Genomic DNA, 54,311 nt, shown 5'->3' with positions numbered 1-54,311 from the left:
TGCGGCAGACGAATCACGTCCGCGCCGAAGACGCCGGCCGCCTGGACCGCATGCTTCCGTATTTGTGAGGAGACTGAGCAATGGCACGAGTTAAACGTGGTGTAACGGCGCGTCGCCGCCACAAGAAAATCCTGAAGCAGGCGAAGGGTTACTACAACGCCCGCCGCAAGGTCTTCCGCGTCGCCAAGCAGGCGGTCACGAAGGCCCTGCAGTACGCCTACATCGGCCGCAAGCAGAAGAAGCGCAATTTCCGCACCCTGTGGATCGCGCGCATCAACGCCGCCTCGCGCGCCAACGGCATCAGCTACAGCCGTTTCATCAACGGTCTGCTGAAGGCCGGTATCACCCTCGACCGCAAGGTGCTGGCCGACATCGCCGTGCACGACGCGAAGGGCTTTACCGCGCTGGCCGAAAAGGCGAAGAGCGCGCTCGCGGCATAAGGCACGAGGAATTCCCGCGACCCGCACGTCATCCGTGCGGGTCGACGGCGAAATCACCGAACCATGCATGGGGAAGGGCGCAAGTCCTTCCCCATGTTCGTTTCCGGCTCCATGAACGAGTCCGACATGAGCGATATCGAACAACTTTCGGCGCAGGCGCTGGCCGACATCGCCGCCGCCGATACCCCCGATGCGCTGGAAGCGCTGCGCGTCGCGCTGCTGGGCAAGAGCGGCAGCGTCACCGCACAGCTCAAATCGCTCGGCGCGCTGCCGGCGGACCAGCGCAAGGCCGCGGGCGAAGCGATCAACCGCGCGCGCGACGCCATCGGCGACGCGATGAACGCGCGCAAGACCGCGCTCGACGACGCGGTGCTCGACGCGCGTCTCGCCGGCGAAACCATCGACGTCACGCTGCCGGGTCGCGACGCCGCGCGCGGCGGTCTGCATCCGGTCACGCGCACGCTGGAGCGCATCACCGAGATCTTCGGCCGGCTCGGCTACGAACTCGCCGACGGTCCGGAGATCGAGGACGACTGGCACAACTTCGAAGCGCTGAATTTCCCGCCGCATCATCCGGCGCGGGCGATGCACGACACCTTCTATTTTCCGCCCGACAGCCTCGGCGAAGCGCGCCTGCTGCGCACGCATACCTCCGGTTGTCAGGTGCGCTACATGCTCGACCAGAAACCGCCGCTGCGCATGATCGCGGCCGGCAAGGTTTATCGCAGCGACAGCGACCAGACCCACACGCCGATGTTCCATCAGGTCGAAGGGCTGCTGGTCGACGATCGCGCCAGTTTCGCCGATCTGAAGGGCACGCTCGCCGAGTTCGTGCGCGCGTTCTTCGAGCGCGATTTCGAGATGCGTTTCCGTCCCAGCTATTTCCCTTTCACCGAACCTTCGGCGGAAGTCGACATCGCCTGGCAGCAGCCGGATGGCTCGACGAAATGGCTGGAAGTGCTGGGCTGCGGCATGGTCCATCCGAACGTGCTGCGCAACGTCGGCATCGATCCGGAGCGCTACACCGGCTTCGCCTTCGGTCTCGGCGTCGAACGGTTCGCGATGCTGCGTTACGGCGTGAACGACCTGCGCGATTTCTTCGACAACGACGTGCGCTTCCTGAGGCAGTTCGCGTAATCCGCGACGCGGCGACAATCGCCGTCATCCCGAGCGCAGCAAGGGGCCTGCTTCTCAATCCGGACATTCGAACGGCAGGTGCCTCACTGCGTTCGGAACGACACAACCAAGGTGTCCAAGCATGAAATTCTCCGAAAACTGGTTGCGGCAACACGTGAAGACCGATGCCTCGCGCGAGCAGCTCGCGGCGACGCTGACGGCCATCGGTCTGGAAGTCGAGGAACTGACCGTGCTCGGCGCCTCGCTCGACGGCGTGGTCGTTGCCCGGATCGTCGAATGCGCGAAGCATCCGGAAGCCGACCGCCTGCAGATCTGCCAGGTCGACGCCGGGCAGGGTGGCGTGTTGCAGATCGTCTGCGGCGCGCCGAACGCGCGCCCGGGTCTGATCGCGCCGCTCGCCACCATCGGCACGCAGGTCGGCGAATTGACGATCAAGGCCGCGAAGCTGCGCGGCGTCGAATCGAACGGCATGCTCTGCTCTGCGAAGGAACTCGGCATCGATGCCGACGCCTCCGGCCTGCTGGAACTGCCGGCCGATGCGCCCGTCGGTACGCCGCTGGCGGATTATCTCGGTCTGCCGGATGCCGCGATCGAACTGAAGCTCACGCCGAACCGCGCCGACTGCTTCGGCGTGCGCGGCATCGCCTTCGACGTGGCCGCCGCGCTCGGCAGCCGCGTCGAGCCGCTGGATGCGACGCCGGTGCCGGCGCAAAGCGATGCGACGCTGGCGGTCGAACTCGACGCGGGCGAGAAGGTGCCGCGTTTCGTCGGCCGCGTGATCGACGGCGTGGACGCCAACGCATCGACGCCGCTGTGGATGGCCGAGCGCCTGCGCCGCAGCGGCGTGCGCCCGATCAGTTTCCTGGTCGATGTGACCCAGTACGTGATGCTGGAGCTCGGCCAGCCGATGCACGCGTTCGACAAGGACACGCTGCAGTCGCCGGTCGTCGTGCGTCCGGCGCGCGCCGGCGAGGAAACGAAGCTGCTGGACGGCCGCACCGTCGCGCTCGACGACGATTTCCTCGTCGTGTCCGACAGCACCGGCGGTCGCGCAGCGCGCGCGGTCGCGCTGGGCGGGATCATGGGCGGTCACGACACCCGCGTGACCGACGCCACCCGCAACGTGTTCCTCGAAGCCGCGCACTGGATTCCCTCCGCGATCATCGGCCGCAGCCGCAAGCTCGGCATGCACACCGATGCCGGCCATCGTTTCGAGCGCGGCGTCGATCCGGAACTGCCGCGGATCGCGGTCGAGTACGCGACGAAACTCATCCTCGATGTCGCCGGCGGCGTACCGGGCCCGGTGATCGAGGCCGTGCGCGACGCCGATCTGCCGCAGCCGCGGATCGTGGGCCTGCGCCGCGCGCGCCTCGCGCGCGTGCTCGGCGTCGACGTGCCCGATGCCGAGGTCGAACGCATCCTCGGCGCGCTCGGCCTGGGCGTGGAAACGACCGCGGACGGCTGGCGGGTGACCGCGCCGACGCGCCGTTTCGATCTCGAGATCGAGGAAGACCTGATCGAAGAGATCGCGCGCATCCATGGCTACAACGCCATTCCGACCACGCTGCCCGGCGGTGCCACCCGGATCGCCGCGCCGAGCGAGACCGTACTCGACGAAACGACGGTGCGCCGTCAGCTGGTCGCGCGCGATTACCTCGAAGCGATCAATTACGCCTTCGTCGACGGCACGCTGCTGGCGACCTGGCAGGCCGCCGACGGTGGGGTGGCGCTGGCCAATCCGCTCAGCGCCGAACTCGGCGTGATGCGCACGATGCTGTTGCCCGGACTGGTCGCCGCACTGGGCCGCAACGCCGCGCGCCAGCAATCGCGGGTGCGGCTGTTCGAAATCGGCAAGACCTTCGCCGTCCGCGATGGCGGCGGGGCGCCGCTGGAAACCCGTCGGGTCGCACTGGTGGCCTGCGGCGACGCGGCGGCCGAGCAGTGGGGCGCGCAGGCCCGGCCGGTCGATTTCCACGATCTCAAGGGCGATCTCGACAGTCTGGCGGCCGCGTCCGGCGCGATGCTCGAATACCGGCCTTCGCAGCCGGCCTGGGCCCATCCGGGCCGATCGGCCGACGTGTATCGCGATGGCGTGAGAATCGGCTGGATCGGCGAGCTTCACCCCCGGCTCCAGAAGGCGCTGGAACTCGATCATCGGGTGCTGGCCTGCGAGCTGGATCTCGCCCCGCTGCAGCACCGCGCACTCCCCCGGGGCGCGGGCCTCAGCCGCTATCCGTCCGTCCGCCGGGATCTCGCGTTCGTCGTCCCGGAATCGGTCTCCTGGGCCGCCCTGGAGACCAGCGTCAGGCGCGCCGCAGGCCCGTCGCTGCGCGATCTCCGGCTGTTCGACCGCTACGTCGGCAAGGGGGTCGAAACCGGATGCAAGAGCCTCGCTATGGGCTTGATTCTGCAAGAAGAATCACGCACTCTGACCGACCGCGAAGTCGATGCGGCGGTGGCTCAGGTCATCGCTGCGCTGCGGGGGGAACACGGCGCGGAAATCCGCTCGTGAACCCGGGCCCGGTCGGCTTCGGCCGGCAGGGCCATGACCGGGCGGCACGATGAATCAGGCACGTTTTGGGGGAAACGGATGGCATTGACCAAGGCTGAAATGGCCGAGCGACTGTTCGACGAGGTCGGACTGAACAAGCGCGAGGCGAAGGAGTTCGTGGACGCGTTCTTCGACGTGCTCCGCGAGGCGCTCGAACAGGGACGCCAGGTCAAGCTGTCGGGTTTCGGCAATTTCGACCTGCGCCGCAAGAACCAGCGCCCGGGTCGCAATCCCAAGACCGGCGAGGAAATCCCGATTTCGGCCCGCACCGTGGTCACCTTCCGCCCCGGCCAGAAGCTGAAGGAGCGCGTCGAGGCGTACGCCGGAGGCAGCGATGCTTGATCCCGGCAGCAACCGAGAACTCCCGCCCATCCCGGCCAAGCGTTATTTCACCATCGGCGAAGTCAGCGAACTGTGCGACGTGAAGCCACACGTGCTGCGTTACTGGGAGACGGAATTCCCCAGCCTCAAGCCGGTGAAACGCCGCGGCAATCGTCGTTACTATCAGCGCCATGATGTGCTGATGGTCCGTCAGATCCGCAGCCTGCTGTACGAACAGGGCTACACCATCGGCGGCGCGCGCCTGCGCCTCGACGGCGAGGGCGCCAAGCAGGAATCGGCGATGAGCTCGCAGATCATCCGCCAGGTGCGGATGGAACTCGAAGAAGTCCTGCAACTCCTCAAGCGTTGACGCCGTCACGACGCGGACCGCAACGCTGGCCGTAGCCGCCCGCGAGCGGGTACAATGTTCGACCTACCCGGGGTATAGCGCAGCCTGGTAGCGCACCAGTCTGGGGGACTGGTGGTCGTCGGTTCGAATCCGGCTACCCCGACCAATACATCGCGGCAAACCCTCTCTGCCGTATTCCGAAAACCCCGCAAATTGCGGGGTTTTCGCGTTTTGGCTGTGGACTTCAGTCTTGGGCCCTGGTGCCCGGTTTGGCGAAAATTTCGCCAATTTTTCTCTCTCTTTCTCCGGCCCTGTGGACTTCCCGATTGTCAAGTCCACAGGACGATTTTCGGAATTCCTTTCCGGTCAACGAGTTACGTGTGGTCTCGGGAGAGCGGTTTTTTGCGATCAATGCCTCCCAGCACAATTCCAAAAATGCATTTGCAATAGTTGAGGACAACGCTGACTGGCAGCGACGTTCAATGCGTTGGTCCTCAGCAACATCGCAAGACACGCTCAGGAAGCGCAAAGCACTGCGCGAGACAACAGCACTCCTTGGCCGCTGGCCTGACCGCATGGCGCCCTGCATATGTATTTCACGAGCAGTGCGACACCGAATATACAGCGGCCTATATGCTTCTCGGATTAATGAGACAACAGGCTAACGTTCGCTTTACATTCCGCCACCCTGATCCGCTAGTATTGGTGTATGCCCACCCTTCCGGCGCTATTGCGTATCTTCCTGATTCTGGTCCTCGTGTTGAACGGGATCGGGAATGCCTATGCGTCGGCCATGATGGTGACGGGTGCAAAGCAATCAAGTGTAGAAGCCCGGTCGGCGGATGCGAGTGGGGATCGTGCGCTCACATCGTCCTGCCCTGATCATCATGACGCGATGGCGATGGAACCCGGGATGATCGAGCGCGAAAAGCCTGCAAGCCCGCCGTCATCGGGTGACCGGCACGGCAGCCCCGACTGTTGTGATCCATCGCATTGCAAGTGTCCCTGTATGCATGCCTGCGCCGCCCTGCCTGTCCTGGCGGTCAGAATGCGCGTTCCCTTGGGCAATGATGTCGGCGTGCGTCGCCTCTCCCTTGGGCACCCTGCCCCGGTGCTTCCTCATCTGATCCGACCTCCGATCGGCTAAGCGTCTTCTCGGCGCTTACGGCGCCGGCTGGCGTGCGCGCTCGTCCGCGATCTGCGGTCTTGGGCGTTGCACCTCGTCAAGTCCGCGCCCTGCGGACCTATTTGGACGTTCGGAGATTCTCATGTCATTCGATTCAGACGCTGGCTCTGCCGGCGGCCCGCGGCATGTGTCGCGGCGCCGCTTCGTGCAGGGACTGGCCGCCGGCGGCGCGCTCGCCGGCCTGGGCCTTTGGGCCAAACCTTCCTGGGCGTTGAAATCGCCCGGCCAAACCGAAGTGCTGGCCGGCACGGATTTCCGGCTCAGCATCGGCGAAACGCCTGTCAACTTCACTGGACGGACGCGGCCGGCGATCACCGTCAACGGCAGCCTGCCTGCACCGATTCTACGCTGGCGGGAAGGCACGACTGTCAATCTGCGGGTGGGCAACGCCTTGCCCACCGGATCGATCTATGGCGACATCACTTCGATCCATTGGCACGGGATTCTGCTCCCGTCCAACATGGATGGCGCCCCGGGTTTCAGCTTCGACGGCATCCGGCGCGACGAGGCCTATCAATACCGGTTCGATGTTCGTCAGAACGGTACCTACTGGTATCACAGCCACTCTGCGATGCAGGAGCAGGCTGGGCTCTACGGAGCGATCATCATCGACGCCGCCGAGCCGGAGCCGTTCGCCTACGACCGCGACTACGTCGTGCTGCTGTCGGACTGGACCGACCTTTCGCCGAAAGCGTTGATGAACCGTCTGAAGAAGATGTCGATGCACGACAACTACTACATGCGCACCGTCGGCGACTTCGTCCGTGATGTGCGTGAGGACGGCCTGAAGGCGACATTGGCCGACCGCCGGATGTGGGGCCAGATGCGGATGACGCCGACAGATCTGTCGGACGTGAACGCCAACACCTATACGTATCTGATGAACGGCACCACGTCGCTCGGCAACTGGACCGCACTGTTCCGCAGCGGCGAAAAGGTGCGTCTGCGCTTCATCAACGGCTCGGCGATGACCTATTTCGACGTGCGCATTCCGGGCTTGAAGATGACGGTGGTCGCCGCCGATGGCCAGTTCGTGCATCCGGTAACGGTGGATGAATTCCGCATCGCCGTCGCCGAAACCTTCGACGTCATCGTCGAGCCCAGCGGCCAGAACGCGTTCACCATTTTCGCCCAGGACATGGGGCGAACCGGCTATATCAGCGGCACGCTTGCGGTGCGCGAAGGTCTGCGCGCTCCGGTACCTGCTGTCGATCCTCGCCCCATCCTCACGCTCGACGACATGGGACACGGGGGGATGGGCGGACACGGCGGACACGACATGGCGAAGATGCAGCCGAGCGACGCAGCTCCCATGGCCGGGATGGACCATAGCCAGCATGGCGCAGCCTCGATGCCGGGCATGGACCATGGCGCGCAGGGAATGGCTGGCATGCCCGGGATGGACCACGGCGGGGGCATGCAATCGCACCCCGCATCCGAGCAGGGAAATCCGCTTGTAGACATGCAGACCATGTCGCCGACGTCCAAGCTCGACGATCCGGGCATTGGTCTTCGCGACAACGGTCGCAAGGTGCTGACTTACGCAGCAATGCGAACGCTGTTCGAGGATCCCGACGGTCGCGAACCCGGGCGCACGGTGGAGCTGCATCTGACCGGCCACATGGAGAAGTTCGCCTGGTCCTTCAACGGCATTTCGTTCGCGAGCGCGGAGCCGCTGCGCCTGAACTATGGCGAGCGGATGCGGATCGTGCTGGTCAACGACACGATGATGACCCACCCGATCCACCTCCACGGCATGTGGAGCGACATCGAGGACGACGCCGGCGAGTTCCACCTGCGCAAGCACGTCGTCGACATGCCGCCGGGCAGCAAACGCAGCTTCCGCGTCCGCGCCGATGCGCTCGGCCGCTGGCCGTTCCACTGTCACCTGCTTTACCACATGGAGTCCGGAATGATGCGCGAAGTGCGGGTGGAGGAATGACGCCATGAACAACGCCCATCGAAACCATAGAAACGCTGTGCTGGTCGTCGCCATTGGACTGGTGCTGACGGCGACATCCGCCGCAGCCCAGGAGATGGATCACAGTCAGCATCAGATGCCGCCCATGCGCACAGAGCCGGCAAAACCCAAGCCAAAGCCGAAACCCGCGTCGGATCGCAACGACCAGACGAACGCCGGAACATCGGTATCAAGCGATGACCATGCGAACATGCAACACGATCCAGCCGCTTCCCCGGACGCTGAGCAGGACGCCGACGGTATGCCGGGCATGGACCACGGCGCGATGCAAGGCATGGACCACAGTGCCATGGGCGATTCCGACCCATCGCCGACCGAACCACGGCAGCCGATCCCCCCCTTAACCGATGCCGAACGCGCCGCTGCCTTTCCAGATCTCGCCGGACACGACCACGGGCAAACCATCCATTCGTTCTTCCTGCTCGACAAACTCGAAGCATTCGACGCGGACCCCGGGACTGGTTTGACGTGGGAGGGGTTGGGTTGGATCGGTAGCGACACGAACCGCCTCTGGCTGCGAAGCGAAGGGGAGCGCACCGACGGCAATACCGAATCCGCCGACCTCGAAGTGCTTTACGGTCGCAGCATCTCGCCCTGGTGGGACATCGTTGCTGGTGTGCGCCACGATTTCAAACCGGGCGCCTCGCAGAGCTTCGCCGCTTTCGGCGTGCAGGGTCTGGCGCCGCAGAAGTTCGAGGTCGAGGCCACGGGTTATGTCGGAGAACGCGGGCAGACAGCCGCGCGCTTCGAGGTCGAATACGAATTGCCGTTTTCCGGCCGTCTGATTCTGCAACCGATGGTCGAAGCCAATCTGTACGGCAAGACCGACCGGATGCACGGAATCGGCTCCGGGCTGAGCACTGCGGAAGTCGGGCTCCGCCTCCGCTACGAGTTCACGCGCAAATTCGCACCCTACGTCGGGGTGGTGTACGAGCGCGCCTTCGGCAATACCGCCGATCTGCGCCGGGACGATTTCGAGCGTGTCGACGACACGCGCATCGTCATCGGTCTTCGCACCTGGTTCTGAGGATCATGAGCATGAAAACGAACAAAAGGAAATTTCTTGTCGTCAGCGTCCTGATCGGACTGGCTTTCCTCGGCGGTGCGGCCGCGATGTATGCGGGCGTCTACAACGTGGCCGCAGACGACCCGCACACCCGTCCGGTTTACGCGATGCTCGAAACCGCTCGGGATCGCTCCATTGCTGCACGCGCCGCCAAGCTGCAGGTTCCGGACGGCTTGGACGATCCTGCCCGCATCCGCCAGGGTGCCGGGAACTACAACGCGATGTGTACCGGTTGCCATCTTGCGCCGGGCATGGCGCCGACCGAGCTGAGCAAGGGGCTGTATCCGGCGCCTCCGGACCTCACACGTGAACGGGTGTCCGCTGCCGAGGCCTTCTGGGTCATCAAGCACGGCATCAAGGCCAGCGGCATGCCTGCCTGGGGCAAGAGCATGGGCGACGACTACATCTGGAACATGGCCGCGTTTCTGCAAGAGCTGCCAAAGCTCGACGAAGCGCAATACGCCGCCTTGGTCGCGAGCAGCGGCGGACATTCGCACGGCGGCGGCGAAACGGAGCCGCATGGGCATGACGACGGCGAGATGGACGATCACGGCGGTGCCATGCCGTCCGGATCGGCAACGCATCCGCATCCCCCCGGTACGCCCCCGCACGACGACAGTCCCGCGAGCGGCAGCCACGCCGGGATGGACATGGGAAGCGGTCAAGCCGCCGAAAGCAAGCCGCACGCGCACGGTCCGAACACGCCGGCCGACCACCACGCCCCGAGGCCGTCGGGCAAAACGACATCGCCCAAGACTGCAGCGAAGCCCGCTACGGGCACCGTCGAGCACCGGCATGCCGACGGCACGGTCGAATCGCATCCCGCGCCTGTACCCAACCCGCCTTCCAACGATGGCCACGACGATCACCACCACTAACCGAGGAACCCGACCATGAACACCAAAACGATGACCCGCTCCCTGCTGCTCGCCGCTTTCATTGCTCCGTTCTCGCTACTCGCTTTCGCGCAGACCAAACCCGACGCGCACGCACAGCACGCCAAACCTGGCGCGGCCGCATCTGCCATGGATGTCCCGCAGGACGCGCTGCCTGCCGTGGAGATCGTCGATCAGTTCGGCAAGGCGCTCGCGTCCGGCGATCTGAAGACCGTCGGCGACCTGCTCGATCCGGCGGTGCTGATTCTGGAGAGCGGCGGCGCCGAACGCTCGCGCGATGAATACCTGGGCCATCATGCGATCGCCGATGCGGCCTTCCTCAAAGGCGCGCATCAGCAGATCAAACGTCGCATCGCGCGCATCAGCGGAGAAACGACGTGGGTGGGCACCGAAAGCGAACTGCACGCGACCAAGGACGGCAAGGCGACGACGACGCTGAGCACGGAAACGATGGTGCTCAACCGCACCCCGCAGGGATGGCGGATCGTCCACATTCACTGGTCTTCACGAACGAAGCGCTGAGGAAACCCCGATGCGCACGCACCGCAACTCTTTCGTCTTGAGTACGTTGGCGGCCAGCCTCGCGCTCAATGCCTGCACACGGCCACCGGAAACGGTGGCCGTGCCATCCGCCGCTCCGCACGCGCACGAATCCGCGGCCGCTCCCGCAGCGACCGCGATGCCTCGCATCCTCGTCCATAAAAGCGCGTCTTGCGGATGCTGCGGATCCTGGGTCGAACATCTGCGCCGATCCGGTTTTGCCGTCGAAGTCCGGAACGAGGACGACATCGGCCCGGTCAAGGCGCGCGTTGGTGTCCCCTACGGTAAGGGCTCGTGCCATACCGCTGAGGTCGGCGGTTATTTCATCGAAGGGCACGTGCCGGCGGAGGACATCAAGCGGCTGCTGGCGGAGCGGCCTGCGGCAAAAGGATTGACGCTTCCGGGCATGCCGGCGGGTTCCCCAGGCATGGAAATGCCGGACGGTCGGATCGACCCCTACACCGTGGAGCTGGTGAACCCTGACGGGAGCACGGCCCCTTTTTCCCGGCACGGCAAAACGGGTTCCTGAAGAAGAAGCATCGGGACTTGACTCTGGACCATGGTCAAGGGTCGAGACTGGAGTCGGGTCACGAGGAGCAAGCGATCATGATGAAAATCGGCGATCTGGCGAAACGCGCGGGCGTGGGCATCGACACGGTGCGTTACTACGAGCGCGAAGGGCTGCTGCCGCAGGCGCAGCGGCGGTCGTCCGGCTACCGGATGTACGACGAGGACGACATCCAGCGTCTGCGCTTCATTCGCCGCGCCAAGGCGTTGGGGTTCACGTTGCCGGAAGTTCGCGAGCTGCTCGCATTATCGAGCCGCAAGGACGACGACATGGCCGCGATGAAGGCGGCGGCTCGGCAAAAACTGGTCGATGTCGACGCCAAGATTGCCGAATTGACCCGCATCCGCGACGGGCTCGGCGCTTTGATCGACGCCTGCCCCGGTCAAGGCGCCTTGGCCCGCTGCCCGATCCTGAATGCCATCGCAGAGGAACCCGCATGAAACCGCACGATCACACCGACCATCCCGAACATCCATCCGCCACAGCGCACGCATGCTGCGCGAAGCCCTCTCCCGCCGCGACGGGCTTGGTCATCGACCCGGTGTGCGGCATGCAGGTCGACCCTGCTGCAACGCCGCATCATGCCGAACTGGAAGGCATGGCATATCACTTCTGCTCGACCGGTTGCCGCGAGAAGTTTCTGGCCGCTCCGGAAAAGTATCGTTCGCAGACATCGGTTGCGGTCGCGGAGAAATATCATGCCATCGAAGGTGCGATCTACACCTGTCCGATGCATCCGGAGATTCGCCAGCCCAAACCCGGCATCTGCCCGATCTGCGGGATGGCGCTGGAACCCGAGATGCCGAGCCTGGACGAGGACGAGAACCCGGAACTGCGGGATTTCTCGCGCCGGTTCTGGTGGACGTTGCCGTTGACCCTGATCGTGCTGGCGCTGGCCATGCTCGGTCATCGCATCGAGGCGCTGGCGACCGGGATGCGCACTTGGCTGGAGCTTGCTCTCAGCGCGCCGGTGGTGCTGTGGGCAGGGTGGCCTTTTTTCGAGCGCTGCGTGCAGTCGATCCGAAACCGCAGCCCCAACATGTGGACCTTGATCGGCGTCGGCGTGGCTGCGGCGTTCGGCTACAGCGTCGTGGCCACCATCGCTCCTGGTCTCTTTCCTGATTCGTTCCGCGAGCACGGCCGCATCGGCGTGTATTTCGAGGCTGCGGCGGTCATCGTGTCGTTGACCCTCCTGGGCCAGTTGCTCGAACTGCGGGCGCGGTCGAAAACCTCGGCTGCGATCAAGGCCCTGCTGGGGCTGGCACCGAAAACCGCGCGCCGGGTCCGCGAGGACGGTAACGAAGAGGACATACCACTGGAACTCGTCCACGTCGGCGATCGCCTGCGGGTGCGGCCGGGCGAAAAAGTGCCGGTCGACGGCACGGTACTGGAGGGGCGCACGAGCATCGACGAGTCGATGCTGACCGGAGAACCGATTCCGGTGGAAAAAGTCCCGGGTGAGCGCGTCATCGGTGCGACCATCAACGGGACCGGCAGCCTGATCGTACGCGCCGAGAAGGTCGGATCGGACACGGTGCTGGCGCAGATCGTGCAACTCGTCGCGCAGGCGCAACGCTCGCGTGCGCCGATGCAGCGGATGGCGGATCAGGTGGCTTATTGGTTCGTTCTCGCCGTGTTCGGCATCGCCCTCGCGACGTTCTTCGGCTGGGGCCTGTTCGGTCCGGAGCCGTCGTGGACATACGCCGTACTCAACGCGGTCTCGGTGCTGATCATCGCCTGCCCCTGCGCGCTTGGATTGGCGACGCCCATGTCGATCATGGTGGCCACCGGCCGCGCCGCCCAGGCGGGTGTGCTGTTCCGCGATGCGCAGGCGATCGAACAACTGCGCACCATCGACACGCTCATCGTCGACAAGACCGGCACGCTGACCGAGGGCAAACCCGCTTTCCGCGACACCATTTCGGCCGAGGGCTTCGATTCCGACGAACTGCTGCGTCTCGCCGGGAGTCTGGAACAGGGCAGCGAACATCCCTTGGCGGAGGCGATCCTCGCCGAGGCCAGGCGTCGGGAACTGCCGCTCTCGACCGCTGCGGACTTCGATTCGATCACGGGCCAAGGCGTGCGCGGTCGCATCGACGGGCGGGATGTCGCGCTGGGCAATCAAGCGCTGATGGCGTCGATCGGTGCGGACATCGCAGCCGTGCGAAGCAGCGCCGAACATCTGCGCGCACAGGGCGCCAGCGTGATGTATCTCGCGGTCGACGGGCGATTGGCGGGCGCGATCGCCGTGGCCGATCCGATCAAGCCGACGACCCTGGCGGCCCTGAATGCCCTGCGTGCCGACGGCCTGCGGCTCGTGATGGCATCCGGCGATGCGCAGGCGACAGCCGAGACTGTCGGGCGCGAACTCGGCATCGAAGATGTCCGTGGCGGAGTGCGCCCCCAGGACAAGGCCGAGCTGGTCCAGCAGTTGCGCGCGCAAGGCCGTCGGGTCGCGATGGCGGGCGACGGCATCAACGACGCCCCGGCGCTCGCGGCGGCCGATGTCGGCATCGCGATGGGCACGGGCACCGATGTGGCAATGTCCAGCGCCCAGGTCACCCTGGTCAAGGGCGACCTGCGTCGGATCGTACAGGCGCGGGCGATTTCCAACTCGACCGTGGCCAACATGAAGCAGAACCTCGCCTTCGCCTTCGTCTACAACGCCATTGGCGTTCCGATCGCGGCAGGTGTGCTCTATCCGATCTTCGGCCTGCTGCTCAGTCCCATGATCGCCGCGCTCGCCATGAGCCTGAGTTCGGTCTCCGTGGTCGCCAATGCACTGCGATTGGCGCGAACGGCGGTACCCGAACTTCATCCCTCCGACGCCCGCCATGTCGAGCCGGTGCGCGGCGCGTCCTCACATTGACGGCTCATCACTCCCCAGGAACCCCCCATGAAACATCTCGCAACCGCTTCCCTGCTCGCGCTTTGCCTGCTCGCAGGCACTGCCCCGGCCGCCGGCCAGAGCAATCCGCCTTCGGCCGCGAAACCCATGACCGGTCACGCGCAGCAGGGCCACATGGACCACGGCAAGATGGACGGCAAGACCGGCGAGTTCGCAGTGCTGGACGCCAACAAGGACGGCAAGCTGTCCAAGGCGGAACTGGCCAAGCACAAGCTCGGACCGCATTTCGGCATGCTCGACGTCAACAAGAATGGAACCTTGAGCCCGGACGAGTTCGCAGAAGGCAAGGCGATGTGAGCCTCGATGCGAAAGGGCCGCGAGAACCCCTTCGCTCATTTCGGTGTGGTTCACTTAACTGCTTCGCGTAGTCTCGAAGTAGCTGGATGGGCGATCACACCAAAGTAACGCCATGTGCTTTTCCTCCGCCGCGTGATCGCGCTAGCCCGCGCTGCCGCAACAGGGACTGTGCTGCTGGACGGGCGGGCACGGCACCGTGCCATACGAGCAGAACACGCAGCAATCCCCTGGTTTTGGGCGCAGGAGCGTGCTGCAGGCCAGGCATTCGTAGAAGAACTGGCATGCCGTGGTCGGCATGGTCTCGATCGCTTTGTGCCCGCAGGACGGGCACGTAAGCGTGCTTTGCAACTGCACCTCAGTCACTGTTTTTGCTCGTTATCGCGGTTGCGGGAAAACCCGCGTCGGTGATGGCCTTCGCGATGACACCCGGATTGGTGCGTTCGGAATCAAAGCCAACGGTCACGGTGGCGTCGCGGACATTGACACGTTTGGCAGTGACGCCGGATACCTTGTCCAGCGCCTTTTCGATCGTGATGCTGCATGCCGGACAGGTCATGTTCTCGACGCGAAGGACGACCTGTTTGGGCATCGCCGCGCAAGTGATGCCCATCCATGCCGTGAGGATCAAGCCGAGGAAGATCTTGCGCATGGAAATCTCCTACAGGAACCAGCCGATGTAGTACGGAAAGAGCAGCAGCAGGGTGATCAAAAGTGTGGCAAACCACAGCCAGCGGCGACGCCTCAGTCGAGCCGTGTCGGCACAGATGCCGTCGTCGCGACAGCGTGATGCCGGCCCATAGGATGCCCAGAACGCCCAGGCCAAGCAGACCAGTGCAACCACGCTCAACCAGGGGCGCCAAGCCTCCAGAGCGGTGAGGCTGGTGATCCAGGCGCCGCTTACACCCAACAGGACCAGCGCCAAAGGCACGACGCAGCAGACCGAAGCGCCGATGGCCGCTGCGGCGGCACCGAGGAGGGCGGCAAGCGAAGTGCGGGAGACTGGCTGACTCATGGACTGATGTTACTCTCCGTACCTACGTACGGAGTCAAGCCATGACTACCAACGCAATGACGATCGGTCGGCTGGCCGCTGCCGCCGGTGTGCATGTCGAGACCGTTCGCTATTACCAGAGGCGGGAGCTTCTGCGCGAGCCTTCGCGTGCGCTGGGCAGCGTACGGCGTTACGGGATCGAGGACGTTGGCCGATTGCAGTTCATCCGCCGGGCCCAGGCGATGGGATTCAGTCTTGACGAAATCGCGGGCCTATTGAGGGTCAAAGGCCAACGCGCGTGTGAAGAGACGCGACGACTGACCGAACGGAAGCTGGCCGAAGTGCGGCAGCGGCTTCAGGACCTCAGACGACTGGAAGTCGATCTGGAGACGATGGTGGAACAGTGTCACCGCGTCGCAGCCGGTGCAGATTGTCCAACGCTGGTTTTGCTCGCCCACGCAGCTGGGCCCTCTGCAGAATCGGAGTCCTAGCAACCTGACGAAAGTCGTTGGGCGTGATGTCCGTTCATCATCGCCTACGTCCTGCGCGCTTGGCGGCGGGCCGATCGAACAGATCGACCATCGTCCTGAGCCGGTCCTTGTCGGCCCGGTCCATGCGGATGTACTTACGGAAGAACTGCAGGTCTTCGGGGGAAGCCTGCAACGGGGGAGGCTCGCCCATCAGATCCTGGGTGGTGACCCCCAGCGCCTTGGCCAGATCGACCAGAACCTTGACCGACAGGTGGGGGACTTCGCGGTTCTCCAGTTCCCAGACATAGCTCTTGCTGATGCCCGCCGCGTTGGCCAATCCCTCCATCGTCAGGCTTGAATTCTTGCGCAGTCGCCGCAATCGGAGGCTGAAAGAGGTCGCCATTCGCCTTCTCCCTCGGTCGGAGGCGCCGCCAATACGGCGCATGAACAGGAATGTGTAAATTTTATCACCGTATGACTTCAGGCGATTGACAACTGTGACCTGAGTTCTAGAATCCGAATCTTACGTATGGTGAAAGTGAACAAGCGTGGATCTGCGGGGCGCTTTGTCGGCGAAGGGGATCGTCGACGTAAGAACTGGGGTTACGCTGGAGACGAATCGTGTCCAGCTCTATGGTTTATCTGGAATTGTTGTTGAAAATCCCGCCGGATGAAGTCCTCCTGGATTTTCTGGCGCAATGCGGCCTGACACTGTCCTTCGAGATCGAGAGGCCGGAAGGCGATACCTACAAGCGGTTGCGCATCGCGACCGCGATCGAGCGCGCGCCCGAGTCCGTGCGTGGCTGCATTCTGGCGGGCATGCGTCATGTCGCGTTGTTGGCCGATGCTGCCGGTCTTGATGCATTGCGCGCCGCGAACGAGGCGCATGCCGGGCAAGTGAACCCGCTGCATCTGCCGGATGCGCCTGCGCAGTGCGCGCTGTGGATGTACCTGCGCCACCCGGCGATCTTCGATGACGCTGTCCGCATGCGCGGACTGTATCCCCTGCTTGCCGATCCGATGCCGCAGCCACTGGACTACCTGCGCCGCCCCTTGATGCTCCCGGACGAGATGGCCGTGGAAAACGTGCGTCTGCTCGAAGCGACCATGCTCGATGAAATCACGGGCGGCGAGATCGCGATCATGGCGCCTGCCTGCGACACGCGTGTCGGCGTGCTGGAGGTGCTGGACATCTGGATGCCGATCGAGAACCCGATGCGTCGCCGTCGCTTCCGACTGGTCGAGGCGGTGCTGGGCGTCGACTTCTTCCCGGAACCGGGGCAGCCGATCGGCCGCTCGGTGATGCTCGCGCTCAAACGGCGCGGCGGCAGCAATCTGGGCGACTTCGATGTCGGCACGCGCGCGCAGATCGAAACATGGCTGATCCGCTGGCGGCAGGCGCCGGGTCGCGATACCCCGATGGGGTCAACCTTGCCGACGACGGTCTGATGAGCAATGGACTGCCTGGCATTGTTGGCCTCCTGCATCGAGGAGGAGGGTGGCGCGATCGCGCCTGCATTGGCCGACCCGGTCGAACGCAGGCAACTCGAACGATTGCAGCAGATCGGGGCGCTGGTCCCGTCGCGCGCGCGGACGATCATCTGCCCGCGCTGCGAGGCGCATAGCGTCCGCGTGATCACCGCGGGCTCCGCGCTTTGCGTGGGGTGCGGAAAGGTCGTGCTGGCGGCACAGGATTTGCAGCGGCTCGCGCCTGATGGCGAATGGCTGCGGCGCCGTATCGCCCAGGCGTTGGGCTTGCCCGTTGGACCGCCCTGGTCGTTGGTGCCGGGGCAGCTCTGGCGGCTGGGCGATCTGGGCCGCGGGAGTGCGCGACGCCGCATCCTGTATGGCGAGCGGCTGAGGTCTTCAAGGACCGGGCGCGCACTCCATGCCGTGTGGCCGTCGCTGGTGGGGCAGGGGCCGGCGATCCTGCTGACGACCACTGCGCCGGATGATGTCTTTCTGCCGGGGCTGCCGGTGTCGGTCGTACCGCTCGCTTCGGCGTTCCAGGTCCGCGGGACGGGCCTGGTCGTGGCCGGCCCGGTGTGGGAGGGCATACTCGATGAGGCATCGCTAGGCAACGAAGATGGTCGCCACGGGCCGTTCGGGCCGGATTTCAGAACGGTGCTGCTGCCGGGGGAGACCGAACCGGTGGCGCTCACGCCGACGCAGTCGGCGCTGCTGCGGGTGCTGTGGGAGTTGTCCGGCGAACGGATCGAGCGTGAAGCGTTGCTCCGCCGGGCGAAGGTCGATCTCGACAAGCCGATCGTGGCCTTTCCGCAGAGCAAGTATCCGCAGGCGCATCGGGCGTATCGCGCGTTGGTGCGCTCGAACCGACAGGGCCAATACTGGTGGGCGCGAGATGTTGCCGCCGACACGGCCAAGCTGTGAGCCTGCCTCGACGGGCGCCGGAAGTTGCACGATCCGCGCGCGAGCCCGTACAGTCGTGCGCCCATGTCGACGATGAACGCGAAGGGATGCTCGGTCCATGATGATCAATTGCACGGAGTGTGGCAAAGCGTACTCCGACCAGGCGAAAGCCTGCATTCACTGCGGTGCGCGCAATCCCGCCAGCACCGGCGGAGGTTGTCTCAAGGCCGTCATCGGTCTGGTGGTGATGGTGGTGCTGTTCGCGATCTTCGTCGTCGCCATTCGGATGTACACCTTCGATCCGAAGGAAGCGAGCGAACAAGAAATGATCATGGCGTGCCGAGATGCTCTGAACGATACCGCGAACGGGATCGAAACACGCCAGACCTTGCGCGAAGCCTGCGATTCGTGGGAACAGAAATTCAGGGAAAAATACGGCCACGGGCCATACTGACGCCTGCGGTGTTCCTGCTTCGGGTGCCGCCGCGCGCGGCGGCTGTGTCAAATCATCCTCGATCCCCGCCCCGGATTGTCCGGCGTGGGTTGATCCTGTTGCTGCGCCAGCGCTTGCGCCTGTTGCTGGTTCACCGCATCGAGCTTCTGTTGCGACTGCTCCAGTGGGCGTTCAACGGCCTGTGCCACGTCGGTCATGGAGCGGCGTGCCGCCGGGTCGGAAGGATCCTGTCCCTGCACGACGAAGAGCAGTGTCCCGCCTGAAACCCGTGAACCATCCTGCTGCAGCTTGCCGGCAGTATTGAGGGCGATATGGTCGGCCGAGGTGATGCCCGCAGCTTTCGCGTCGGCGAGCGTGCTCATCGCCAATCTCTCGCTGGTTGCATCGAACGTGCGGCCGGTCGAGGCGTCGATGCGGGCGACGCCGGCTTCGATCTGTTTGTAGAGGCGGTGATCGGGGTGATCCGCGTCGCGCGGATCGGGAAGTCGTGGCGACAGCGCCAGTGTCGAAGCTGCAACCGGCTCGACGCGATCATTGGGCGATGGCGCCTTCTGTTTGTCGTCCTGCCGCGCATCCGGCTCCTGAGCGCCATCGTCGCGGCGTCCGGAACTGGCCATGCGCATGGTGGCTGCGACCGTCTGGGCACCTCCGTCCTGCGCCAGCCCCTGCAGGTTCGCTTCGCGTTGCGCCTGTGCGCGGGCGTCGCGGTCCTGTTCCGATGGACGTTCGATCGCATGCGGCGAAAGCGTCGCTTCTGTCCGCGCCCGCTCGATCTCCTCGGCGGTGGTGACGCTCTTGATTTCCATGCGCCGATCGTCGTGGCCGACCAACGTCGCGATGGAACCATCGGGACGCACTTCCAGCGTGTAGGGCGACCGACCGAGGCCATCGCGTGAGTGATCCTGCGTGACCGCCCTCGTCGCAGCATCGATGTCACCATCACTGCGCACGACGCCAGCCCGAGCGTAGGCATCGGTCACCGCGTTGCGCAGGCCGTATTCCGTTGGCGTCGGATTCGCCCGCGCGATCGCGGCGTACTCGGACAGCTCCTGCAATCCCACCTGCTGCGCCTGCCATGTGCGATTCAATTCTTCGCGGGTGTTGCCCGACGCCTGGTTCGTGCCGAGCATTCCGGGCCTGGTCCATTCCCCGTCGGCACCGCGGGTGTAGGTGTTCCCATCGGACGCCGGCAGCGTCTCGGTCTGTGCGGCAGAATTGCGGATCACCGGTGGAACCGGTTCTTTCGATGCGAATTCGCCCCAGGCGAACTGGTCGTGGGCGATCTGATACCGCGCAGCGATCACCGCAGGTGTGTTGGCGGCGTTGTTGGCGATGATCAGCGCCGACTGGCGTTCCAACTCCGTCGCACGTTCATCGCTGACCGGTTCGTGCCGGGTCAGCGGTATGCGGCCGTCGAGGTTCTCTCTGATCTCGATCTGCCATTTCCCGGACTGCGCGTCACGCACATAGTCTCGGCCGATCTCGAACGGGGCTCGCGGCGAGTCGACTCCAGGTTCCGCAGGCAGCCGAAACGGTGCTTTCGGCTCCGGAGGATTCGCAAGACCCAGCGAATAGGAGTCGTTGGCGGATCTGTAGTTCAGTTCGTCGGCCAGACGACCGACGGCGACGAGTCGTGTTTCGTCGAACCCGCCTGTCGCATTCGGCGCACGCGTCGTGCGCAACCATGCGCCTTGAGGATCCGCAGGGTCCCGCGTCCACGCATTCCCATTGACGTCGGTCTGGGTATAGATCTGCTCGAGTTGCTTCTGATCCGCCCATTTGTCGCCCAGATAAGCCCCAACACCGCCACCGACCACCCCGGACACCAGCGCACCTGGGCCGGTCCAGGAACCGGTGGCGGCGCCGTAGGCGAAGCCTGCTCCGAAGCCAACCAGCAGGCCGCCCGCATTGCGACCGACGAAGCGCGTGCCAGCGGCTTCGGCCGCGGCGTCGTTGCCTTGCGCCCGCAGTTCAAGAACACGATGGCCGGTGCTGACGAAATCGTAAGCCATGAGAGCGACGCCCGCCGCGCCGACAACACGCAGGGCGCGGCCCGAACCAGGCGCTCCGCTGCGAGGCGTGTCCACGTCCGGCACCGTGCCGCCTTCCACCAGCGGTCCACGCATTTCCGGCAACGCAGGCGCGCGCACGAGCGTGGGCGGCATCTCCTGCGGGAAGGCGGCACGCAGCCTGACCTCCATCGGTTCCGACAGCGGCAAACGTCCCGCTTCGTTCGCCTGCGCAACGGCCGAGCCGAGCGATTGTCGGCCTGCGGCAGGATCGCCACCCACCGGCTTCATACCCGGTTGTTCGATCGCATCGAGCGTCGCCGCGACGTTGCCTTCCGATCGGGTCACGCCAGCCCAGCGCGCCTCCTGTCCAGGCATCCTGCCGATCTCCGCTATCTGGGTCGCGTGACTTTGTCGATACCCGTCGATGTCGCCGAAGAATTCGCGAATCCGCGCATTCGTCTGTTCGCGCGTCATGCCCTGTGGCGTGTTGGAATGCAGATCACCGTTGACCAGTCCGGCTTTCATCGTATCGGTCAGTTCGCCCACCCTGACAGCCATGCGTTCTGCAGCAGCGCGGTCGCCTCGAAGTGCGGCTTGGCCGTCGGGACTTTGTTGCAGCCGCTCAAGCCGCAACTGGACACCTTCGGAATATGCACCGAGGGGGCCGCCTGGGTGCGGTGAAAGATCAAGTTGAGCTGCCAACGCACGATCGACAGGCAGATTGAGCAGGTTGCGGGGAGCATGCAGATCAAACAAGCCTTGCTTCGACAATTCCCGAAGCAGTCGGCTTTGTCTATACGCATCCTGCTCGATGACGTGATGCCCCTGAAAAACAGGCGTGTCGCTCATGAGTGCAACTCCTTTGCGGACATATGCCTGGCAATCAGCAGTCAGCGGCGTCAATGAACTTCACGCCCGCGACGTCTGCGGCATTCACAGCGTCATAGAGCATGCGATCACAGAACACCGTAAGTGCGAAAGGAGTCCGAAACACATGCGCTGATCCGACGACTTCCTCCTTGAAGATCAAACTCGCTCCCCCCGAACGGTCGTAGTACTTGCCATTGACGAAATCGCCAGTTTCGATCTTCACCCTCGACGCACTCTCATCGAGTGCGTCCAGTGTTCGCAATACACCGCAGAAGTAGAGCTGAGAGCCCGGTGAACCATCCGCGAGCGTGAAATCGCAAGCGACGAAGACGAACCCATCGGGGTCGACCGACTCGAACACGCATTTCAACGCCTCGGAGACGATCCAGATGCCGTACAGATTTTCAAAATCGCGCGGCAAGCCACCCTCTTCGGGCACATGAATCAGATGCGGACGCTCCGCGTACTGATTCGGATCGCCGTTGGGTGGCTCCACCGTGTGAGCGCCAGGAAGCGCCAAAGTGTCTTCATTGGCGATCTCCAAGCCCGGGATCCTACCGCCGCCCCAGAAGCTCGGCTCGATGATGAAGAACTTCCCTTTCTCGAATGCGTTCCCCACCGTGACGGGGATCGGAGCTTCGCTGGCCATGACCGCTTCCTTCTTGTGTGCGACGGGGCTTTGTTGGCTGCCCCGAGATACCCCGATCCTACCGTCCGGCTAAAGAGCGGGGCAAGCGTTTTCGATATGCCGATCGGCAGAAAGTCCAATCAATTCAATGACTTTAAGGTTGGAAAAAAATTCCCGGTTTTCCAACCGTCTTTCCACCTGTATTCCAACCGTCCGATGCATAGTCTGTGTGTCGCCCGCTGCTACCGCAGCACGACGAGAAGCACGACATGCAAGACCGCACCCACGCGCAAGGCGTCTCCGACGACGCTCGCGCCTTCGATGAGAACCAGCTCGCCCGGCGCTGGGACATCTCCCACCGCACGCTGCAGCAGTGGCGCCGGATGGGGATCGGCCCCGTCTATCTGAAACTCGGCAATCGCGTCAGTTACCGTCGCGAGGACGTCGAGGCCTACGAACGCCAGGCGCTGCGCCGCGGCACCGGCGAACGCGCGTTCGCGTGAGGACGACGATCATGACCGACCTCACCCTCCTGCCGGCGGAACTCGCCGAACTGTCCGTCGCCCAACTGGCGGCGCTCTCCCCTCAACAGAAGATCCTCCTCGCCCAGCAACTGGAGCAGGCGGGCGACTGGCTCAAGCAGGTCAAGGCCCGCTTCGATGCCGCGCTGGAGCAGACCTACGGCGATCGCATCCGCGCCGCGCGCAACGACGGCGGCAAGGACTTCGGCGTCGTCCACGTCGCAGACGGCGATCTGCGCCTGACCGTGGACGTGTCCAAGCGCGTGACCTGGGACCAGGCGCAACTGGCGACGATCGCCAAGCGCATCGATGCCGCGGGCGAGTCCGTCGAGGAATTCATCGACGTGAGCTACAGCATTTCCGAATCGCGCTTCCAGAACTGGCCGTCGACGCTGCGCTCGCAGTTCGAGGCCACGCGCACCGTCAAGCCCGGCAAGCCGACGTATCGGCTGACGCAGGCAGGGGAGGGCTGAGATGACGCTTCCCATCATCGGCGCCGATCAGCGCATGTCCGAGCGCCGCGGCGTGAAGGGCGTGCTGATCGGCAAATCCGGCATCGGCAAGACCTCGCAGTTGTGGACCCTCGACGCAGGCTCGACCCTGTTCCTCGATCTGGAGGCGGGCGACCTCGCGGTCGAGGATTGGGCCGGCGACAGCCTGCGCCCGCGCACTTGGAGCGAGTGCCGCGACCTGGCGGTGTTCATCGGCGGCCCGAACCCGGCGCTGCGCGACGACCAGGCGTACAGCCAGGCGCACTACGCCGCCGCCTGCGCGCGCTACGGCGATCCGGCGCAGTTGGCGAAGTACCACACGTTGTTCGTCGACTCGATCACCGTCGCCGGTCGGCTCTGCCTGCAGTGGAGCAAGGGCCAGCCGCAGGCGTACTCCGACAAGACCGGCAAGCCTGACATGCGCGGCGCCTACGGCCTCATGGGCCAAGAGATGATCGCGTGGCTCACGCACCTGCAGCACACCCGCGGCAAGAGCGTGTGGTTCGTCGGCATCCTCGAGGAGAAGATCGACGACTTCGGCCGCCGCCTGCTGCAACTGCAGATCGACGGCAGCAAGACCGGCCTCGAACTGCCGGGGATCGTCGATGAAGTCGTCACGATGACCGAGATCGCGGCCGACGACGGCACCGCATACCGCGCCTTCGTCTGCCACACCCTCAACCCGTGGGGCTATCCGGCCAAGGACCGCTCCGGCCGGCTCGATCTGATCGAGGAACCGCACCTCGGCCGCCTGATGCAGAAGATCGCCGGCAGCGCGCGCCCCGCGCTCGAACGGCTCGACTTCACGCGCCCCGCGACCACGACCACCACCACTTCGCACGCGCCGGCTGTTGCCGCGCAGGAGACTCCATGACCGTCTGGAACGATTTCAACGACGCCGAACAGCAGCAGACTTTCGACGTCATCCCCAAGGGCACCGTCGCCTGGGTACGGATGACGATCAAACCCGGCGGTTACAACGATCCCTCGCAAGGCTGGACCGGCGGCTGGGCGACGCGCAGCGACGAGACTGGCGCGATCTACCTGGCCTGCGAGTTCGTGGTGCTGGAAGGCCCGTTCGCCAAGCGCAAGCTGTGGTCGAACATCGGCCTGTACAGCCCGAAAGGACCGACCTGGACCGGCATGGGCCGGAGCTTCCTGCGCGCGATGCTCAACTCCGCGCGCAACGTCCGACCGGAGGACAACTCGCCGCAGGCCGCCGCCGCACGGCGCATCCAGGGCTTCCACGAACTGGAGGGCATCGCCTTCGTCGCGAAGATCGACATCGAGCGCGACGGGCGGGGCGATGCGAAAAACATCATCAAACAGGCGGTGGAACCCGGACAGCCGGACTATCCGCCGGGCGCGCCGCCCGCGGCCGGTGCGGCGGCCCGCGTGGCCGCGCCGGCTGCGACGCACGTCGGGCCGGCAGCCCCGACTGGCCGCCCGACGTGGGCGCAGTAAGGCCCGCTCGTGCGGTGCTGGGCCTGCGGCCAACCGGCGCGCGGGTTCGGTCACCTTGACCTGAGACACCCGCCCGCCGATCCACGGCGTTACCCGCACCGCTGGGCCTTCTGCTCGCGCCGCTGCCAGGACGCCTTCCACCAACTCTACGACACCCGCCGCCGGCACGAGCCGGCGGCGCTGGAGGAGCTTGTTCCCGTGACTCTGCCCCTGTCCCCCGATGCCCAGCGCGCCTGCCTGCTCGCGCTCGGCAATGCCGCCGACGCGGTTGGCTTCGCCGTGCCGCTGGCGCAGTACTCGCAGCGGCAGGCGCTGCACGTCATCGATGCGGTGATCCACGCCTACGAACGCCAGCAGCACCAGCAGTCCCGCGCGCTGCGCGGACTGCCGCCGCTGGACGATTTCGAAGATTCCGAAATTCCCTTCTGAGGCCGAACGATGCTGGATTTCAACTCATCGTCGACCGAGTCCGGACGCCTCGAAGCGTTGATCGACATCGGCCTGCAGCAGGCGCGCGCGGCCGAGCCCCGGCGCACTTATCTCGGTGCATCGCGGCTGGGTGTGGCCTGTTCGCGTGCGCTGCAGTACGAGTATGCCGACGCGCCGGTCGATCCCGGCCGTGACACCGACGGCCGCATGCTGCGGATCTTCGAGCGCGGTCACGTGCTCGAGGAGAGCATGGTCGCCTGGCTGCGCGGCGCCGGTTTCGATCTGCGCACGCGCCAGGACGACGGCACGCAGTTCGGCTTCTCCGCGCTCGATGGGCGGCTCAAGGGGCACGTCGACGGCGTTTTCGTCGGCGGCCCCGAGGGCTACGACTACCCGGCGCTCTGGGAGTGCAAATTCCTCGGCGCGAAGGCCTGGCGCGAACTGGAAAAGAACAAGCTCGCCGTCGCGAAGCCGGTGTATGCCGCGCAGGTCGCGATGTATCAGGCCTATCTCGACCTTCACGCGAATCCCGCGCTGTTCACCGCGATCAACGCCGACACGATGGAGGTTTACGCCGAGCGCGTGCCCTTCGACGGCCAGCTCGCGCAGCGGATGTCCGATCGCGCGGTGCAGATCGTGCTCGCCACGGATGCCGGCGAGCTGCTGCCGCGCGGCTTCTCCGATCCCACCCACTTCGAGTGCCGGTTCTGCGCCTGGCAGGACCGCTGCTGGAGATCCGCATGACCCCCGATGTCCTACCCGATTGCAACGCGCCGATGGTCGCCGCGCGCACCGCGCACCAGGCGCTGCGCATTCCGATGCAGTGGCTCAACAACAAGGTCGAGCGCAGCGCGCGCGGCGTGCCGCACTATCGCATCGGCCATCTGGTCCGGTTCCGGCTCAGCGAACTGGAGCAGTGGCGCGATCGCCACGCGGCCGTGATCGCACCGCGACTGGAACAGGCCGATGCCGCAACGGTCGTCGTCTCACCGCCGCCGGTCGCCACGGATTTCAACGGCGTGAACTGGCACCGCCGCGAAGGGCTCGCCGAGATCTTTGTGCGCCGCCACAGCAACGACTGCCGTTACAGCGCGCGCCAGCGAAGCTGGTTCGTTCGCACCGATCAAGGCTGGCACCGGGACGATACGCTTGTCGTGTTCGACCGGGTGCGCGGCATTTGCCGTGAAGCCGCTGATCGCGCCCGGACAGAACAGGCACGGCGCTGGTTCGCCAGTGCCACGACGGTCGCGGCCGTGGAGCGGATCGCGCGTCTGCGCGCGGATGCGATGCCGGCCGGCGAGGGGAGCGCGCAGTGACGCATCCGTCTCTGGACTTCAACGATGTTCCGCAGGTCGCCGCGCCACGCGACGGTCGGGACGAGATCCGCGCGCAACTGCTCGATCGTCTGGAATCGGTGCTGACCGCGCTGTTCCCCGCCGGCAGAAAGCGGCAGGGCAAGTTCCTGATCGGCGACGTGCTCGGCAGTCCCGGCGACAGCCTGGAGGTGGTGCTCACCGGCGAGAAGGCGGGTCTGTGGACCGACCGCGCCAACAATACCGGCGGCGACATCTTCGACCTGATCGCGGCGCACTTCCGGATCGATGCACACGCCGAGTTTCCGCGCGTGCTGGACGAGGCGGGTCGCTTGCTCGGACGTGCGTCCGCGATGCCGATCGCGAAACCGAAAAAATCGCCGCCGATCGACGACCTCGGCCCGGCGACCGCGAAGTGGGATTACCTCGACGCCGACGGCCAGTTGATTGCGGTGGTGTACCGCTACGACCCACTGGGCGGCAAGAAGGAGTTCCGGCCGTGGGACGCCAAGCGCCGCAAGATGGCGCCGCCGGAGCCGCGGCCGCTCTACCACCAGCCGGGCATCGCCGCCGCGGACACCGTCGTGCTGGTCGAGGGCGAGAAGTGTGCGCAGACGCTGATCGACGCCGGCATCGTCGCGACCACCGCGATGCACGGGGCGAACGCGCCGGTCGAGAAGACCGACTGGTCGCTGCTGGCCGGCAAGACGGTGGTGATCTGGCCCGACAAGGACAAGCCCGGCTGGGAGTACGCCGAGTGCGCCGCACAGGCGATCCTGGCCGCGGGCGCGCACGGCTGCCGGATTCTCTATCCGCCGGAAGACAAACCCGAAGGCTGGGATGCGGCCGATGCGATCGCCGAGGGCTTCGATGTCGCCGGATTCCTGGTCGCCGGCCCATGCACGCCGGTCCGGTATGCGGGCGATCTTCTGGCGACGCAGACCGCGCAGGCGGGCGATCCTGCGGCCGGGCACGGCCTGTTCGAGGATCTGGACTGGACCTCGGAAGCCGGATTGGCGCGGGCGTTCACCCGGCGCAACGGCCAGGACTGGCGCTACTGCGCACCGTGGGGCAAGTGGCTGGCCTGGACAGGCACGCGGTGGAACGCCGACCAGCGCCTGTACGTCATGCACCTGGCGCGCGAAATGTGCTGCGCGGCGGCGCTGATGTCGAAGTCGCCGCCGTTGAGTCGCCGGCTGGCCAGCGCCGCCTCGATCGCCGCGGTCGAGCGGATCGCACGATCGGAGCCCGAACTCAGTTCGATCCCGGACGAGTGGGATGCGAACCTCTGGGCACTGAATACGCCGGGCGGGGTCGTCGATCTGCGCAACGGCCGATTGGCGGCGCATCGGCGCGAGGATGCGATGACCCGAATCGCCACGGCGACGCCGCGCGGCGACTGCGCCCGCTGGCGCGCGTTCCTTGGCGATGTGACCGGCGGCGACGCGGAGTTGCAGGCGTACCTGCAGCGGATGGCCGGCTACTGCCTCACCGGGGCGACCAGCGCGCACGCGCTGTTCTTCCTGTACGGCACCGGCGCGAACGGCAAGTCGGTGTTCGTGACCGCACTGGCGACGATCCTTGGCGACTACGCGACCAACGCGCCGATGGATACGTTCATGGAAGCGCGCGGCGATCGCCACCCGACCGATCTGGCCGGACTGCGCGGCGCGCGCTTCGTCGCCTCGGTCGAAACCGAACAGGGCCGGCGCTGGAACGAGTCGAAGGTCAAGGCGATTACCGGCGGCGACAAGGTCTCAGCGCGCTTCATGCGGCAGGATTTCTTCGAGTACACCCCGCAGTTCAAGTTGGTCATCGCGGGCAATCACAAACCGGCCATCCGCAACGTCGACGAAGCGATGAAGCGGCGCATGCACCTGATCCCGTTCACGGTGACAATCCCGCCCGAGCGCCGCGATCCGAAGCTCACCGAGAAGCTGCTCGCCGAGCGCGACGGCATCCTCGCCTGGGCGCTGGCCGGCTGTCTGCAGTGGCAACGCAGAGGCCTGCAGCCACCCGCGAGCGTGCTCTCGGCGACTGAGGAGTACTTCGAGGCCGAGGATGCGCTGGGGCGGTGGATCGACGAGCGGTGCGTCCGCGACGCGAACGCCAAGGCGTTGACCGGCGAGTTGTTCAACGACTGGAAGGCCTGGGCCGAAGCGGCGGGCGAGTTCGTCGGCTCGCAGCGTCGGTTCTCCGACCAGATGGTCGCCCGCGGTATCGAGAAATGGCGTAACCCGTTGGGTGTCCGCGGCTTCCAGGGCATCGGCTTGAAGGTCGCGCCAAAGGTTGGATTCACGCCCTACGCCGACTTCGACTAACACGCCTGACACAGCCGACACGGCTCATGATTTACGCCCATACCCGCGCGCGTAAGAGGTTAACCATGAACTGAGTCGGCTGTGTCAGACCTGATCCCCCACAGGACTCCGGAATGACCAGAACCCTTCTCGCGCTCGACCTCGGCACCACCACGGGCTGGGCACTGCGCACCCCCGATCGCCGCATCGTGAGCGGCTCCCAATCGTTCAAACCGCAACGCTTCGAGGGCGGCGGCATGCGCTTCCTGCGCTTCGTCCGCTGGCTGGATGAACTGCAGACGCTCTCGGGCGGAATGCAGCAGCTCGCGTTCGAGGAAGTGCGCCGGCACGCATCCACCGACGCCGCACACGCCTACGGCGGCTTCCTCGGTCAGCTTTCGGCCTGGTGCGAGCAACGCCAGATCCCGTACCAGGGCGTGCCTGTCGGCACGATCAAGAAGCACGCGACCGGCAAGGGCAACGCGAACAAGGACGCGATGCTCGCCGCGGTGCGGGGCTGGGGCTACGCGCCCGTCGACGACAACGAAGCGGATGCGCTCGCGCTGCTGCACTGGGCCATCGCGCAGGAGCGTTCGGCATGACCGTGTGGACGTTCGACGAAGTCGAGCACCGCTTCCACGAAGCCGCAGCGACGTCTTACCGGTTGCCCGCCGCGCGCGTGGCAGGCTACGTCAGCCTGTGGCCCGAGATCGCGCGCCAGTCGTGGGAGGGCTACGCGGACGAGCGGATCGTGCTGCGCTTCCCAGCCACACCTGCGGCCGTCGATCGCCTGGCCGAGACCACGCAGTGGCTGCAGTGGCTGAGCGTGGAGCAGCGCAAGCTGGTGTGGGCGCGCGCCCGCTACGTGCCGTGGCGTGCGATCTGCGAGGCGCAGCACTGCTCCAAGCCCACCGCGTGGCGGCGTTGGCGGCACGCGCTCACATTGATCGTGGTGCAGCTCAACGGCCAGCCACCACGCATCGTGGAGGCGATTACGCAGCATGACGCGACGTGACGCAATCGAACGCAAGCGCGCGCGTTGGATCGTAAAATCCCACGAAAATTGGTGAAACACTCCCCCCGATTCCGGGGTATCTTTTCTGCCACGGTGGTCATGCGTCCTGAAGCAGCACGCTTCGGACGTGATGGCGACCCACGAGGTCAGTTGTAGACCCACAGGGTCTACGGGTCCTCCCTGCGCCCCGCCTAGAGCGGGCGGCAGAGCCGCGGAACCTCGCTACCGTCAAGCTGCAAACCGAGGTTTGCACCGTTTGCGGTTTGCACACCGGGTTTGCGCCTCGCACGTTTGCACCCCTCTCTCCAGCCCATCGGCCAGCGCGTTCGTCCCCCCTGTTCCCGGACGCGCTGGTCGGTGGGTTTCTTTTTCCGAGCCCACGATGCCTCACGCCCTCACCGTCGAGACCCGCCGGGTCGAGGCGCTGATTCCTTATGCGAAGAACCCGCGCACGCACAGCGATGCGCAGATCGCGCAGATCGCCGCGAGCATCGTGGAATTCGGCTGGACCTCGCCGATCCTGGTCGATGGCGACAACGGCGTGATCGCCGGCCACGGTCGGCTGCTCGCCGCACGCCGGCTCGGCATGACCGACGTGCCGGTCATCGAACTGGCGCACCTGGACGCGGCACAGAAGCGCGCGCTGATCATCAACGACAACCGCATCGCACTCAACGCGGGGTGGGACGACGCGCTGCTGGTGCTGGAACTCGCGGACCTCTCGGACGCGGGGTTCGACCTGGACCTGACCGGCTTCTCCGCCAGCGAGATCGAGCGCCTGCTCGACTTGGTGGAAGACGGCGACGCGGTGGGTGGCGATACAGAACACGCATTGCGTACTGCGGAAGCGGCGAACGACGAAGGTGCCGATGCCGACGCGCCGGAGGACAGCGACGAAGACGGTGACGAGGACCACGATCCCGTACCAACGATGGCGCCGGTGTCCCGCGCGGGCGATGTCTGGATCATCGGACCGCACCGCCTGATTTGCGGCGACGCCGCCGATCCGGCCGTGGTCGCGGCGCTGATGCGCGGTGAGACCGCACACCTGTGCATCACCTCGCCGCCCTACGCCCGGCAGCGCGACTACGCCAGCAGCATCGGCGACTGGGACGCGCTGATGCGCGGCGTGTTCGCTGCCGCCGACGATGCATTGCGCGACGACGCGCAGTTGCTGGTCAACCTCGGCCTCGTCCACGACGACAACGAAGTGCAGCCGTATTGGGACGGCTGGGTCGCGTGGATGCGCGAGTCCGGCTGGCGCCGTTTCGGCTGGTACGTCTGGGATCAGGGGCCGGGTCTGCCTGGCGATTGGCGCGGTCGCCTCGCGCCGAGCTTCGAGTTCGTCTTCCACTTCAACCGCAGCAACCGCAAGCCGAACAAGACCGTGCCCTGCAAGTTCGCCGGGCAGGACATTCACCTGCGCGCCGATGGCTCGTCCACCGCGCTGCGCGGCAGGGATGGCGGCGCGCTGGCGTGGTCGCACGAACACCAACCGACGCAGGCCATGCGGATCCCGGACTCGGTGATTCGCGTCATGCGCCACAAGGGCAAGCTCGGCCGGGGCATCGACCATCCGGCGGTGTTCCCGGTCGCGCTGCCGACGTTCGTGATCGAGGCGTATACCGACGCCAGCGAGATTGTCTACGAACCCTTCGGCGGCAGCGGCAGCACGTTGATCGCCTGCGAACGCACCGGGCGCGTCTGTCGCGCGGTGGAGATCGCTGGTGAGTACGTCGATGTCGCCATCGAACGCATCCGCCAGCAACTGCCGGGTCTGCCGATCACGCTGGAAGCGACCGGCCAACCCTTCGATGTGGTCGCCGCGGAACGCCGCGGCAGCGGGCAGGTGGCGGCATGAGCTGGGTCGCGGAGAAGATCGCGCACTGGCCGCTCGCGCGGCTGTTGCCCTATGCGCGCAACGCACGCACGCACTCGGACGAGCAGGTCGCGCAGATCGCCGCCAGCATCGTCGAATTCGGGTTCACGAACCCGTGTCTCGTCGGTGCCGATGGCGTGCTGGTGGCCGGTCACGGTCGCCTGTTGGCGGCGCGCAAGCTCGGGCTGGAGACGGTGCCGGTGGTCGTGCTCGATCATCTGACGCCGACCCAGCGTCGCGCGCTGGTCCTCGCGGACAACCGTATCGCCGAGAACGCAGGCTGGGACGACGCCATGCTGCGCACCGAGTTGGAGGCGCTACAGGCCGACGGGTTCGACCTGGACCTGACCGGTTTCGATCCGGACGCACTCGCCGAGTTGCTGGCGGGCGAGGAGACCGACCAAGCCGGCGAGGTCGACGATGACGACGTGCCCGAGGAAGCGGTCGCCGTGGTGTCGCGCCCAGGCGATGTGTGGGTGCTGGGCGAACACCGCGTGCTGTGCGGCGACGCCACCGACCCGGAGAGCTACGTGCGTCTGCTGCCCGGCGAACGCGCGGACATGGTCTTCATCGACCCGCCCTACAATGTCGACTACGCCAACAGCGCGAAGGACAAGCTGCGCGGCACCCAGCGTGCGATCCTCAACGACAATCTCGGCGCGGCCTTCCACGACTTCCTGCTCGCGGCGCTGACGCCGATCGTGGCGCACTGCCGCGGCGCGATCTACATCGCCATGTCCTCGGGCGAACTCGACACGCTGCAGGCCGCGTTTCGCGCCGCGGGCGGTCACTGGTCGACGTTCGTGATCTGGGCGAAGAACACCTTCACGCTCGGACGCGCCGACTACCAGCGCCAGTTCGAGCCGATTCTTTACGGTTGGCCGGAAGGCGCGCAGCGCCACTGGTGCGGCGATCGCGACCAGGGCGACGTGTGGCAGATCAAGAAGCCGCAGCGCAACGATCTGCACCCGACGATGAAGCCCGTGGAGTTGGTGGAGCGGTGCATCCGCAACTCCAGCCGGCCGGGCGATGTGGTCCTCGACAGCTTCGGCGGATCGGGCACGACCCTGATCGCCGCGCACAAGAGCGGCCGGCGCGCGCGACTGATGGAACTCGATCCGAAATACTGCGACGTCATTGTCCGGCGCTGGCAATCATGGAGTGGTGAGCAGGCCGTGCGCGAAGGCGACGGCGTCGCGTTCGACGACGCGGCGGATGCGGTCGAGTGAACGCGCCGATCCACGCGCCGGCCTTCTACAACGAAATCGAACCCTACCTCTGCACATGGCTGAATCACCAGATCGCCGCCGGCCTGATTGCGCCGGGGCGCGTCGACGGGCGCGACATCCGTGACCTCGACGCGAACGACCTCGCGGGCCACCGGCAGGTCCACTTGTTCGCGGGCGTCGGCGGCTGGGCCTACGCCGCCCGGCTCGCCGGCTGGCCCGACGACGTCGAACTGTGGAGCGCCTCGTGCCCGTGCCAGCCGTTCTCGGTCGCGGGGAAGCGCGGTGGGACCAACGATCCACGGCATCTATGGCCCGACGTGTTTCGGCTCGTCCGACAGCGTCGCCCCGCCGCACTCGTGGGTGAGCAGGTTGCAGCGGCGACTGGCCAGGGTTGGCTCGACGGAGTGTTCGCTGATCTGGCGAGTCTCGGCTACACCTGCGAAGCGGCGGTTGTTCCGGCTTGTGCCGTCAATGCGCCCCATCGACGCGATCGACTGTGGTTTGTGGCTTACACCGACGACGCGCGACTACAAAGACTCGTGGGGGATGTCGCTGGCGCCGAGGAAGGATGGCGCGTCGCGGACGGATCTGCTGCCGCGTCAGGTGTACGCGACGGTGCGGGCGCTGTGGGCGACGCCGACGGCGTCGGCGGACAAGTCGATCCGCACGCCGGAGGGCGCGCGCCGGGAAGTCGAGCGCGACCGCTCGCCGGATCTGGCGGCGCAGGCGCTGGCGTTGTGGCCGACGCCGACGAGTCTGGCGCCGCCGAAGGATGGCTACAACGGTGCGGGGAATTCGGCGGGGTTGGTGGCGATCCGGCAGATCGCGCTGGGACTGTATCCGACCCCGACGAGCGCCTGCGCGAGCGGCGGCCAGACCTCGCGCAGCGGCACGCGCAGGCACGAACCATTGCTGCGCGGGATCGCGATGGACGTGAGCGCGGCGCTTGGGACGACGTCGAGTGGATCGTCGGCCACGACGGCAAGGCGCGCCGGGTCCCTCGCACCGGAATTCGTCTTCTGGCTGATGGGATACCCGCGCGCATTCCTCGATTGCGCGCCGCCGGCAATGCGATCGTCCCGGTCCTCGGCGCGGAAGTCATCCGGGCGTTGATGGACACGTTGTCGGATCGCTGAGGTGGATCGCAACGCGGGACCGGGCGATGCCCGATCCCGCAGAGGTGTCGTTCGGTGGGTGCGTCAGATCTTCGCGACGCTGAACTCGTCGTCTTCGTAGATGCGTTTCGACATGCGCGCATCGGCGTTCGCGCGCAGTCCGTCCTCGCCGTACCGGCTGAGGGCGGCGCAGCGCGCGAGGGTGTCGTTGCGTTCGTGGACGGTGCCGATGCAGCCGACGCCGGTGACGTGGATCTGCCATTCGTGCATGGCCTGCTCCGTGGTGGCGTTCGAGGAAGGGACCGGGCGCGGCCTGATCCCGGTGCGGTCAGGCGTCTTCGTTGAACATGAAGCTGCCGGGGCCGTTGCCCTCGTCGTCGCTGAGCAGGATGAGCGTGCGTTCCTTGCCGTCGCGGCACTTGACGACGAAACCGTACAACTCTTCGTCGAGGGGATCGTCGCTCGCGCCGCTGCGTGCGAGCGCGGTGATGGTGCCGCCGACCAGCGGCGCGAGTTGCTTGAGGTAGAAATCGATCGAGGAGGACATCGGAAACTCCAGTGCTTGGGGGTGAGGGTGGAATCGTCGAGGCGCGGTCAACCGCGCTCGGCGGTCTCGTCGTGGATCGCGGCGTGCATCACGAAACCGGTGAGGTAAGGCAATCCCTGCGGAATGCCGTAGTCGATGGCGGTGCGCCGTTTGATGGTCATGCGCATCCATGCCGCGACGGTGGTCGTGATCGCATCGGGCAGCGCCTGACCGTGGTACTGGTGGCCGCTGACTTCATCGGCGAAGTGCCGTCCGGCCTTGCTGTCGAGAAAGGCGCGCACCGCGTCGAGCGACTCGCCGGTGGCCTCGGCGATGGCGGTCATCGCGAGCGGCCACGCGACGCTGGCGTAGCCGCGCATCGTGCCCCAGAAGCCCCAGCTTTCGTTTTGCGTGGCGGGGATGGCGGTGTCCGTGTTCGTGCTCATGTGGTGATGTTTTCGTGTGGTGTGTGTGCGGACATGAACGCGCTGTTCGCGATGGAAGCCAAGCGAAAGATCGCGCTTATCGGCTTGTTTTTTCGCTCTTTCGCGAGGTCCGTCGCGCATCGATTGTCGGTGCGCAATGCCGCGTATCGGCGCGGCATTACGTCAGACTGCGTTGCGCTGCGACATCACGCCGTCGGCGCGGCCTCGGCGATGCGGTAGACGCGCACGCCGCCTTCGGCCTTGTCGGAGGTGACGGTCAGGCCGAGCTTCTTCTTGAAGGCCCCGGCGAAGGTGCCGCGCACCGTGTGCGCCTGCCAGTTCGTCGCTTCGCAGATCTGCGCGATGGTGGCGCCTTCGGGTCGCTTGAGCATCGCGATCACCTGCGCCTGCTTGCTGTTCTCGCGGGTGCGCGGCGCGGCCTGTTCGCCTTCGCCGGAGGCTTCGGTCTTCGGTGCGGCCTTGGCTTTGCGTGCGGCCTTCTTGCCGGCCGGCGTCGCCGTTTCGGTGGCGGCGGTCTGCTCGGGGCGCGCGCGGCCCAGCGCCTCGTAGGCGGCATCGGTGACGATCCAGTCGCCGTTGTTGCCGATGATCATTGCGCGGGTGAAGAGGCCTTCGATGACCTTCTTGCGCGCGCCGCCCTTGATGGTGTCGGGGAACCATTCGACCTTGCCTTGCGTGCGGTCGATGGCGTGGGTCAGCACGGCGGTCTGGGTGTCGTTGAGCGTGATCGGCTTGGCGGTGGTGGCGGTGTTCATTGCGGTGCTCCTGTTTGCGTGTGGTGTTTGGGTTTGGTTGGCGCGATGGGATGAACGCGCTGTTCCCCACCGAAGCCAAGCGCTCATTCGCCGATCCGTGCGTCGTTAAGCCAACGGACGGGAAGCCGTCGCCTGGCGCGCTGTGCGCGCGCGAAGTCAAGTCATTGGTCAAGCATTCGGATGGGAATTTCGATCCGCGCGTATGCGCGCCATCGCGGCGTCACCGACACCGCGGTCCACAAGGCGATCCGGGCCGGGCGCATCGCGCCGGAGGCCGACGGCACCATCGATGCCGCGAAGGCCGACGCGGAGTGGGCGCGCAATTCCGCGCCGGCACGCAGCGGCACGCAGGCGCGCGCACCGCGCGTGACGGTGCCGGAGGCGGCCGACATCGGGCGCGAGACGGGCCGCGACGCGGGCACGGCGGCGCTGCCGGCGGGCGGTGCCTCGCTGTTGCAGGCGCGCACCGTCAACGAGGTGGTGAAGGCACAGACCAACAAGGTGCGCCTCGCGCGCCTGAAGGGCGAATTGGTCGAGCGTTCGCAGGTCGTGGCGCATGTGTTCAAGCTGGCGCGCGACGAGCGCGATGCGTGGTTGAACTGGCCCGCGCGGGTGTCGGCGCAGATGGCGGCGACGCTCGCGGTCGATCCGCATGCGATGCATCTGGCGTTGGAAGCGGCAGTCCGCGCGCACCTCGCCGAGTTGGGCGAAGTGCGCGTGAAGGTGGATTAGCCCACGAGCAGCGCGCAGGCCTGTTGCAGGAGGTGCTCGATCATGACGAGGCGCGCGTGCTGCGCGGGGTCATCGTTGGCCTCCTCGCTGCGCGTTTCGAGGCGGATGTGCATTTCGGCGAGCAGGCTCTCGATGCCGTCGAGGTGGTCGCCGGGGTGCAGGACGGCGTCGGGTTCGCCGCCGGCCGCGCCGAGCGCCTGCTCGATGCCGCTGACCGCGAAGTTCAGGCCGTTCTGGAACTCCTCGTCGTCGGGATAAGCGTCGTACAGCGACTCGATGCGCTGGCGGACGAGCAACAGATCGGTGTGGAGCGCGTCGTGCATGGCGGTGTCCTTGATGGCCGGTATGGCCGGGGACCGCATGAACGCGCTGTTCGCCACCAAAGCCAAGCAGCGCCGACGTCGCACTGCAACAAGGTTCACGAATGCTCGACTACGAAGGCGCGAACGCGATCGACCGCGCCTGGCACGAGGGTCTGACCCCCGATCCGCTGCTCTCGGTCTCCGCCTGGGCCGACCAGCACCGGATGCTCTCCAGCAAGGCCTCGGCCGAGCCTGGCCGCTGGCGCACCGCGCGCACGCCGTACCTGCGCGAGATCATGGACTGCCTCTCGCCGGCCTCGCCGGTCGAGCGCGTGGTCTTCATGAAGGGCGCGCAGGTCGGCGGTACCGAGTGCGGCAGTTGCTGGATCGGCTACGTGATCCACCACGCGCCCGGCCCGATGATGGCGGTGTGGCCGACCGTGGAGATGGCCAAGCGCAACTCGAAACAGCGGATCGATCCGCTGATCGAGGAGTCGCCGGTGCTGGCGGCGTTGATCGCCCGGGCACGCTCGCGCGATGCGGGCAACACCATCCTCGCCAAGGAGTTCCGCGGCGGCGTGCTGGTGATGACCGGCGCCAACAGCGCGGTCGGCCTGCGGTCGATGCCGGTGCGGTATCTGTTTCTCGACGAAGTGGATGGCTACCCGCTCGACGTCGAGGGCGAAGGCGATGCGATCTCGCTGGCGGAAGCGCGCACGCGCACCTTCACGCGCCGCAAGATCTTCATCGTCTCGACGCCGACGATTGCGGGCACCAGCAGCATCGAGCGCGAGTACGAGGCGAGCGATCAACGGCGCTACTTCGTGCCGTGTCCGCACTGCGCGCATGCGCAGTGGTTAAGGTTCGAGCAGTTGCGTTGGGAGCGCGGCCGACCGGAGACGGCAGCCTATGTCTGCGAGTCCTGCGAGACGCCGATCGCCGAGCACCACAAGACGGCGATGTTGGCGCAGGGCCAGTGGCGGGCGACCGCGCCGGGCAACGGCCGGACCGCCGGGTTTCACCTGTCGTCGCTGTACAGCCCGGTGGGCTGGCGCAGCTGGCGCGAGATCGCCGCGGCGTGGGAGAGCGCGATCGACAAGACCACCGGCTCGGCGTCGGCGATCAAGACGTTCAAGAACACCGAACTGGGCGAGACCTGGGTCGAGGAGGGCGAGGCGCCGGACTGGCAGCAGTTGCTCGAACGGCGGGAGGACTACCGGATCGGCAGCGTGCCGCGCGGCGGCCTGCTGCTGGTCGGCGGCGCGGACGTGCAGAAAGACCGCATCGAGGTCTCGGTGTGGGCGTTCGGCCGCGGCAAGACCGCGTGGCTCGTCGAGCACCGCGTGCTGATGGGCGACACCGCGCGCGACGCGGTGTGGACGCAACTGCGCGCACTGCTCGCGGAGACCTGGACGCACGCGGGCGGGGCGCAGTTGCCGCTGGCGCGCTTCGCCATCGATACCGGCTTCGCGACGCAGGCCGTGTACGCCTTCGTGCGCGCGTCCCGCGATCCGCGGGTGATGGCGGTCAAGGGCGCGGCACGCGGCGCGGCGCTGATCGGGACGCCGACGGCGGTGGACGTCACCGTCGCCGGCAAAAAGCTGCGCCGCGGCGTGAAGGTGTACACGGTGGTGGTCGGCATCGCCAAGCAGGAGCTGTACCAGCATCTGCGCCTGCACGCCGACGTGGCGGAGGACGGTCTGACGCCGGTGTACCCCGCCGGTTACCTCCACCTGCCGAAGATCGACGCCGAGTTCCTGCAGCAATTGTGCGCGGAGCAGTTGATCACGCGGCGGGACCGGAGCGGTTATGCGGTCCGCGAGTGGCAGAAGCTGCGCGAGCGCAACGAGGCGCTCGATTGCTACGTGTACGCGCGCGCTGCAGCGGCAGCGGCCGGACTGGATCGTTTCGAGGATCGTCACTGGCGTGAACTGGAACGCTCGCTCGGCATTGCCCGGACGAACGATCCACCGCCCATCGCCACCACCACCGGACCCGAGGAGGCCACCGACAACGGTGGCCTTTCCACATCTGCGCGCCCGAATCGTCGGCGCGTGATCAAGAGCCGTTGGCTCCATCGCTGAGATTCGTTGCATGAGCTACACCCCCGAACAACTCGCCGCGCTCGAACGCGCGCTCGCGACCGGCGAACAGCGCGTGACCTTCGGCGATCGCACCGTCGAATACCGCTCGATCGACGACCTGATCGCCGCGATCGGCGTCGTGCGACGCGGTCTCGAAGAGCAGGCGATCGCCGCCGGCACCGTCAAGCGCCGCCCGCGCCGCGTCGTCGTGAACACCGACAAGGCGACGTGATCGCATGAGCTGGTGGTCGCGGCTGCGCGCCCGGATGTTCGGCGCGTCGCCCACTTACGACGGCGTCGGCGGCGGGCGACGTGCCCGCTTCTGGCAGGTCGGCAATCCCGGCGCGGTCGCGGCGCTGGCGTATGCGCAGGATGAACTGCGCGCCAAGAGCCGCGATCTGGTCCGCCGCAACGCCTGGGCCGCGACCGGCGTCGAGGCGTTCGTCGCGAACGCCATCGGTACCGGGATCAAGCCGCAGTCGATGCTCGCCGATCTCGTCCAGCGCGAGGCGGTGCAGGCGCTGTGGCGCGACTGGTGCGAGGAGGCGGATGCGGCCGGCCTGACCGATTTCTACGGCCTGCAGGCGCTGGCGTGCCGGGCGATGCTCGAAGGCGGCGAGTGCCTGGTGCGGCTGCGCTACCGGCGGCCGGAAGATCGGCTCAGCGTCGGCCTGCAGCTGCAACTACTCGAACCCGAGCACCTGCCGACGACGCTGAATCGGGAGCTGCCCAACGGCAACGTCATCCGCGCCGGCATCGAGTTCAACGGCATCGGCGTGCGCGTCGCCTATCACTTGTACAAGAGCCATCCCGGCGACGGGATGCTCACGCCGATGTCGGCGCACGGCGGCCTGGACACGGTGCGTGTGCCGGCGAACGAAATCCTGCACCTGTTCCGCCCGTTGCGCCCCGGTCAGATTCGCGGCGAGCCGTGGCTGGCGCGGGCGCTGGTGAAGCTGCACGAACTCGACCAGTACGACGATGCAGAGCTGGTGCGCAAGAAGACCGCGGCGATGTTCGCGGGCTTCATCACCCGCGGCGGCCCGGAAGACCCCTTGCTCGGCGAAGGCGAAGCCGATGCGCAGGGCGTCGCGATGGCGAGCCTGGAGCCGGGGACGATGCAGTTCCTGGAGCCGGGCGAGGACGTGAAGTTCTCGCAGCCGGCGGACGTGGGCTCGAGCTACGCGGAGTTCATGCGCCAACAGTTCCGCGCCGTCGCCGCGGCGATGGGCATCACCTACGAGATGCTCACCGGCGATCTGACGCAGGTGAATTACTCCTCCATCCGTGCCGGCCTGCTGGAGTTCCGGCGCCGCTGCGAGGCGATCCAGCACGGCGTGATCGTGCATCAATTGTGCCGCCCGCTGTGGCGCGCGTGGATGACGCAGGCCGTGCTCGAAGGCGCGCTGGTACTGCCCGGTTACGCGCGCGGCGGCATCGCGCGTCGTCGCCAATACCTCGCGGTGAAGTGGATCGCGCAGGGCTGGCAGTGGGTCGATCCGAAGAAGGAGTTCGACGCGATGATCGCGGCGATCCGCGGCGGCCTGCTGTCGCGCGCGGAAGCGATCTCCAGCTTCGGCTACGACGCCGAGGACATCGACCGCGAGATCGCCGCCGACAACGCACGCGCCGACGCGCTCGGCCTGCGCTTCGACTCCGATCCCCGTTACGACCACCCCGCGCAAGCGGCGGCGACTCCTTCTTCCCAGGCGAATTGATGACTGCTCTCGTCCACCTGGCGTCCCGTCTCTACGGGACGCCGCTGCTGATCGCGCGCGCCAAACTCGACACGATTCTCGCCGTGCTCGGTCCGCGCATCGGACTGGCGCCGACCGAGCTGGCGTTGCCGGTCATCGTGCCGGAAGCCTCTGAACCCGAGCCCGGTCCGACCGCGCCCGGTATTGCGGTGATTCCGATCCACGGCACGTTGGTGCGCCGCGCAATCGGGCTCGATGCCGCTTCGGGCCTCACGTCCTACACGCGCATCGCCGCCGATCTCGATGCCGCGCTCGCGGCCCCGGAGGTCGCCGGGATCCTGCTCGACATCGACTCGCCCGGCGGCGAAGCCGGCGGCGTGTTCGAGTTGGGCGCACGCATTCGTGAAGCGACCGCACGAAAGCCGGTGTGGGCGCATGCCGGCGACAGCGCGTTCTCCGCCGGCTACGCCATCGCTTGCGCCGCGCAGCGCGTGACGCTCTCGACCACCGGCGGCGTCGGCTCGATCGGTGTGATCGCGCTGCACATCGACCAGTCGGTGCGCAACGCGCAGAACGGCCTGAGCGTGACCGCGCTGTATGCCGGCGCGCACAAGAACGACGCCACCCCGCACGCGCCGCTGACGCCGCAGGCGACCGACGCGCTGCAATCCGAAATCGACCGCCTCTACGCCCTGTTCGTCGATCACGTCGCCGCCATGCGCGGGCTCGACGCCGCGGCCGTGCGCGCGACCGAGGCGGCGCTGTTCTTCGGCGAAGACGCACTCGCCGCGGGCCTTGCCGATGGCGTCGCGTCGCTCGACGCCACGCTCGCTGACTTTGCCACCGCGCTTCGCGGGCGTTCGCCCGGTTCCCCAACACCGCTCGCATCGACGAAGCGGCTTGCACTTCCAACCCCCACGGAGACTTCGATGACTGTTCCCACCGAGACGGCGCCCGCGTCGTCAACGCCCCCTGCCGCGCCCGCACCGGCCGCCGTGCCCGTGGTCGCGCCCGCCGCCCTGCCGGCGCCGACCGCATCCGTCGCGCCGCCTGCGCCCGATCCGCAAGGCGAGGCCGTCGCCATCGCCGAGGTGTGCCTGCTCGCCGGTTGCCCGGAACGCACCACCGAGTTTCTCGCTGCACGCATGAGCGCCGCCCAGGTCCGCCAGGTGTTGCTGCAAGCCCGCGCCGACCAAGTTGAGATCGCCTCGCACCACCTCGCGAACGCGGCGCCTGCTGCGGCGACCACCACCAACCCGGTCCTCGATGCGGTGCGCAAGCGCATCGCGTCGACGACGCCGCAAGGAGCCTGAGCCATGCCCGTCCTGCACGAACCCGCCAACCTCGCCGACCTGCTCAAGTACGAAGCCCCGAATCTGTACTCGCGCGACGAAGTCGTCGTCGCCGCGAACCAGACCCTCGCGCTCGGCGCCGTCGTCGGCCGCGTCACCGCGACCCGCGAAATCGTCGCCCTCGACCCCGCCGCCAGCGACGGTCGCGAGATCGCCGCCGGTGTCCTGATCGAAGCGGTCGTCACGGCCGCGACCGAACGCCGCCGCAGCGTGATCGTGGCGCGCCACGCCACGGTCTTCGGCGGCGCGCTGGTCTTCGCACCCACCCTCACGTCCGAACAGACCGCCGCTGCCCTCGCGCAGTTGGCGGCGCTCGGCGTCCTCGTTCGCCAATTCCCCACCACGGCCGCCTCCCATGCTGAATCCCTTCGCTAATCCCGCGTTCTCGATGGCGGCGCTCACCGCCGCCATCAACCTGATTCCGAACCGCTACGGCCGGCTGCAGGAACTGGATCTGTTCCCCGAGAAGCCGGTGCGCTCGCGCCAGATCCTCGTCGAGGAGAAAGCCGGCGTGTTGACCCTGCTGCCGACCCGGCCGCCCGGTTCGCCCGGCACGCTCGCCGCGCACGACAAGCGCCGCGTGCGCTCGTTCGTCGCCCCGCACATCCCGCACGACGACGTGGTCCTGCCCGAGGAAGTCAGCGGTCTGCGCGCCTTCGGCTCGGAGACCGAACTCGAATCGGTCGCGGGCGTGATCGCCGAGCGCCTGGAGACCATGCGCAACAAACACGCGATCACCCTGGAGCACCTGCGCATGGGCGCGCTCAAGGGTCAGATCCTCGACTCGGACGGCAGCGTGCTCTACGACCTGTTCGAGGAGTTCCGGATCGCGCAGCAGACCGTCGCCTTCCAGATCGACAACCCGAACAACGGCACCGATGTGAAGCAGAAGTGCATCGAGACGTTGGCGCTGATCGAGGAGGGACTGCTCGGCGAGTTCATGACCGGCGCGCGCGTGCTGTGCTCGCAGGAGTTCTTCGCCGCGCTCACCTCGCACAAGGACGTCAAGACCGCCTACGCGCAGTGGCAGCAGGGCGCGGTGCTGATCAACGACGTGCGCAAGGGCTTCAGCTTCGGCGGTTTGGTGTTCGAGGAGTACCGCGGCAAGGCGTCGGACCTGGAAGGCACCGTGCGCCGGTTCATCGCGCCGGGCGAGGCGCACGCCTTCCCGATCGGCACCCTCAACACTTTCGGCACCTACAACGCGCCGGCCGACTTCAACGAGACCGTGAACACGCTCGGCCGGCCGGTGTACGCCAAGCTCGATGCGCGCAAGTTCGAGCGCGGCACCGACCTGCACACGCAGTCCAATCCGCTGCCGATGTGCCTGCGGCCGAGCGTGCTGGTCAAACTCTCGATCAACTGAGGCACGCCCATGAACGACCACGACACGCTGGCGGCAATGCCGCCGGCCGGGGATCGCTTTGTCCGCGCGATCGACCGGGTGCTGATCCACGAGGGCGGCGATGCCGACGATCCGCGCGATCCCGGCGGTCGCACGCGCTGGGGCATCAGCCAGCGCACGTATCCGACGCTCGCCATCGGCAAGCTCACGCGGACGGAGGCGATCGCGCTATACCGGCGCGACTTCTGGACGCCGCTGCAGGGCGATGCGTTGCCGCCCGCACTCGCATTCCAGGCGCTCGATGCCGCGGTGAATCACGGCGTCGGCCGCACGGTGCGCTGGCTGCAGCGGCTGGCGGGCGTGCGGATCGACGGGCAGCTCGGGCCTGTCACGCTCGCGGCCCTGCGTTCGGCCGATGAGGCGTCACTGATCGAGCGGCTGCTCGCGCTGCGGCTGGACCTCTACGCCGAGCACGACCGTTTCGCAGTGTTCGGTCGCGGCTGGACGCGGCGGATCGCCGAGAACCTGCGGTATGCCGCGCGGGATCTGGCGTGAGCAGCCCGCTCGATCCGGCCTTCGAGGCCGCGCACGACGCCCTGTTCGCGGTGTTCGGCGAGCCGGCCATCGTGCGTCGGGGTCGCCGGCTGCCGGTGCCGGTGCGTGTGGTGATCACCTACAACGTGGCCGAGCTGGGCGACTACAGCCAGGGCCTCGCGCGGGTCACCACCGTGAAGTTCCTCAACATCGAGTGGCGGCCACGTGCGGGCGATGTCCTGCACGTGCCCGGCGGCCGGTTCCGGATCGATCGTGTGCTGCTCGACGACGGACTCGTGACGGAGACCGTCCTGCATGGCTGACACCCCAATTCCGTGGGCGATTCTTGAGCTGGTGCAAACGCGATTGCGCACCGTGCGTCGGGCGAACGACTACCGCACCGATGCCGGTCGCGACGTGCGCCTGGAGCCGGCGCCATTCGATCCGAACGATGGCCCGTGCCTGACGCTGTATCCGCTGACCACCCTGTATCCCGACGATGCGCGCAGCGCGGGCGAACGCGGCTTCACGTTCGTCGTCGAGGCGCTCGTGCCGGTCCGGATCGACAACGCGCAGCAGCGCATCGTCGAGACCATCGCCGACATCGAGGATGCGTTGGACGGCTACGCGCAGGCACCACTGGCGCTGCCGCTGCAGTTCCAGGAATCGGTGCTGCTCGACCGGCCGGATGGCCTCGCCGCGATGGCGGCGCAGGTGCTGTTCGGGACGCGCTACCGACGCGCGGTGCCACGATGAGCGCGTTTCTGCACGCCGATCTCGACGGCCTGCTGTCCGCCTCCCGCAACCTGAGCGTGCTGGCCTCGCGGCTGCCGACCCTGCACTCGCGCGCGATCGGCACCTTGTCTCGGCGGTTGCCGGTGCAGGCCCGCCGCGACATCCAGGCCGAGTACCAGATCGGCGCGCGCCGCCTCACGCAAGACCTGTCATCGCGCACCACCGACGAGGGCGTGCGCCTGGTCGGCCGCTTCCGCGGCATCGGCCTGCGCAATTTCGCCGCGCGTCCGACATCGCGTGGCGTCACCGCCGCGATCGTCCGCGGCAAACGCAGCCTGCGCGAACGCGCCTTCATCCGACGGGGCCTCGCGGGCAATGAACACGTCTTCCGCCGCGAAGGCCCCAAACGCCCGATGCAGCAGGGCCGGTATGCCGGCAAGCCGCGTCAACCGCTGGTCGTCGAGTACGGCGCCACCGCCGCGCAAATGCTCGCCAAGGGCCGCCGCCCCGAGCGGTTGGTCGACTACGCCCGCGGCGTGCTCGCCGTCGAATCCGAACGTCTCCTGCGGCTCGCCGCCGCGGCGTCCGCCCCTTCTTCCCCCAACGCGCCACGCACATGAAAACCATCCGTCTGTACCACCCGCACACCCACGAAGGCATCGCCTACGACCCGCCGCCGGACGGCATCGAACTCAGCGTCAACGACGCCGACGCCGCCGTGCTCGAGGCCTGGGGCCTGACCACGCCGCCGCCTGCGCTCGCGGACGCACCGACCGCGTCCGACGCCGACGCCCTTGTCGCCGATACGGCGGGAAGCGAAGCGACGGCAACCGAGGCGACCCCGCCGCGCCACGACCGCCGCGCGCGCGTCGCGGTCGATCTTTCCTCCACCGAACCGGCCGCCGACACGACGGCCAGGAGCGCGTAATGCAGGACTTTTCGTTCCAGGGAAAACTCTATCTGGGCAACCGCCTGCCCGGCGGTCGCCCCGGCGCGCTGCGCTGGGTCGGCGATGCCCCCAAGTGCGATCTCACCCTCAAGACCGAGACGGAAACGCGCAAGGAATCGTACTCGGGCAATCGCCTGACCTCCGCCGTGCTGCAGAAGGGCAAGGAGGCCGAACTCACCGTCGCGATCAACTGGGCCGACATCGACAACCTGCTGCTCGGTCTGTACGCGAGCAAAGCGTCGATCGCGGCCGGCACGGTGACGGGTGAAGCGTTCCCGGCCGGGCTCGCGGCGAACGATGTGATCGCGCTCGACCACACCACGATCAGCCAGTTCGTCCTGACCGACGGCAACGCGGCGCCGGCCACGCTGGTGGCGAACACCCACTACCGGATCGAGAGTATCCGCGCGGGCCTGATCAAGCTGCTGAACCTCGCCACGTTCGTCCAACCGCTGCGCGCGGCCTACCGCTATGGCGCACGCACCAGCGTGGCGATGCTCACCACCTCGGCGCCCGAACGCTTCCTGTATCTGGACGGCACGAACTCGATCGACAACGCGCCGGTGCAGGTGCGCCTGTACCGCGTGCAGTTCAATCCGGTCTCCAACCTCGGCCTGATCCACGAGTCGTTCGGCCAGTTCGAGCTGACCGCCTCGGTGCTGTTCGATCCCGAGGCCGCGGCCGACCCGCTGCTCGGCGGCTTCGGACGCCTCGATCTGCCGGAGGTGGTCTGATGGCCACCAAACTGCCCGCAGCGCCGGCCTCCGAAGCCACCTCGACTGCGGACGATCTCGCGATCCTGCATCCGGATCGCACGCTCGTTCTCGGCGGTCGCACGATCGTCCTTCGCGAGTACGGTTTCTTCGAGGGGCTGGACGTCGCCGACCGCGCGTCCGGTTTCATCGCCGACCTCGTCGACGCCAGCGACGACGGTGCGCTGCGCTACGCGCACGTGCGCCGGCTGTTCGGTCGCCACCGGGCGGTGATCCCCACGATTGCGGCGCAGGCGGGCGATGTCGACGCCGTGTGGCTCGAGGCGCTCGCGCCCGACGAACTGGAGCTGTATCTAGCGACCTGGTTTGCGGTCAATGCGGCTTTTTTCGTGCGCGAGGTGCTGGCGGAACTGCGCGAAGCCCAACTGCGCGAAGTGCAGCGGCTCGCGGCCGGCGCCTCGGTTGGAGCGATCTCTTCGCCCGACTCGCCGCCGCCGGATGCGGCGACCTCGCCCGACTCGGCCGGATGACCGAACGCCAGCTCCTCGCGACCTTCGAGGCCGTCGACCGTGGCGAACGCCACCGGCGCGCGGACTTCATCGAGGACGTGGCCACCGCCGTGTGGGGCGGGGAGGCCGCCGAGGCGCGTGTGAAGTCCCTGCGCGGTCGTCCGTGAGCAGATCTCGATGAACCCGTCCCGATGAATCAGGATTTCGTTCTCAATCTGAAGGTTCGCAGTGACTCCGCGCAGGCCGAGACCAGTCTCGGCCGGCTGCAGACGGCGCTCGTCCAGGTCGACCGCGCGCTCGGCCAGGTGCGCGCCGCCGGTCGGGCGGTCACCGTCGATGCGCAGACCGGACCCGTGCTCGCCGCGCAGCGCGCGATCACCGCCGAGGTCGAGCGGCGCACGCGCCTCGAAGCCGACGCCGCGGCCCGCAACGCCGCCGCGCTGCGCCAGCAGGCGGTCGAGCAGGCGCGCATCGCCGAGCGGCGCGCCGCGTCCACGGCGGTGTTCTCCGCCGCCACGCCGGACCAACTGCGCACGCCGGCCGAACGCACCGCAGCCCTGGGTCAGGCCCAGGCGCTGCGCCGGGACGCCGAACTGCGGATGCTGGAGATCAACCGCCGCGCCGACGCGCTGGAGGCGCGGCTGGCGACGACCCGCACCGGGCTCGCCACCGCGACCGTCACCGCCGCGCGTGCGACCGACGTCGGTCGCCGGGCGGTGGACCAGTACGGGATCTCCGTCGGTCAGACCCGGCAGGCGATGCGGCAGCTACCGGCGCAGATCACCGATATCTTCACCTCGCTGGCCGGCGGTCAGAAACCGTGGCTGGTGGCGATCCAGCAGGGCGGTCAGTTGAAGGACTCCTTCGGCGGCATCGTGCCCGCGGCCCGCGCGTTGCTCGGCGCGATCACGCCGATGGTCGCAGGGCTCGCCCTGGTCGCCGCGGTCATCGGCAGCGTCGCAGTCGCGACGCTCTCTGGCTATCGGGAGACGCAGGCCTACGAGCGCGCGCTGATCGCCAGTGGCAATGCCGCCGCGACCACCGCCGGACAGTTGCGCGTGGTGAAGGACAGCGTCGGCGGCGCGACCGGCGAGTACGGCAACGCCGAGGCCGCGCTGACTGCGCTGGCCGCCGCAGGCACCGTCGCGGGCGACACGCTCGCACTCGCGGCGAGCGCCGCGGTCAATCTCTCGACCCTGACCGGCGCGTCGATCGAGGACACGACCCAGAAGGTGATCGCGCTCGCGCGTGCGCCGTCCGCGCAACTGCTCGAACTCAACCAGCAGTACCGCTTCCTCTCGGTCGAGGTCTACCAGCACGTCCGTGCGCTCGAAGCGCAGGGCCGTGCGCAGGACGCCGCGCGTCTCGCGATCGAGACCTTCGCGCGCGTCCACGAGCAGCGCGTGCAGGAAGCGTATGCGCGCGCCGGCTCGCTGGAGCGGGCGTGGATCGCGCTCGGCAAGGTCATCGGCGGGGTCTGGCAGACGATCCGCAACATCGGCCGCGACGATCTCGCGTTCCGGTTGTCGAAGACCACCGACGAGCTGAACCGCATCGGCAACGAGTGGCGGGAACTCGGGGGTCTGAACTCGCTCGATGCCGTGCTCGCCAGCGCCGAGGTCGATGCGGACACGAAGCAACGCATCCGTGCGCTGCGGCAAGAGCAGGCGACCCTGCAGCGCGAGGCGAACGCCGAGCAGGCGAAAGCCGATGCGCAGGCGGCGACGCAGGCCAAGCAGACGAACGCGATCAACGCCCTCGGTCGCGCGCAGGCCGCGCTCAGCCAGGATCGTGCGGTCGCCAAGGCGCAGCAATTGCGCGAGCTGGAGCGCGATATCGCCGCGCTGCGCGCGGGTGGCGTGACGCAAGTCGAAGGCGTGTCGATCGCGGCGTTCGAGAAGACGCGGCGCGCGCAAATCGACGACCAGTTCAAGGCGCCGAAGGGGCCGCGCGCACCGAAGCCCAAGGCGACCGACGCCGACCGCGCCCGCGAGGCCGCCGAGCGCGAACTGGAGTCCCTGCGCCGCGAAGTCGCGCTGCTGGGCGAGGTCGAAGCGGGCCAGACCCGTGCCGGTGAGGCCGCGCGCGTCCGCTACGAGACCACGCAGGGCACCCTCAAAGCGCTCGCGCCCGCGCTGAAGGCGCAACTCGTCGCCGAGGCCGAAGCCCTCGACAAAGCGCGCGCGAGTGCGGATGCCGAGCGCGAACGCAAGGCCGAACTCGAGAAGACCACGCGCGCCTACGAGACGCTGCGCGCGAGCCTGCGCACGCCGGCCGAGGTCGCGCTGGACGAAGCGCGGGTGCAGGTTGCGCTGCTCAATGATGCGCTGCAAGAGGGGATCGCGACCAAGGCCGCGTTCGACACGGCGATGGCGCGCGTGGCGCAGACGAGCTTTCGCAAGCCCGATGCGGCGCTGGACCGCGTGCCCGGCGCGACACCGGATCTCGGGCCGGCCGGCGGCGATCTCGCGCAGATCGAACAGTCGCGCACGCGGCTCGAAGCCTGGCATGCCGAACAACTCGCGCTGCTCGCGCAGTTTCGTTCGCAGCGCGCCGATCTGAACGCGCAGTGGGACGCGCAGGAAGAGACGATCGAGCGCCAGCACCAGGCCGCGCTCGCGCAACTGCAATCGGCGCAGACGCAGGTGCTGCTCGCGGGCGCGTCTGCGACCTTCGGCCAGCTCGCCGACATCGCCAAATCCTTCGGCGGCGAGCAGAGCGCCACCTATCGTGCGTTGTTCGCGCTCAGCAAAGCGTTCGCGATCGCGCAGGCGGCGCTCGCGCTCGCCAACAACGTGGCCGAAGCGAGCAAGGTCGGTTTTCCGCAGAACATTCCGTTCATCGCGGGCGCCATCGCGCAGGGCGCGACCATCGCCGGCCTGATCGCGCAGGCGACTTTCAATGGCGGGGGCGGCTATGCGACCGGCGGCCATGTGCGCGGTCCGGGCACGGCGACCTCCGACAGCATCCCGGCGTGGCTGTCGGATTTTGAGTTCGTGACCCGCGCCGCCGTCGTGCGCCAGCCCGGCGCGTTGCCCTTTCTCGAAGATTTCAATCGTCGCGGCATGCCGGCGCTGGAGGCCTGGCACGCGCGCCGCTTCGCGGGTGCGACGCCGCCTGCCGTGTCGCTGCCGCGCGCGCCGCGCATGAATTTCGCCGAAGGCGGCCTGGCGCGCGCGGCAGCGGGCCTGAACCCGCAACTCAATCTGCGCCTGATCAACGCGATCAACACCGATGCGCTCGCCGAGTCGATGGCGCAGAGCCGGGGCCTCGAACAGACCATCCTCAACGTGATCGACCGCAACGGCAGCTTCCTGCGCCAAAGGATAGGTGGCTGATGACTTACGCGATCGACACCGTGGTCAAGGGCGCAGGCCCGGACGCCCACCTGCAACTGCTCGATGTCCTGCGAGCGCTCGCCGAGCAAGCCGGCTGGACGACGCTACGTTACGACGCTTCGATTCCCGAGCGCGAACTGATCCTGCGTTCGACCGGCACCACGGGCGAGGAGGAGATCACGGTCGGCTTCAAGGCGTACCAGAACATCGCCGCTGATTACTACAACCTGCTCGCGGCAACGATGACCGGCTACGTGCCGGCCGCCCCGTTCGAGGCGCAGCCCGGGATCAAGACGTCGGGCGTACCGGGCCATAACCAGGCGGTGAGCTACTTCCTGACCGCCAATCCGCGTCGCATCGTCGGCGCGCTCAAGGTCGGCTCGCCGATCTACGCGCACCTCTACGTCGGCAAGGCGCTGGCGTATGCCCGGCCGAGGGAGTTTCCGTCGCCCTTGATCGTCGCCGGGCACTTCGACGGCCGCGATGCGCGACGCTACAGCGATCTGCACTGGTTCCCCTACAAGGGCCGCAAGGGGAGCAGCGAAGCCGGCTACAACGACGGGTTCCTGTTCCTGCGCGATGCCGGCGGGACCTGGAAGAAGGTGCAGATCTCGCCCTTCGGCAACGGTCAGGGTACCGAGACCACCTATGCCGGTCTGGCCGGCGAGTACGTGGGTCGCAATGGCAGCGGGTATCGCTGCCTGGTGCCGGCCGGCACGCTGCACCAGCCGCAGCCGCTCGAACTGTACGAGATGACATTCGGCGCCTACGACAACGACGCGCGCGCCTATCCCAGCAGCGGCAACCTCTATGGCGTGCTCGATGGCGTGAGCATGGTCTCCGGTTACAACAACGCCTCCGAGAACGTGCTGCAGCTCGAGGGCAGCGCGGTGATCGACCAGACCGGGATGAGCGTGCGCCAGGCGGTCGATGCGATCCGTGCGGTGAACGGCCGCGCGTTCGTGGTGCTGCAGGATGGCGCGCGCACGACCTGGCGCGACTACGTCGCGGTGGAGATGGCCTGATGGCGACGTTCACCGGACAGGTCGCGAGTTTCGCGGCCCTGAAAGTCGCCATCGAGACGACACTGACCGCGCGCGGCTGGACGCTCGCGAGCGGCATCCTCAGCAAGGGCGTCGCCTTCGTGCAACTGACCGCGACGGCGACGGAACTGCGCCTGCAGGCCGGAACCGGTCAGGCGGGTGCGGCGCTGACCGGCGCCTGCCCGCAGTCGGCGAAGCTGTTGTCCTTCACCAATGCGCCGATCCAGTGGCCGGCCGTCTACGTGCTGCACGCGTTCGACGCGCCGGACGAGATCTACTGCGTCCTGCGCTACAACGTCGATCGCCACCAGCATCTCAACTGGGGCGTGTCCTCGATGCCGCAGATCGGCGGCACCGGCCTGTGGTGCAGCGGGGCGTTCCGCGGCGACGTCGTCGGGACGTCCGCGACCTGTCGCGTGTTCATCGCCGCCAACAGCGGCACGGATCTCGGTGCGCTGCCCTACGATGGCCTGGGGCTCGGGTTCTTCTTCGCCAGCGCGGCCGGCAGCTATCACAGCAGTTTCATTCACTGCGGTCTCGAAGGTGCGGCGGGCTGGCGCACCGCCAACGGTGGCGCGCCGGGCGAACTGCTCGGCGTCTCGCACAAGGCCGGCTTGTTGCATGCGCTGCCATCCACCTTCAATCAGGCGACCGTGCTGCTGCCGATCGACGTGCTGCTCGCGCGCCAGGCGCAAGGTCAGACCATCGTCGCCACGTTCGCGCACGCGCGTTACTGCCGGCTCGATCACCTCGATCTGAGCCAACCGCTGCTCTACGGCCCCGAACGCTGGTGGGCGTATCCGTTGCACGCGGTTCACCCGGTGCAGCGCAATGGCGCCGGCTGGCCGATCGGCGCACAGCATTCCGGCACCTTCGGCGTCGCGCTGCGGGACACGCCCTGATGGCCGGATTGATCGGCATCGCGCCGACGCCGCGGGCGTTCGGCGCGGCGAACCCGATGCTCTCGATCGAACTGAACGCGCTCGGCGAGGGGGCCTTCGCCCCGGCCGCGTACCGCCGCGAGGGCATCGTCGCGTGGGCAGGGGTGTTTCGGGCGCCGGCCGCGCTGCGCTGGCCCGCGACCGGACGCCTCGCGCACCGGTTCGCGGAGGACCTGTTCGACCGCGTCCACGTCCTGCCGACCGCGCTGTCGCTGGGGAACGTCGTCTCCGAGCTGACCCGCGAAGTCGCGGTGTGGAATGCCTGGCGCACGATCCCGCAGACGCTGACCGCGTTGCGCCTCGCCGGCGATGCCGGCAGCACGCTCGCCGCGCCGGGGGCGTTGCCGCTGGCGCTGCGTCCGTTGCAGGAGCGGGTGCTGACCCTCACCGTCGGCCTCGACGGTCCGCCGGTGATCGACGCGGTGGCGGTGCTGTCCTTCGCGGACGGCGCGACGTGGGCGATCCGGATCGACGGCCTGCGCCTGCAGGCATGGACGCTGCCGCCCAACTGGTCCGAGGCGCTGACCGAAACGCTCGCCTGGCTCACCGACGTCCAGGTCGCCATCGCCGGCACCGTCACCCGCACGCCGCTGCGCGAGGCGCCGCATCGGTCGTGGGAGTTCGCGGTGCTCGCCGATCGGCGCGAGCGGCGCTGGGTCGAGAACGCACTGTTCGATTGGACAGCGCGCGTGTGGGCGCTGCCGGTGTTCGTCGATACGCGGCGGCTCGGTGCGCCGCTGGCCGCGGGTGCGGTCGAGATCCCGGTCGACGCTACGGGTCTGGATTTTGCGGTCGGCAGCCTCGCCATGCTCTGGCGCGACGTGGCGACCTACGAACTGGTCGAAGTCGCGCAGATCGCGAACGGTCGCATGACGCTGCGCGCGCCGACGCGCCGCGCGTGGCCGGTCGGCACACGCCTGATGCCCTGTCGCACCGCGCGCCTGACCGACGCGCCGGAGCTGCGGCGCCACACCGATCGGCTGATGTCCACGCAACTGCGCTTCGAGGCGACCGAATCGTGCGACTGGCCGCTGGTATTGCCGGCGACGCGCTATCGCGGGTTCCCCGTGCTCGAACACCGCCCGGACGAAACCCGTGACCCGAGCGCGATCCTGGCCCGTCGCTTCGATCTGCTCGATGGCGACGTCGGCCGCACCCAGGTCGACGATGCTTCGGGCCTGGCGTGGACCACGCAGTCGCACGCCTGGCGGTTGTTCGGCCGCGCCGAACGCGCCGCGCACCGCGGCCTGCTCTATGGCCTGCAGGGCCGGGCAGAGGCGCTGTGGCTGCCGACCTGGACCGACGATCTTGACGTGATCGAGACAATCGGCGAGACCGCGCTCACGCTCACCGTCGCGGCCTGTGGCGTCAGTCGCAGTCTGCGCCAGCAGGCGGGCCGTCGCCATGTCCGCATCGAACTGGTCGATGGCGCCGTGTTCTACCGCGCGATCGAAGCGTCGAGCGAACTCACACTCGCCAACGGCGATCTCGCCGAACGCCTGCGACTGGATACGGCATTGGGTCGAACGATCACACCCGAACGGGTGCGCCTAGTGAGCTGGCTGGCGCTGGTCACGCTCGCGGGCGATACGGTCGAGCTGCGCCACCACGCCGACAGCGACGGTCTGCTCGACTGCGCGGTGTCCTTCGCCGGGATTCCGGCGGAAGAACCCTGAGTACGCACGCATGAGCCTGCTCTCGCGCGAGATCGAGCTGTACGACTTCTCGATCGGACTGCACCACTGGCGCTACACCGACGCCAAACGCGAAGCGATCGTCGAAGGCCAGCGTTACGCCCCGATCACGCTGACGCGCGAGAAGATCTTGCAGTCGGCGGAGGATGCGAAAAACGCGCTGCAGATCACCGCGCCGCTCGACCTGCCGTTGCTGAACCTGTTCCGCCCGGTGCCGCCGGGCCTGCGCCTGCGCTTGGACCTCAAGCGCGTGCGGGTGCGCGACGGTCAGGTGCGCCTGGGCTGGACCGGGCATGTCGCCAATCTGGACGAGACCCACAGCGTCGCCAAGCTGCGCTGCGAGTCGCTCGCTGCCGCCGTCGAGACGCTCGGTCTGCGCCGCAGCTGGCAGTCGAACTGCCCGCTGGTGCTCTACAGCCAGGGGTTGGGCTTGTGCAATGCCGATCCGGACGCGCACGCGGTGCCGGCGGTGTTGAGCGATGCGACCGGGTATTCCGTCGCCTCGGCCGCGTTCGATGCGTTCGACGACGGCCACTTCGACGGCGGCGTGCTGCAGTGGACGGCGACGCTCGGCGTCGAACGCCGTTTCGTGGTCAGCCACGTCGGCGCCACCCTGCGCCTGCTCACCCCGGCCGCGCTCGCGCCGGATGCGCGCGTCGTCGCGTTCCCCGGCTGCGATCGCACGCTCGGGCCGAACGGCTGCCCCAAATTCCGCAACGAACTGAACTACGGCGGTCAGCCGACCTTGAAGGGCATGCGCAATCCCTTCGGCAGCGATCCGGTCTTCTGAATTCCCCCTTCCCAAGCACCGCCCGGCGCGACTGC

The 54,311-nt window shown here is 67.2% G+C and carries 64 protein-coding genes and 1 tRNA gene (1 of these 65 cut by a window edge); 54 read left to right on the top strand and 11 right to left on the bottom strand.

All coding sequences use genetic code 11. The features are described 5' to 3' along the window. From rpmI to ABD974_RS02200, 16 genes are all read left to right on the top strand, one after another. A protein-coding gene (gene rpmI / locus ABD974_RS02270; protein ID WP_345301641.1) for a 50S ribosomal protein L35 crosses the window boundary here: on the top strand, positions 1–68 show its 3' end. It extends 130 nt beyond the left edge of the window; the window shows 68 of its 198 coding nt (coding positions 131–198); its start codon lies off the left edge, out of view; the stop codon is at positions 66–68. A gap of 12 nt (positions 69–80) precedes the next feature. Continuing rightward, positions 81–440, top strand: coding sequence for a 50S ribosomal protein L20 (rplT, locus tag ABD974_RS02265; RefSeq protein ID WP_345301640.1), 360 nt, complete (start codon positions 81–83; stop codon positions 438–440). 126 nt (positions 441–566) lie between these two features. Beyond that, the gene (gene pheS, locus ABD974_RS02260) at positions 567–1,577 is read left to right on the top strand and encodes a phenylalanine--tRNA ligase subunit alpha (RefSeq protein WP_345301639.1); all 1,011 of its coding nucleotides are present in this window, start codon (positions 567–569) and stop codon (positions 1,575–1,577) included. 121 nt (positions 1,578–1,698) lie between these two features. Beyond that, positions 1,699–4,089, top strand: a complete 2,391-nt coding sequence (gene pheT / locus ABD974_RS02255) for a phenylalanine--tRNA ligase subunit beta (protein ID WP_345301638.1) — start codon at positions 1,699–1,701, stop codon at positions 4,087–4,089. 78 nt (positions 4,090–4,167) lie between these two features. Beyond that, entirely contained in the window at positions 4,168–4,470 is a 303-nt protein-coding gene (locus ABD974_RS02250; protein ID WP_345301946.1) for an integration host factor subunit alpha, read from the top strand. Then, positions 4,463–4,819, top strand: a complete 357-nt coding sequence (locus tag ABD974_RS02245; protein WP_345301637.1) for a MerR family transcriptional regulator — start codon at positions 4,463–4,465, stop codon at positions 4,817–4,819. Before ABD974_RS02250 ends, ABD974_RS02245 begins: the two co-directional genes overlap by 8 nt. Before the next feature lie 68 nt (positions 4,820–4,887). Next, positions 4,888–4,964: transfer RNA gene (locus ABD974_RS02240), tRNA-Pro, on the top strand. 543 nt (positions 4,965–5,507) lie between these two features. Then, a complete protein-coding gene (locus ABD974_RS19480) occupies positions 5,508–5,945 on the top strand; it encodes a CopL family metal-binding regulatory protein (protein ID WP_425562613.1) in 438 nt (145 codons plus the stop codon). 121 nt (positions 5,946–6,066) lie between these two features. Further along, on the top strand, positions 6,067–7,926 hold the full coding sequence (locus ABD974_RS02235) for a copper resistance system multicopper oxidase (RefSeq protein WP_345301636.1): 1,860 nt from the start codon (positions 6,067–6,069) through the stop codon (positions 7,924–7,926). A gap of 4 nt (positions 7,927–7,930) precedes the next feature. Continuing rightward, positions 7,931–8,992, top strand: coding sequence for a copper resistance protein B (locus ABD974_RS02230; RefSeq protein ID WP_345301635.1), 1,062 nt, complete (start codon positions 7,931–7,933; stop codon positions 8,990–8,992). An 11-nt stretch (positions 8,993–9,003) separates the two neighbouring features. Continuing rightward, positions 9,004–9,909, top strand: a complete 906-nt coding sequence (locus ABD974_RS02225) for a c-type cytochrome (protein ID WP_345301634.1) — start codon at positions 9,004–9,006, stop codon at positions 9,907–9,909. Positions 9,910–9,924: 15 nt separating this feature from the next. Continuing rightward, positions 9,925–10,449: a YybH family protein gene (locus tag ABD974_RS02220; protein WP_345301633.1), complete on the top strand. Its 525-nt coding sequence runs from the start codon at positions 9,925–9,927 to the stop codon at positions 10,447–10,449. A 10-nt stretch (positions 10,450–10,459) separates the two neighbouring features. Then, positions 10,460–10,996: a DUF411 domain-containing protein gene (locus tag ABD974_RS02215; protein WP_425562612.1), complete on the top strand. Its 537-nt coding sequence runs from the start codon at positions 10,460–10,462 to the stop codon at positions 10,994–10,996. Between the two features lie 80 nt (positions 10,997–11,076). After that, positions 11,077–11,475 (top strand): heavy metal-responsive transcriptional regulator, encoded by a 399-nt coding sequence (locus tag ABD974_RS02210; RefSeq protein ID WP_345301944.1) that lies wholly within the window; start codon positions 11,077–11,079, stop codon positions 11,473–11,475. Continuing rightward, the gene (locus ABD974_RS02205; RefSeq protein ID WP_425562611.1) at positions 11,472–13,904 is read left to right on the top strand and encodes a heavy metal translocating P-type ATPase; all 2,433 of its coding nucleotides are present in this window, start codon (positions 11,472–11,474) and stop codon (positions 13,902–13,904) included. Before ABD974_RS02210 ends, ABD974_RS02205 begins: the two co-directional genes overlap by 4 nt. A 27-nt stretch (positions 13,905–13,931) precedes the next feature. After that, entirely contained in the window at positions 13,932–14,240 is a 309-nt protein-coding gene (locus tag ABD974_RS02200) for an EF-hand domain-containing protein (protein ID WP_345301632.1), read from the top strand. Between the two features lie 141 nt (positions 14,241–14,381). On the opposite strand, the gene ABD974_RS02195 is transcribed toward ABD974_RS02200, so the two are convergent. The 3 genes from ABD974_RS02195 to ABD974_RS02185 are packed head-to-tail and all read right to left on the bottom strand — an operon-like array spanning position 14,382 to position 15,252. After that, positions 14,382–14,594 (bottom strand): GDCCVxC domain-containing (seleno)protein, encoded by a 213-nt coding sequence (locus ABD974_RS02195; RefSeq protein WP_425562625.1) that lies wholly within the window; start codon positions 14,592–14,594, stop codon positions 14,382–14,384. 1 nt (position 14,595) lies between these two features. Further along, positions 14,596–14,889: a heavy-metal-associated domain-containing protein gene (locus ABD974_RS02190; protein ID WP_345301630.1), complete on the bottom strand. Its 294-nt coding sequence runs from the start codon at positions 14,887–14,889 to the stop codon at positions 14,596–14,598. A gap of 9 nt (positions 14,890–14,898) precedes the next feature. Further along, positions 14,899–15,252 (bottom strand): mercuric transporter MerT family protein, encoded by a 354-nt coding sequence (locus ABD974_RS02185; protein ID WP_345301629.1) that lies wholly within the window; start codon positions 15,250–15,252, stop codon positions 14,899–14,901. Between the two features lie 41 nt (positions 15,253–15,293). Here ABD974_RS02185 and ABD974_RS02180 point away from each other — a divergent pair, with 41 nt between their 5' ends. After that, the gene (locus tag ABD974_RS02180; protein ID WP_345301628.1) at positions 15,294–15,722 is read left to right on the top strand and encodes a MerR family transcriptional regulator; all 429 of its coding nucleotides are present in this window, start codon (positions 15,294–15,296) and stop codon (positions 15,720–15,722) included. Between the two features lie 37 nt (positions 15,723–15,759). Here the strand turns inward: ABD974_RS02180 and ABD974_RS02175 are convergent, their stop codons facing one another. Continuing rightward, positions 15,760–16,104, bottom strand: coding sequence for a helix-turn-helix domain-containing protein (locus ABD974_RS02175; protein WP_345301627.1), 345 nt, complete (start codon positions 16,102–16,104; stop codon positions 15,760–15,762). Positions 16,105–16,322: 218 nt separating this feature from the next. Here ABD974_RS02175 and ABD974_RS02170 point away from each other — a divergent pair, with 218 nt between their 5' ends. The 3 genes from ABD974_RS02170 to ABD974_RS02160 all read left to right on the top strand — a co-directional run bounded on the left by ABD974_RS02170 (position 16,323) and on the right by ABD974_RS02160 (position 18,525). Then, positions 16,323–17,150 (top strand): hypothetical protein, encoded by an 828-nt coding sequence (locus ABD974_RS02170; RefSeq protein ID WP_345301626.1) that lies wholly within the window; start codon positions 16,323–16,325, stop codon positions 17,148–17,150. Between the two features lie 6 nt (positions 17,151–17,156). Next, the gene (locus tag ABD974_RS02165; protein ID WP_345301625.1) at positions 17,157–18,092 is read left to right on the top strand and encodes a hypothetical protein; all 936 of its coding nucleotides are present in this window, start codon (positions 17,157–17,159) and stop codon (positions 18,090–18,092) included. 97 nt (positions 18,093–18,189) lie between these two features. Continuing rightward, entirely contained in the window at positions 18,190–18,525 is a 336-nt protein-coding gene (locus ABD974_RS02160; RefSeq protein WP_345301624.1) for a hypothetical protein, read from the top strand. 47 nt (positions 18,526–18,572) lie between these two features. On the opposite strand, the gene ABD974_RS02155 is transcribed toward ABD974_RS02160, so the two are convergent. Together ABD974_RS02155 and ABD974_RS02150 are read right to left on the bottom strand one after the other, a co-directional pair. Beyond that, positions 18,573–21,386: an XVIPCD domain-containing protein gene (locus ABD974_RS02155; protein WP_345301623.1), complete on the bottom strand. Its 2,814-nt coding sequence runs from the start codon at positions 21,384–21,386 to the stop codon at positions 18,573–18,575. 34 nt (positions 21,387–21,420) lie between these two features. Further along, the gene (locus ABD974_RS02150) at positions 21,421–22,056 is read right to left on the bottom strand and encodes an imm11 family protein (protein ID WP_345301622.1); all 636 of its coding nucleotides are present in this window, start codon (positions 22,054–22,056) and stop codon (positions 21,421–21,423) included. A gap of 248 nt (positions 22,057–22,304) precedes the next feature. Between ABD974_RS02150 and ABD974_RS02145 the strand changes: the two genes are divergently transcribed. From ABD974_RS02145 to ABD974_RS02085, 13 genes are all read left to right on the top strand, one after another. Next, positions 22,305–22,538, top strand: a complete 234-nt coding sequence (locus tag ABD974_RS02145; protein WP_345301621.1) for a helix-turn-helix domain-containing protein — start codon at positions 22,305–22,307, stop codon at positions 22,536–22,538. 11 nt (positions 22,539–22,549) lie between these two features. Then, a complete protein-coding gene (locus tag ABD974_RS02140) occupies positions 22,550–23,029 on the top strand; it encodes a hypothetical protein (RefSeq protein WP_345301620.1) in 480 nt (159 codons plus the stop codon). Position 23,030: 1 nt separating this feature from the next. After that, a complete protein-coding gene (locus ABD974_RS02135; protein WP_345301619.1) occupies positions 23,031–23,921 on the top strand; it encodes an ATP-binding protein in 891 nt (296 codons plus the stop codon). Next, positions 23,918–24,511 carry a hypothetical protein gene (locus ABD974_RS02130; protein ID WP_345301618.1) on the top strand — a complete coding sequence of 198 codons (594 nt, stop codon included), beginning with the start codon at positions 23,918–23,920 and terminating at the stop codon, positions 24,509–24,511. The genes ABD974_RS02135 and ABD974_RS02130 overlap by 4 nt, the downstream gene beginning before the upstream one ends. Positions 24,512–24,709: 198 nt before the next feature. Beyond that, a complete protein-coding gene (locus ABD974_RS02125; protein ID WP_345301617.1) occupies positions 24,710–24,940 on the top strand; it encodes a DUF6511 domain-containing protein in 231 nt (76 codons plus the stop codon). A gap of 9 nt (positions 24,941–24,949) precedes the next feature. Further along, on the top strand, positions 24,950–25,684 hold the full coding sequence (locus tag ABD974_RS02120; RefSeq protein WP_345301616.1) for a hypothetical protein: 735 nt from the start codon (positions 24,950–24,952) through the stop codon (positions 25,682–25,684). Beyond that, entirely contained in the window at positions 25,681–26,256 is a 576-nt protein-coding gene (locus tag ABD974_RS02115; RefSeq protein ID WP_345301615.1) for a hypothetical protein, read from the top strand. Before ABD974_RS02120 ends, ABD974_RS02115 begins: the two co-directional genes overlap by 4 nt. Next, a complete protein-coding gene (locus ABD974_RS02110) occupies positions 26,253–28,574 on the top strand; it encodes a phage/plasmid primase, P4 family (RefSeq protein WP_345301614.1) in 2,322 nt (773 codons plus the stop codon). The genes ABD974_RS02115 and ABD974_RS02110 overlap by 4 nt, the downstream gene beginning before the upstream one ends. A gap of 113 nt (positions 28,575–28,687) precedes the next feature. Beyond that, positions 28,688–29,155, top strand: a complete 468-nt coding sequence (locus ABD974_RS02105) for a crossover junction endodeoxyribonuclease RuvC (protein ID WP_345301613.1) — start codon at positions 28,688–28,690, stop codon at positions 29,153–29,155. Then, positions 29,152–29,568, top strand: coding sequence for a DUF6362 family protein (locus ABD974_RS02100; protein WP_345301612.1), 417 nt, complete (start codon positions 29,152–29,154; stop codon positions 29,566–29,568). The genes ABD974_RS02105 and ABD974_RS02100 overlap by 4 nt, the downstream gene beginning before the upstream one ends. A gap of 382 nt (positions 29,569–29,950) precedes the next feature. Beyond that, on the top strand, positions 29,951–31,429 hold the full coding sequence (locus ABD974_RS02095; protein WP_345301611.1) for a site-specific DNA-methyltransferase: 1,479 nt from the start codon (positions 29,951–29,953) through the stop codon (positions 31,427–31,429). Further along, complete coding sequence (locus ABD974_RS02090; protein WP_345301610.1) at positions 31,426–32,676, top strand: site-specific DNA-methyltransferase; 1,251 nt, start codon at positions 31,426–31,428, stop codon at positions 32,674–32,676. The genes ABD974_RS02095 and ABD974_RS02090 overlap by 4 nt, the downstream gene beginning before the upstream one ends. After that, positions 32,673–33,812: a DNA cytosine methyltransferase gene (locus ABD974_RS02085; RefSeq protein ID WP_345301609.1), complete on the top strand. Its 1,140-nt coding sequence runs from the start codon at positions 32,673–32,675 to the stop codon at positions 33,810–33,812. Before ABD974_RS02090 ends, ABD974_RS02085 begins: the two co-directional genes overlap by 4 nt. Before the next feature lie 63 nt (positions 33,813–33,875). On the opposite strand, the gene ABD974_RS02080 is transcribed toward ABD974_RS02085, so the two are convergent. From ABD974_RS02080 to ABD974_RS02070, 3 genes are read right to left on the bottom strand one after another with little or no spacing between them, the layout of a single operon-like run. Further along, positions 33,876–34,061: a hypothetical protein gene (locus ABD974_RS02080; protein WP_345301608.1), complete on the bottom strand. Its 186-nt coding sequence runs from the start codon at positions 34,059–34,061 to the stop codon at positions 33,876–33,878. A gap of 58 nt (positions 34,062–34,119) precedes the next feature. After that, complete coding sequence (locus ABD974_RS02075; RefSeq protein WP_345301607.1) at positions 34,120–34,338, bottom strand: hypothetical protein; 219 nt, start codon at positions 34,336–34,338, stop codon at positions 34,120–34,122. 47 nt (positions 34,339–34,385) lie between these two features. After that, positions 34,386–34,763, bottom strand: a complete 378-nt coding sequence (locus ABD974_RS02070) for a hypothetical protein (protein ID WP_345301606.1) — start codon at positions 34,761–34,763, stop codon at positions 34,386–34,388. Between the two features lie 33 nt (positions 34,764–34,796). Here ABD974_RS02070 and ABD974_RS02065 point away from each other — a divergent pair, with 33 nt between their 5' ends. Continuing rightward, positions 34,797–34,982 carry a hypothetical protein gene (locus ABD974_RS02065; RefSeq protein ID WP_345301605.1) on the top strand — a complete coding sequence of 62 codons (186 nt, stop codon included), beginning with the start codon at positions 34,797–34,799 and terminating at the stop codon, positions 34,980–34,982. Here ABD974_RS02065 and ABD974_RS02060 read toward each other — a convergent pair. Then, on the bottom strand, positions 34,949–35,518 hold the full coding sequence (locus tag ABD974_RS02060; RefSeq protein ID WP_345301604.1) for a DUF3489 domain-containing protein: 570 nt from the start codon (positions 35,516–35,518) through the stop codon (positions 34,949–34,951). The two genes, ABD974_RS02065 and ABD974_RS02060, sit on opposite strands and share 34 nt — an antisense overlap. Positions 35,519–35,698: 180 nt before the next feature. On the opposite strand from ABD974_RS02060, the gene ABD974_RS02055 reads away from it, so the two are divergent. After that, entirely contained in the window at positions 35,699–36,250 is a 552-nt protein-coding gene (locus ABD974_RS02055) for an elements of external origin (protein WP_345301603.1), read from the top strand. Here ABD974_RS02055 and ABD974_RS02050 read toward each other — a convergent pair. After that, a complete protein-coding gene (locus ABD974_RS02050; protein WP_345301602.1) occupies positions 36,247–36,573 on the bottom strand; it encodes a hypothetical protein in 327 nt (108 codons plus the stop codon). The genes ABD974_RS02055 and ABD974_RS02050 overlap by 4 nt on opposite strands. 101 nt (positions 36,574–36,674) lie before the next feature. On the opposite strand from ABD974_RS02050, the gene ABD974_RS02045 reads away from it, so the two are divergent. The 19 genes from ABD974_RS02045 to ABD974_RS01955 are packed head-to-tail and all read left to right on the top strand — an operon-like array spanning position 36,675 to position 54,276. After that, positions 36,675–38,636 (top strand): phage terminase large subunit family protein, encoded by a 1,962-nt coding sequence (locus tag ABD974_RS02045; RefSeq protein ID WP_345301601.1) that lies wholly within the window; start codon positions 36,675–36,677, stop codon positions 38,634–38,636. 10 nt (positions 38,637–38,646) lie between these two features. Then, positions 38,647–38,868 (top strand): phage head-tail joining protein, encoded by a 222-nt coding sequence (locus tag ABD974_RS02040; RefSeq protein WP_345301600.1) that lies wholly within the window; start codon positions 38,647–38,649, stop codon positions 38,866–38,868. Positions 38,869–38,872: 4 nt separating this feature from the next. Next, a complete protein-coding gene (locus tag ABD974_RS02035) occupies positions 38,873–40,354 on the top strand; it encodes a phage portal protein (protein ID WP_345301599.1) in 1,482 nt (493 codons plus the stop codon). Next, positions 40,354–41,646 carry a S49 family peptidase gene (locus tag ABD974_RS02030; RefSeq protein WP_345301598.1) on the top strand — a complete coding sequence of 431 codons (1,293 nt, stop codon included), beginning with the start codon at positions 40,354–40,356 and terminating at the stop codon, positions 41,644–41,646. Before ABD974_RS02035 ends, ABD974_RS02030 begins: the two co-directional genes overlap by 1 nt. Positions 41,647–41,649: 3 nt before the next feature. Further along, positions 41,650–42,060 carry a head decoration protein gene (locus ABD974_RS02025; protein ID WP_345301597.1) on the top strand — a complete coding sequence of 137 codons (411 nt, stop codon included), beginning with the start codon at positions 41,650–41,652 and terminating at the stop codon, positions 42,058–42,060. After that, entirely contained in the window at positions 42,041–43,051 is a 1,011-nt protein-coding gene (locus ABD974_RS02020; RefSeq protein WP_345301596.1) for a major capsid protein, read from the top strand. Before ABD974_RS02025 ends, ABD974_RS02020 begins: the two co-directional genes overlap by 20 nt. A 9-nt stretch (positions 43,052–43,060) precedes the next feature. After that, positions 43,061–43,585 (top strand): glycoside hydrolase family 108 protein, encoded by a 525-nt coding sequence (locus tag ABD974_RS02015; RefSeq protein WP_345301595.1) that lies wholly within the window; start codon positions 43,061–43,063, stop codon positions 43,583–43,585. Next, positions 43,582–43,887, top strand: coding sequence for a head-tail joining protein (locus tag ABD974_RS02010; protein ID WP_345301594.1), 306 nt, complete (start codon positions 43,582–43,584; stop codon positions 43,885–43,887). The genes ABD974_RS02015 and ABD974_RS02010 overlap by 4 nt, the downstream gene beginning before the upstream one ends. Continuing rightward, the gene (locus ABD974_RS02005; RefSeq protein WP_345301593.1) at positions 43,880–44,320 is read left to right on the top strand and encodes a hypothetical protein; all 441 of its coding nucleotides are present in this window, start codon (positions 43,880–43,882) and stop codon (positions 44,318–44,320) included. Before ABD974_RS02010 ends, ABD974_RS02005 begins: the two co-directional genes overlap by 8 nt. Continuing rightward, positions 44,317–44,919 (top strand): hypothetical protein, encoded by a 603-nt coding sequence (locus tag ABD974_RS02000; RefSeq protein ID WP_345301592.1) that lies wholly within the window; start codon positions 44,317–44,319, stop codon positions 44,917–44,919. The genes ABD974_RS02005 and ABD974_RS02000 overlap by 4 nt, the downstream gene beginning before the upstream one ends. Then, the gene (locus tag ABD974_RS01995) at positions 44,916–45,227 is read left to right on the top strand and encodes a hypothetical protein (protein ID WP_345301591.1); all 312 of its coding nucleotides are present in this window, start codon (positions 44,916–44,918) and stop codon (positions 45,225–45,227) included. Before ABD974_RS02000 ends, ABD974_RS01995 begins: the two co-directional genes overlap by 4 nt. Continuing rightward, complete coding sequence (locus ABD974_RS01990) at positions 45,227–45,982, top strand: phage tail tube protein (RefSeq protein ID WP_345301590.1); 756 nt, start codon at positions 45,227–45,229, stop codon at positions 45,980–45,982. Before ABD974_RS01995 ends, ABD974_RS01990 begins: the two co-directional genes overlap by 1 nt. After that, positions 45,982–46,491 carry a DUF6631 family protein gene (locus ABD974_RS01985; protein WP_345301589.1) on the top strand — a complete coding sequence of 170 codons (510 nt, stop codon included), beginning with the start codon at positions 45,982–45,984 and terminating at the stop codon, positions 46,489–46,491. The genes ABD974_RS01990 and ABD974_RS01985 overlap by 1 nt, the downstream gene beginning before the upstream one ends. Further along, positions 46,488–46,637 carry a hypothetical protein gene (locus ABD974_RS01980; protein WP_345301588.1) on the top strand — a complete coding sequence of 50 codons (150 nt, stop codon included), beginning with the start codon at positions 46,488–46,490 and terminating at the stop codon, positions 46,635–46,637. The genes ABD974_RS01985 and ABD974_RS01980 overlap by 4 nt, the downstream gene beginning before the upstream one ends. A gap of 24 nt (positions 46,638–46,661) precedes the next feature. Further along, complete coding sequence (locus ABD974_RS01975; protein WP_345301587.1) at positions 46,662–49,808, top strand: phage tail length tape measure family protein; 3,147 nt, start codon at positions 46,662–46,664, stop codon at positions 49,806–49,808. Then, the gene (locus ABD974_RS01970) at positions 49,808–50,833 is read left to right on the top strand and encodes a hypothetical protein (protein WP_345301586.1); all 1,026 of its coding nucleotides are present in this window, start codon (positions 49,808–49,810) and stop codon (positions 50,831–50,833) included. Before ABD974_RS01975 ends, ABD974_RS01970 begins: the two co-directional genes overlap by 1 nt. Next, on the top strand, positions 50,833–51,753 hold the full coding sequence (locus ABD974_RS01965; protein WP_345301585.1) for a hypothetical protein: 921 nt from the start codon (positions 50,833–50,835) through the stop codon (positions 51,751–51,753). Before ABD974_RS01970 ends, ABD974_RS01965 begins: the two co-directional genes overlap by 1 nt. Next, complete coding sequence (locus ABD974_RS01960) at positions 51,753–53,468, top strand: hypothetical protein (RefSeq protein ID WP_345301584.1); 1,716 nt, start codon at positions 51,753–51,755, stop codon at positions 53,466–53,468. Before ABD974_RS01965 ends, ABD974_RS01960 begins: the two co-directional genes overlap by 1 nt. Before the next feature lie 10 nt (positions 53,469–53,478). After that, positions 53,479–54,276, top strand: a complete 798-nt coding sequence (locus ABD974_RS01955) for a phage BR0599 family protein (protein ID WP_345301583.1) — start codon at positions 53,479–53,481, stop codon at positions 54,274–54,276. The last annotated feature ends 35 nt before the right edge of the window (positions 54,277–54,311 follow it).

The sequence above is a fragment of the Lysobacter hankyongensis genome, from assembly GCF_039543145.1.
GTDB lineage: Bacteria > Pseudomonadota > Gammaproteobacteria > Xanthomonadales > Xanthomonadaceae > Lysobacter_I > Lysobacter_I hankyongensis.
Note: the sequence above shows the minus strand (reverse complement) of the source record. Positions and strands in the feature narration are given on the sequence as shown.

Bases quoted from the DNA above. Each gene is read 5' to 3' on its own strand.
- ABD974_RS02090 (WP_345301610.1), top strand. From the start codon at position 31,426: ATGAGCTGGGTCGCGGAGAAGATCGCGCACTGGCCGCTCGCGCGGCTG.
- ABD974_RS19480 (WP_425562613.1), top strand. From the start codon at position 5,508: ATGCCCACCCTTCCGGCGCTATTGCGTATCTTCCTGATTCTGGTCCTC.
- ABD974_RS01965 (WP_345301585.1), top strand. From the start codon at position 50,833: ATGGCGACGTTCACCGGACAGGTCGCGAGTTTCGCGGCCCTGAAAGTC.
- ABD974_RS02035 (WP_345301599.1), top strand. From the start codon at position 38,873: ATGAGCTGGTGGTCGCGGCTGCGCGCCCGGATGTTCGGCGCGTCGCCC.
- ABD974_RS02040 (WP_345301600.1), top strand. From the start codon at position 38,647: ATGAGCTACACCCCCGAACAACTCGCCGCGCTCGAACGCGCGCTCGCG.
- ABD974_RS01970 (WP_345301586.1), top strand. From the start codon at position 49,808: ATGACTTACGCGATCGACACCGTGGTCAAGGGCGCAGGCCCGGACGCC.
- ABD974_RS02135 (WP_345301619.1), top strand. From the start codon at position 23,031: ATGACGCTTCCCATCATCGGCGCCGATCAGCGCATGTCCGAGCGCCGC.
- pheT (WP_345301638.1), top strand. From the start codon at position 1,699: ATGAAATTCTCCGAAAACTGGTTGCGGCAACACGTGAAGACCGATGCC.
- ABD974_RS02055 (WP_345301603.1), top strand. From the start codon at position 35,699: ATGGGAATTTCGATCCGCGCGTATGCGCGCCATCGCGGCGTCACCGAC.
- ABD974_RS02165 (WP_345301625.1), top strand. From the start codon at position 17,157: ATGGACTGCCTGGCATTGTTGGCCTCCTGCATCGAGGAGGAGGGTGGC.
- ABD974_RS02100 (WP_345301612.1), top strand. From the start codon at position 29,152: ATGACCGTGTGGACGTTCGACGAAGTCGAGCACCGCTTCCACGAAGCC.
- ABD974_RS02185 (WP_345301629.1), bottom strand. From the start codon at position 15,252: ATGAGTCAGCCAGTCTCCCGCACTTCGCTTGCCGCCCTCCTCGGTGCC.
- pheS (WP_345301639.1), top strand. From the start codon at position 567: ATGAGCGATATCGAACAACTTTCGGCGCAGGCGCTGGCCGACATCGCC.
- ABD974_RS02235 (WP_345301636.1), top strand. From the start codon at position 6,067: ATGTCATTCGATTCAGACGCTGGCTCTGCCGGCGGCCCGCGGCATGTG.
- ABD974_RS01990 (WP_345301590.1), top strand. From the start codon at position 45,227: ATGCAGGACTTTTCGTTCCAGGGAAAACTCTATCTGGGCAACCGCCTG.
- ABD974_RS02145 (WP_345301621.1), top strand. From the start codon at position 22,305: ATGCAAGACCGCACCCACGCGCAAGGCGTCTCCGACGACGCTCGCGCC.
- ABD974_RS02175 (WP_345301627.1), bottom strand. From the start codon at position 16,104: ATGGCGACCTCTTTCAGCCTCCGATTGCGGCGACTGCGCAAGAATTCA.
- ABD974_RS02005 (WP_345301593.1), top strand. From the start codon at position 43,880: ATGGCTGACACCCCAATTCCGTGGGCGATTCTTGAGCTGGTGCAAACG.
- ABD974_RS02105 (WP_345301613.1), top strand. From the start codon at position 28,688: ATGACCAGAACCCTTCTCGCGCTCGACCTCGGCACCACCACGGGCTGG.
- ABD974_RS01995 (WP_345301591.1), top strand. From the start codon at position 44,916: ATGAAAACCATCCGTCTGTACCACCCGCACACCCACGAAGGCATCGCC.
- ABD974_RS02075 (WP_345301607.1), bottom strand. From the start codon at position 34,338: ATGTCCTCCTCGATCGATTTCTACCTCAAGCAACTCGCGCCGCTGGTC.
- ABD974_RS02225 (WP_345301634.1), top strand. From the start codon at position 9,004: ATGAAAACGAACAAAAGGAAATTTCTTGTCGTCAGCGTCCTGATCGGA.
- ABD974_RS02200 (WP_345301632.1), top strand. From the start codon at position 13,932: ATGAAACATCTCGCAACCGCTTCCCTGCTCGCGCTTTGCCTGCTCGCA.
- ABD974_RS01980 (WP_345301588.1), top strand. From the start codon at position 46,488: ATGACCGAACGCCAGCTCCTCGCGACCTTCGAGGCCGTCGACCGTGGC.
- ABD974_RS02140 (WP_345301620.1), top strand. From the start codon at position 22,550: ATGACCGACCTCACCCTCCTGCCGGCGGAACTCGCCGAACTGTCCGTC.
- ABD974_RS02120 (WP_345301616.1), top strand. From the start codon at position 24,950: ATGCTGGATTTCAACTCATCGTCGACCGAGTCCGGACGCCTCGAAGCG.
- ABD974_RS02190 (WP_345301630.1), bottom strand. From the start codon at position 14,889: ATGCGCAAGATCTTCCTCGGCTTGATCCTCACGGCATGGATGGGCATC.
- ABD974_RS02060 (WP_345301604.1), bottom strand. From the start codon at position 35,518: ATGAACACCGCCACCACCGCCAAGCCGATCACGCTCAACGACACCCAG.
- ABD974_RS02070 (WP_345301606.1), bottom strand. From the start codon at position 34,763: ATGAGCACGAACACGGACACCGCCATCCCCGCCACGCAAAACGAAAGC.
- ABD974_RS02155 (WP_345301623.1), bottom strand. From the start codon at position 21,386: ATGAGCGACACGCCTGTTTTTCAGGGGCATCACGTCATCGAGCAGGAT.
- ABD974_RS02025 (WP_345301597.1), top strand. From the start codon at position 41,650: ATGCCCGTCCTGCACGAACCCGCCAACCTCGCCGACCTGCTCAAGTAC.
- ABD974_RS02015 (WP_345301595.1), top strand. From the start codon at position 43,061: ATGAACGACCACGACACGCTGGCGGCAATGCCGCCGGCCGGGGATCGC.
- ABD974_RS02065 (WP_345301605.1), top strand. From the start codon at position 34,797: ATGAACGCGCTGTTCGCGATGGAAGCCAAGCGAAAGATCGCGCTTATC.
- ABD974_RS02230 (WP_345301635.1), top strand. From the start codon at position 7,931: ATGAACAACGCCCATCGAAACCATAGAAACGCTGTGCTGGTCGTCGCC.
- ABD974_RS02045 (WP_345301601.1), top strand. From the start codon at position 36,675: ATGCTCGACTACGAAGGCGCGAACGCGATCGACCGCGCCTGGCACGAG.
- ABD974_RS02080 (WP_345301608.1), bottom strand. From the start codon at position 34,061: ATGCACGAATGGCAGATCCACGTCACCGGCGTCGGCTGCATCGGCACC.
- ABD974_RS01955 (WP_345301583.1), top strand. From the start codon at position 53,479: ATGAGCCTGCTCTCGCGCGAGATCGAGCTGTACGACTTCTCGATCGGA.
- ABD974_RS02095 (WP_345301611.1), top strand. From the start codon at position 29,951: ATGCCTCACGCCCTCACCGTCGAGACCCGCCGGGTCGAGGCGCTGATT.
- ABD974_RS02210 (WP_345301944.1), top strand. From the start codon at position 11,077: ATGAAAATCGGCGATCTGGCGAAACGCGCGGGCGTGGGCATCGACACG.
- ABD974_RS02050 (WP_345301602.1), bottom strand. From the start codon at position 36,573: ATGCACGACGCGCTCCACACCGATCTGTTGCTCGTCCGCCAGCGCATC.
- ABD974_RS02030 (WP_345301598.1), top strand. From the start codon at position 40,354: ATGACTGCTCTCGTCCACCTGGCGTCCCGTCTCTACGGGACGCCGCTG.
- rplT (WP_345301640.1), top strand. From the start codon at position 81: ATGGCACGAGTTAAACGTGGTGTAACGGCGCGTCGCCGCCACAAGAAA.
- ABD974_RS02250 (WP_345301946.1), top strand. From the start codon at position 4,168: ATGGCATTGACCAAGGCTGAAATGGCCGAGCGACTGTTCGACGAGGTC.
- ABD974_RS02215 (WP_425562612.1), top strand. From the start codon at position 10,460: ATGCGCACGCACCGCAACTCTTTCGTCTTGAGTACGTTGGCGGCCAGC.
- ABD974_RS02150 (WP_345301622.1), bottom strand. From the start codon at position 22,056: ATGGCCAGCGAAGCTCCGATCCCCGTCACGGTGGGGAACGCATTCGAG.
- ABD974_RS02115 (WP_345301615.1), top strand. From the start codon at position 25,681: ATGACCCCCGATGTCCTACCCGATTGCAACGCGCCGATGGTCGCCGCG.
- ABD974_RS02130 (WP_345301618.1), top strand. From the start codon at position 23,918: ATGACCGTCTGGAACGATTTCAACGACGCCGAACAGCAGCAGACTTTC.
- ABD974_RS01960 (WP_345301584.1), top strand. From the start codon at position 51,753: ATGGCCGGATTGATCGGCATCGCGCCGACGCCGCGGGCGTTCGGCGCG.
- ABD974_RS02020 (WP_345301596.1), top strand. From the start codon at position 42,041: ATGCTGAATCCCTTCGCTAATCCCGCGTTCTCGATGGCGGCGCTCACC.
- ABD974_RS02245 (WP_345301637.1), top strand. From the start codon at position 4,463: ATGCTTGATCCCGGCAGCAACCGAGAACTCCCGCCCATCCCGGCCAAG.
- ABD974_RS02160 (WP_345301624.1), top strand. From the start codon at position 18,190: ATGATGATCAATTGCACGGAGTGTGGCAAAGCGTACTCCGACCAGGCG.
- ABD974_RS02220 (WP_345301633.1), top strand. From the start codon at position 9,925: ATGAACACCAAAACGATGACCCGCTCCCTGCTGCTCGCCGCTTTCATT.
- ABD974_RS02180 (WP_345301628.1), top strand. From the start codon at position 15,294: ATGACTACCAACGCAATGACGATCGGTCGGCTGGCCGCTGCCGCCGGT.
- ABD974_RS02000 (WP_345301592.1), top strand. From the start codon at position 44,317: ATGAGCGCGTTTCTGCACGCCGATCTCGACGGCCTGCTGTCCGCCTCC.
- ABD974_RS01975 (WP_345301587.1), top strand. From the start codon at position 46,662: ATGAATCAGGATTTCGTTCTCAATCTGAAGGTTCGCAGTGACTCCGCG.
- ABD974_RS01985 (WP_345301589.1), top strand. From the start codon at position 45,982: ATGGCCACCAAACTGCCCGCAGCGCCGGCCTCCGAAGCCACCTCGACT.
- ABD974_RS02205 (WP_425562611.1), top strand. From the start codon at position 11,472: ATGAAACCGCACGATCACACCGACCATCCCGAACATCCATCCGCCACA.